46 protein-coding genes and 2 pseudogenes (2 of these 48 only partly in view) are annotated in these 57671 nt (G+C 64.7%); 23 read left to right on the top strand and 25 right to left on the bottom strand.

The features are described from left to right. From HU760_RS14460 to HU760_RS14445, 4 genes are all read right to left on the bottom strand, one after another. Window positions 1-245, bottom strand: the 5' portion of a protein-coding gene (locus HU760_RS14460; RefSeq protein WP_186676463.1) for an ABC transporter permease. Its footprint begins 466 nt before the window's first position; only the first 245 of its 711 coding nucleotides appear in the window; the start codon lies at window positions 243-245; its stop codon lies beyond the left edge, outside the window. Continuing rightward, window positions 242-961: an ABC transporter permease gene (locus HU760_RS14455; RefSeq protein WP_186676466.1), complete on the bottom strand. Its 720-nt coding sequence runs from the start codon at window positions 959-961 to the stop codon at window positions 242-244. The genes HU760_RS14460 and HU760_RS14455 overlap by 4 nt, the downstream gene beginning before the upstream one ends. A gap of 171 nt (window positions 962-1132) precedes the next feature. Next, window positions 1133-1885, bottom strand: a complete 753-nt coding sequence (locus HU760_RS14450; protein WP_186676469.1) for a transporter substrate-binding domain-containing protein — start codon at window positions 1883-1885, stop codon at window positions 1133-1135. Between the two features lie 22 nt (window positions 1886-1907). Further along, a complete protein-coding gene (locus tag HU760_RS14445) occupies window positions 1908-2780 on the bottom strand; it encodes a MurR/RpiR family transcriptional regulator (RefSeq protein WP_186676472.1) in 873 nt (290 codons plus the stop codon). Between the two features lie 142 nt (window positions 2781-2922). On the opposite strand from HU760_RS14445, the gene HU760_RS14440 reads away from it, so the two are divergent. From HU760_RS14440 to HU760_RS14400, 9 genes are all read left to right on the top strand, one after another. Next, the gene (locus tag HU760_RS14440) at window positions 2923-3948 is read left to right on the top strand and encodes an Ldh family oxidoreductase (RefSeq protein WP_186676475.1); all 1026 of its coding nucleotides are present in this window, start codon (window positions 2923-2925) and stop codon (window positions 3946-3948) included. Window positions 3949-4173: 225 nt separating this feature from the next. Next, on the top strand, window positions 4174-5370 hold the full coding sequence (locus tag HU760_RS14435) for an amino acid aminotransferase (protein WP_186676478.1): 1197 nt from the start codon (window positions 4174-4176) through the stop codon (window positions 5368-5370). A 287-nt stretch (window positions 5371-5657) separates the two neighbouring features. After that, a complete protein-coding gene (locus HU760_RS14430) occupies window positions 5658-6938 on the top strand; it encodes a serine/threonine transporter (protein WP_186676480.1) in 1281 nt (426 codons plus the stop codon). 167 nt (window positions 6939-7105) lie between these two features. Continuing rightward, the gene (gene tpx / locus HU760_RS14425) at window positions 7106-7606 is read left to right on the top strand and encodes a thiol peroxidase (RefSeq protein ID WP_186676483.1); all 501 of its coding nucleotides are present in this window, start codon (window positions 7106-7108) and stop codon (window positions 7604-7606) included. Window positions 7607-7834: 228 nt separating this feature from the next. Further along, window positions 7835-9148, top strand: a complete 1314-nt coding sequence (locus tag HU760_RS14420) for an MdtA/MuxA family multidrug efflux RND transporter periplasmic adaptor subunit (RefSeq protein ID WP_186676486.1) — start codon at window positions 7835-7837, stop codon at window positions 9146-9148. Further along, window positions 9145-12240, top strand: coding sequence for an MdtB/MuxB family multidrug efflux RND transporter permease subunit (locus HU760_RS14415; RefSeq protein WP_186676489.1), 3096 nt, complete (start codon window positions 9145-9147; stop codon window positions 12238-12240). Before HU760_RS14420 ends, HU760_RS14415 begins: the two co-directional genes overlap by 4 nt. Next, window positions 12237-15344, top strand: coding sequence for an efflux RND transporter permease subunit (locus HU760_RS14410; RefSeq protein ID WP_186676492.1), 3108 nt, complete (start codon window positions 12237-12239; stop codon window positions 15342-15344). Before HU760_RS14415 ends, HU760_RS14410 begins: the two co-directional genes overlap by 4 nt. Then, window positions 15341-16828, top strand: a complete 1488-nt coding sequence (locus HU760_RS14405; protein WP_186676495.1) for an efflux transporter outer membrane subunit — start codon at window positions 15341-15343, stop codon at window positions 16826-16828. Before HU760_RS14410 ends, HU760_RS14405 begins: the two co-directional genes overlap by 4 nt. 98 nt (window positions 16829-16926) lie before the next feature. Continuing rightward, the gene (locus tag HU760_RS14400) at window positions 16927-19017 is read left to right on the top strand and encodes a putative bifunctional diguanylate cyclase/phosphodiesterase (RefSeq protein WP_186676497.1); all 2091 of its coding nucleotides are present in this window, start codon (window positions 16927-16929) and stop codon (window positions 19015-19017) included. On the opposite strand, the gene HU760_RS14395 is transcribed toward HU760_RS14400, so the two are convergent. Then, window positions 19014-19274, bottom strand: a complete 261-nt coding sequence (locus HU760_RS14395; RefSeq protein WP_170030233.1) for a DUF1652 domain-containing protein — start codon at window positions 19272-19274, stop codon at window positions 19014-19016. The genes HU760_RS14400 and HU760_RS14395 overlap by 4 nt on opposite strands. 275 nt (window positions 19275-19549) lie before the next feature. Beyond that, entirely contained in the window at window positions 19550-20197 is a 648-nt protein-coding gene (locus HU760_RS14390; protein WP_186676499.1) for a DUF1345 domain-containing protein, read from the bottom strand. 214 nt (window positions 20198-20411) lie between these two features. On the opposite strand from HU760_RS14390, the gene pgm reads away from it, so the two are divergent. Then, window positions 20412-22049: a phosphoglucomutase (alpha-D-glucose-1,6-bisphosphate-dependent) gene (gene pgm, locus HU760_RS14385; protein WP_186676501.1), complete on the top strand. Its 1638-nt coding sequence runs from the start codon at window positions 20412-20414 to the stop codon at window positions 22047-22049. Between the two features lie 102 nt (window positions 22050-22151). Here pgm and HU760_RS14380 read toward each other — a convergent pair whose 3' ends face one another. Both HU760_RS14380 and HU760_RS14375 read right to left on the bottom strand, forming a co-directional pair. Beyond that, the gene (locus HU760_RS14380; RefSeq protein WP_186676504.1) at window positions 22152-22568 is read right to left on the bottom strand and encodes a RidA family protein; all 417 of its coding nucleotides are present in this window, start codon (window positions 22566-22568) and stop codon (window positions 22152-22154) included. Continuing rightward, window positions 22568-23887 carry a flavin-containing monooxygenase gene (locus HU760_RS14375; protein ID WP_186676507.1) on the bottom strand — a complete coding sequence of 440 codons (1320 nt, stop codon included), beginning with the start codon at window positions 23885-23887 and terminating at the stop codon, window positions 22568-22570. The genes HU760_RS14380 and HU760_RS14375 overlap by 1 nt, the downstream gene beginning before the upstream one ends. A gap of 303 nt (window positions 23888-24190) precedes the next feature. Between HU760_RS14375 and HU760_RS14370 the strand changes: the two genes are divergently transcribed. After that, window positions 24191-24868 carry a DUF1028 domain-containing protein gene (locus tag HU760_RS14370; protein ID WP_186676510.1) on the top strand — a complete coding sequence of 226 codons (678 nt, stop codon included), beginning with the start codon at window positions 24191-24193 and terminating at the stop codon, window positions 24866-24868. Next, window positions 24861-26021, top strand: a complete 1161-nt coding sequence (gene argE / locus HU760_RS14365) for an acetylornithine deacetylase (protein ID WP_186676513.1) — start codon at window positions 24861-24863, stop codon at window positions 26019-26021. Before HU760_RS14370 ends, argE begins: the two co-directional genes overlap by 8 nt. A 42-nt stretch (window positions 26022-26063) precedes the next feature. Here the strand turns inward: argE and HU760_RS14360 are convergent, their stop codons facing one another. From HU760_RS14360 to HU760_RS14350, 3 genes are all read right to left on the bottom strand, one after another. Continuing rightward, entirely contained in the window at window positions 26064-27332 is a 1269-nt protein-coding gene (locus tag HU760_RS14360; RefSeq protein WP_186676515.1) for a carbohydrate porin, read from the bottom strand. Between the two features lie 107 nt (window positions 27333-27439). Continuing rightward, a complete protein-coding gene (locus HU760_RS14355; protein WP_186676519.1) occupies window positions 27440-29857 on the bottom strand; it encodes a glucose/quinate/shikimate family membrane-bound PQQ-dependent dehydrogenase in 2418 nt (805 codons plus the stop codon). 219 nt (window positions 29858-30076) lie between these two features. Beyond that, the gene (locus tag HU760_RS14350) at window positions 30077-30427 is read right to left on the bottom strand and encodes a cupin domain-containing protein (protein ID WP_186676521.1); all 351 of its coding nucleotides are present in this window, start codon (window positions 30425-30427) and stop codon (window positions 30077-30079) included. A gap of 117 nt (window positions 30428-30544) precedes the next feature. On the opposite strand from HU760_RS14350, the gene HU760_RS14345 reads away from it, so the two are divergent. Together HU760_RS14345 and HU760_RS14340 are read left to right on the top strand one after the other, a co-directional pair. Beyond that, window positions 30545-31450, top strand: a complete 906-nt coding sequence (locus HU760_RS14345) for a LysR family transcriptional regulator (RefSeq protein WP_186676523.1) — start codon at window positions 30545-30547, stop codon at window positions 31448-31450. A gap of 105 nt (window positions 31451-31555) precedes the next feature. Beyond that, entirely contained in the window at window positions 31556-32755 is a 1200-nt protein-coding gene (locus HU760_RS14340) for an MFS transporter (protein ID WP_186676525.1), read from the top strand. A 31-nt stretch (window positions 32756-32786) separates the two neighbouring features. On the opposite strand, the gene HU760_RS14335 is transcribed toward HU760_RS14340, so the two are convergent. After that, window positions 32787-33398: a LysE family translocator gene (locus HU760_RS14335; RefSeq protein ID WP_186676539.1), complete on the bottom strand. Its 612-nt coding sequence runs from the start codon at window positions 33396-33398 to the stop codon at window positions 32787-32789. 104 nt (window positions 33399-33502) lie between these two features. On the opposite strand from HU760_RS14335, the gene HU760_RS14330 reads away from it, so the two are divergent. Next, complete coding sequence (locus tag HU760_RS14330; protein WP_186676542.1) at window positions 33503-34519, top strand: GlxA family transcriptional regulator; 1017 nt, start codon at window positions 33503-33505, stop codon at window positions 34517-34519. Window positions 34520-34684: 165 nt separating this feature from the next. Here the strand turns inward: HU760_RS14330 and HU760_RS14325 are convergent, their stop codons facing one another. From HU760_RS14325 to HU760_RS14300, 7 genes and pseudogenes are all read right to left on the bottom strand, one after another. Beyond that, complete coding sequence (locus HU760_RS14325) at window positions 34685-35536, bottom strand: CAP domain-containing protein (RefSeq protein ID WP_186676545.1); 852 nt, start codon at window positions 35534-35536, stop codon at window positions 34685-34687. Window positions 35537-35731: 195 nt separating this feature from the next. After that, complete coding sequence (locus HU760_RS14320) at window positions 35732-36337, bottom strand: cell wall hydrolase (RefSeq protein ID WP_186676547.1); 606 nt, start codon at window positions 36335-36337, stop codon at window positions 35732-35734. A 33-nt stretch (window positions 36338-36370) separates the two neighbouring features. Beyond that, window positions 36371-37288 (bottom strand): AEC family transporter, encoded by a 918-nt coding sequence (locus HU760_RS14315; protein WP_186676549.1) that lies wholly within the window; start codon window positions 37286-37288, stop codon window positions 36371-36373. 140 nt (window positions 37289-37428) lie between these two features. Further along, window positions 37429-38292 (bottom strand): LysR family transcriptional regulator, encoded by an 864-nt coding sequence (locus tag HU760_RS14310; protein ID WP_186676552.1) that lies wholly within the window; start codon window positions 38290-38292, stop codon window positions 37429-37431. Between the two features lie 166 nt (window positions 38293-38458). Next, window positions 38459-38689 (bottom strand): annotated as a pseudogene (locus HU760_RS24740) (proline/glycine betaine ABC transporter permease); the annotation flags it as partial. Next, entirely contained in the window at window positions 38641-38877 is a 237-nt protein-coding gene (locus HU760_RS24735) for a hypothetical protein (protein WP_437179861.1), read from the bottom strand. The pseudogene HU760_RS24740 and the gene HU760_RS24735, both read right to left, overlap by 49 nt. A 69-nt stretch (window positions 38878-38946) precedes the next feature. Then, window positions 38947-39963 carry an ABC transporter substrate-binding protein gene (locus HU760_RS14300; RefSeq protein ID WP_186676555.1) on the bottom strand — a complete coding sequence of 339 codons (1017 nt, stop codon included), beginning with the start codon at window positions 39961-39963 and terminating at the stop codon, window positions 38947-38949. A 164-nt stretch (window positions 39964-40127) separates the two neighbouring features. Here HU760_RS14300 and HU760_RS14295 point away from each other — a divergent pair, with 164 nt between their 5' ends. Then, the gene (locus tag HU760_RS14295; protein WP_186676558.1) at window positions 40128-42023 is read left to right on the top strand and encodes a S8 family serine peptidase; all 1896 of its coding nucleotides are present in this window, start codon (window positions 40128-40130) and stop codon (window positions 42021-42023) included. A gap of 32 nt (window positions 42024-42055) precedes the next feature. Here the strand turns inward: HU760_RS14295 and HU760_RS24730 are convergent, their stop codons facing one another. Both HU760_RS24730 and HU760_RS24725 read right to left on the bottom strand, forming a co-directional pair. Continuing rightward, window positions 42056-42811, bottom strand: coding sequence for a methyl-accepting chemotaxis protein (locus tag HU760_RS24730; RefSeq protein ID WP_414707184.1), 756 nt, complete (start codon window positions 42809-42811; stop codon window positions 42056-42058). A gap of 102 nt (window positions 42812-42913) precedes the next feature. Beyond that, window positions 42914-43879, bottom strand: a pseudogene (locus HU760_RS24725) (methyl-accepting chemotaxis protein); the annotation flags it as partial. Between the two features lie 533 nt (window positions 43880-44412). Between HU760_RS24725 and HU760_RS14285 the strand changes: the two are divergent. Continuing rightward, on the top strand, window positions 44413-45732 hold the full coding sequence (locus HU760_RS14285; protein ID WP_186676565.1) for a Na+/H+ antiporter family protein: 1320 nt from the start codon (window positions 44413-44415) through the stop codon (window positions 45730-45732). Window positions 45733-45745: 13 nt separating this feature from the next. On the opposite strand, the gene HU760_RS14280 is transcribed toward HU760_RS14285, so the two are convergent. The 3 genes from HU760_RS14280 to HU760_RS14270 all read right to left on the bottom strand — a co-directional run bounded on the left by HU760_RS14280 (window position 45746) and on the right by HU760_RS14270 (window position 50462). Then, window positions 45746-46753 carry a FecR family protein gene (locus tag HU760_RS14280; RefSeq protein ID WP_186676569.1) on the bottom strand — a complete coding sequence of 336 codons (1008 nt, stop codon included), beginning with the start codon at window positions 46751-46753 and terminating at the stop codon, window positions 45746-45748. 242 nt (window positions 46754-46995) lie between these two features. After that, window positions 46996-48765 carry an acyl-CoA dehydrogenase C-terminal domain-containing protein gene (locus HU760_RS14275; RefSeq protein WP_186676570.1) on the bottom strand — a complete coding sequence of 590 codons (1770 nt, stop codon included), beginning with the start codon at window positions 48763-48765 and terminating at the stop codon, window positions 46996-46998. Between the two features lie 74 nt (window positions 48766-48839). After that, entirely contained in the window at window positions 48840-50462 is a 1623-nt protein-coding gene (locus tag HU760_RS14270; protein ID WP_186676571.1) for an acyl-CoA synthetase, read from the bottom strand. Between the two features lie 194 nt (window positions 50463-50656). Between HU760_RS14270 and HU760_RS14265 the strand changes: the two genes are divergently transcribed. The 6 genes from HU760_RS14265 to HU760_RS14240 all read left to right on the top strand — a co-directional run bounded on the left by HU760_RS14265 (window position 50657) and on the right by HU760_RS14240 (window position 56983). Beyond that, window positions 50657-52063, top strand: a complete 1407-nt coding sequence (locus tag HU760_RS14265) for a sensor histidine kinase (RefSeq protein WP_186676572.1) — start codon at window positions 50657-50659, stop codon at window positions 52061-52063. 11 nt (window positions 52064-52074) lie between these two features. After that, complete coding sequence (locus HU760_RS14260; RefSeq protein WP_186676573.1) at window positions 52075-52704, top strand: response regulator transcription factor; 630 nt, start codon at window positions 52075-52077, stop codon at window positions 52702-52704. A 144-nt stretch (window positions 52705-52848) separates the two neighbouring features. After that, entirely contained in the window at window positions 52849-53322 is a 474-nt protein-coding gene (locus HU760_RS14255) for a MarR family winged helix-turn-helix transcriptional regulator (protein WP_186676574.1), read from the top strand. 30 nt (window positions 53323-53352) lie between these two features. Continuing rightward, on the top strand, window positions 53353-54546 hold the full coding sequence (locus HU760_RS14250; protein WP_186676575.1) for an HlyD family secretion protein: 1194 nt from the start codon (window positions 53353-53355) through the stop codon (window positions 54544-54546). After that, window positions 54543-56078 (top strand): DHA2 family efflux MFS transporter permease subunit, encoded by a 1536-nt coding sequence (locus tag HU760_RS14245; RefSeq protein WP_186676589.1) that lies wholly within the window; start codon window positions 54543-54545, stop codon window positions 56076-56078. The genes HU760_RS14250 and HU760_RS14245 overlap by 4 nt, the downstream gene beginning before the upstream one ends. 158 nt (window positions 56079-56236) lie before the next feature. Further along, window positions 56237-56983 (top strand): SDR family oxidoreductase, encoded by a 747-nt coding sequence (locus HU760_RS14240; RefSeq protein WP_186676592.1) that lies wholly within the window; start codon window positions 56237-56239, stop codon window positions 56981-56983. Window positions 56984-57026: 43 nt separating this feature from the next. On the opposite strand, the gene HU760_RS14235 is transcribed toward HU760_RS14240, so the two are convergent. Then, a protein-coding gene (locus HU760_RS14235) for a PAS domain-containing hybrid sensor histidine kinase/response regulator family protein (protein ID WP_186676605.1) crosses the window boundary here: on the bottom strand, window positions 57027-57671 show its 3' end. Its footprint extends 1008 nt past the window's final position; only the last 645 of its 1653 coding nucleotides appear in the window; its start codon lies off the right edge, out of view; the stop codon is at window positions 57027-57029.

The following is a 57671-nucleotide window of genomic DNA, read 5'->3' as shown; positions in this document are numbered from 1 at the left end:
AGCAGGAACAGCTGGGCCAGCAGCGGCGAGCCGCGGAAGAAGTACACATAGCCAGCAGCCATGCGTTGCAGCAGCAGGCTACGCGACATGCGCGCCAGGGCCAGCAGCAGGCCCAGCACGGCACCCAGGCTGAAGGAAATCGCCACCAGCTTGGCGGTCACCAGCAGGCCATCGAGGAAGCGCGGGCCGTAGCGCTCCAGCAGGTTGGGGTCGACAACCAACGCCAGCAGTTGATCAAGGCTCATGCGCGTGCTCCTTGCAGGTGACGGTTGCTACGCCGTTCGATGAAAGCGAACACCCGCCCGGAGAGGGCGGCGAACAGCAGGTAGCCCAGGCAGGCGACGCCATAGAAGAACATCGGTTCCTTGGTCACGCTGACGGCCAGGTTGGTCTGGCGCATCAGGTCGACCAGCGAGATGGTGGAAACCAGGGAGGTGTCCTTGAGCAGCGACAGCCAGTTGTTGGACAGGCCGGGCAGGGCGATACGGGTCAGTTGCGGCAGCAGCACCTTGAAGAATCCGGTGCGTTTGCTCAGGCCCAGCGCCGAGCAGGCTTCCAGCTGGCCCTTGGGCAAGGTCTTGAAGGCTGCCAGCCAGATTTCGCTGGAGAAGGCGGCGAAGACCAGGCTGAAGGCGATCATCGCAGCGAGGAAGGTGTTGATCAGGAATTCACCCGGATAGCCCATGGCGGCGAGGATCTTCTGCGCGGCGATCTGGCAGCCGTAATAGATGATCAGCAGGGTCAGCAGTTCGGGCAGGCCGCGGAACACGGTGGAGAAGGTGGTGGCCCAGAGCCGAGGCAGGCGCTTGCGCGAGCGTGCCGCGAGGGCGACGAGCAGGCCCAGCGGCAGGCCGATGGGCAGGCAGGCCAGGGCCAGGGACAGCGTGACCAGGGCACCGGCCAGCAGCGCCTGGCCCCAGCCTCCGCTGGCAAAGGACAGCAAGGACAATTGATCGAGCATGACAAACCCCTAGGGCGGGTAGGTGCGATCTCTGTGGGAGCGGCCTTGCGTCGCCAAAGGGCTGCGTAGCGGCCCAGGATTCATGCAACTGCACAGATTGCCGGGGCCGCAGCGCGGCCCTTTGGCGACGCAAGGCCGCCCCCACAGGAGGTGCGCAAAGTTTCCTGAAGATCAGTTGTAGATATCGAAAGCGAAGTACTTGCTGGCGATCTTCTGGTAAGTGCCGTTGGCCACGATCTGTTGCAGCGCGGTGTTCAGGCGCTGGCGCAGGGCTTCGTCATCCTTGCGCACGGCAATCGCAGCGTCGGCCTTGGTGTTGGCCACGTCGCCGAGGACCTTGCAGCAGTCCCCACCGTTCTTGGTCATCCACTCGTGCAGCGGGAACTTGTCGGCGATCACGCCGTCCAGGCGGCCTGCGGCCAGGTCGGCGTTGGCCTCGTCCATGGTCGGGTACAGCTTCACGTCGGCACCCGCCTTGGCGTAGACGTCTTCGGCATAGATGGCCTGGGTGGACGACGACTGGGCGCCTACGGTGTAGCCGTCGAAGTTGGTCTGGGCGTCGGTGATCTTGCTGTCCTTGGCCACGGCGACAGTCAGCGGGGTGCGGTAGTAGTGGTCGGTGAAGGCGATCTTCTTGCGCCGCTCTTCGGTGTCGATCATCGAGGCCACCACCGCATCATACTTGCGCGCCATCAGGGCAGGGATGATGCCTTCCCAGTCCTGGGCCACCAGCGTGCATTCGACTTTCATCTGCTCGCACAGGGCGTGGGTGATGTCGACATCGAAGCCATGCAGCTGGTTATCGGCGTCGACATAGTTGAAGGGCGGGTAGGCGCCCTCGGTGGCGAAGCGCAGGGTTTCGGCACTGGCGGCACCCGACAGCAGCAGGGCGCACGCACCCACCAAGGCCATGGTCTTGTTCATCTCGCACCTCTTTGCACTCTTGCTATTGTTGTTTTCCCGTCGACCACGAGGTGTAGCCGACGAATTCGTTATGTAGAGCGGCAGTTGCTTCCAAGCGTTTTTCAACATCCGGCCCGAGCTTCTTGCAGACCTCGTTGACCATCAGGTGCACCCACGACAGCATGGTCGAGGTGGATTCCCAGAACAGGTTGAATTCGGTGGGGATGCGGAACACCTCGTTGGCGTTGGCATCGGCCCAGTCACAGAAGGTGTCGGTCACCAGGGTGACCGCAATGCCAGCCTCGCGCGCCTTCTGGCATAGCAGCAGGGCGTGGCGGGAATAGCGGCGTGCCTCGAATACCACCAGGGTGCTGTCCTCGGCGCGGCCCAGCAATACGTCGCCGAAGTGGCCGGCGCTGAGATCGATCAATTGCACACCATCGCGCAGGTACTGCAGCAGATGGCTCATGCACATGGCGATGCCGCGCTCGGTCTGGAAACCGGCAATGAACACCCGCGGCTTGCTGGCCAGGCGTTGCGCGACGGCGTGCCAGGCGCTGCCCTGGCGATACTCGTGCACACGCACCAGGGCGGCGATTTCCAGCTCCAGGCTGCCGGCGTTGTCACCGGCGTCCTGATTCTGGCGGTAATCTTGCAAGCGGTCTCCCACCAGCCACGGGCCGTCGCCCAGGTCGTTCTGCAGGTCTTGCTTGAGCGCCTTGAGATGGGCATAACCCAGTGAACGGCAGAACCGGCCAACACTGGATTCGCTGACGCCCAGTTTGGCGGCGATGCTGGCCGAGGTCTGGAACGGCAGTTCATGCAGGTTGGCGAGCATGTAGGTGGCGATCTTGCGGCCCGAAGCAGCGGCCCCTTCGAGGCTGCGTTCCAGGCGTTGCTTGATCATTTGGCTCATGCTGCGGCTCCAGGGTGAGGCTTGTCGAAGAACATGAATGTTTTCTGTCATCAAGTCAACAATTGACAGGTAACTGTCACATGCCGGAAAGTTTTTGTCGTTGTACGCTGTAGCCATTCCAATTCCAACAAGGGAGCTTCAGATGTCCGCACCTTCCACCAGCACCGTCGTGCGCGTGCCTTTCACCGAGCTCCAGGCCTTGTTGCAGGCTATTTTCCAGCGCCATGGCTGCAGCGAAGGCGTGGCCCGTGTACTGGCCCACAATTGCGCCAGCGCCCAGCGCGATGGCGCCCACAGCCATGGTGTGTTCCGCATGCCAGGCTACGTCTCGACGCTGGCCAGTGGCTGGGTCGATGGCCAGGCCACGCCGCAGGTCAGCGACGTGGCAGCTGGCTATGTGCGGGTCGATGCCGCAGGCGGCTTTGCCCAGCCGGCGCTGGCGGCCGCCCGTGGGCTGTTGGTGGCCAAGGCGCGCAACGCCGGCATCGCCGTACTGGCCATTCACAACTCGCACCACTTCGCCGCGTTGTGGCCAGATGTGGAACCTTTCGCTGAGGAAGGCCTGGTGGCGCTGAGCGTGGTCAACAGCATGACCTGCGTGGTGCCGCATGGTGCGCGCAAGCCGCTGTTTGGTACCAACCCCATCGCCTTCGCCGCGCCATGTGCCGAACATGACCCGATTGTCTTCGACATGGCCACCAGTGCCATGGCTCACGGTGACGTGCAGATTGCCGCGCGCGCCGGCCAGCGGTTGCCTGAAGGCATGGGTGTGGATGCCAATGGCGAGCCGACCACCGACCCCAAGGCAATCCTGGAGGGCGGTGCCTTGCTGCCGTTTGGCGGGCACAAGGGCTCGGCGTTGTCGATGATGGTCGAGTTGCTGGCGGCGGCGCTGACCGGTGGGCATTTTTCCTGGGAATTCGACTGGTCGGGGCACCCGGGCGCGAAGACGCCATGGACCGGCCAGCTGATCATCGTCATCGACCCGAGCAAGGCCGAGGGCGAGCGCTTCGCCCAGCGCAGCCGTGAACTGGTGGAGCAGATGCAGGCGGCAGGGCTGACCCGTATGCCCGGTGAACGGCGTTACCGTGAGCGCGAAGTGGCCGAGGAGGAGGGTGTGGCGCTGACCGAGCAGGAGTTGCAGGGCTTGAAAGCGCTGCTTGACTGACCCGGCCTCTTCGCGGGCACGCCCACTCCCACAGGGATATCACCGTCCCTGAGCCCTGCGCAGTACCTGTGGGAGCGGGCATGCCCGCGAACAATCCGGCACAATTTCCCAGCCATGCATTGTTGCATGGACAACCTTGCACAATAGTTGATGTTCCTGACAGCGCACTCCGGGTATGCTCAGGGCTGACTTTTCGTACCGTCCTGATCCAAGGAGCTGCACGCTGTGTTCAAACATGTCGATGCCTATGCCGGCGACCCGATCCTCTCGCTGATGGAAACCTTCAAGGCCGATCCGCGCGCCGACAAGGTCAACCTGAGTATCGGCCTGTACTACGATGAGGCCGGCGTGGTGCCGCAACTGGCGGCTGTGGATGCGGTGGAAAAACGCATCGCCGGCCAGGACCACGAAGCCTCGCTGTACCTGCCGATGGAAGGCCTGGCCAGCTACCGCCAGGCAATCCAGGCGTTGCTGTTCGGGGCCGATCACCCGGCCGTGACGTCTGGGCGTGTGGCCACCGTGCAGACCGTGGGCGGTTCCGGTGCGCTGAAGGTCGGTGCCGACTTCCTCAAGCGCTACTTCCCGCAATCCGAAGTCTGGGTCAGCAACCCGACCTGGGACAACCACCGCGCCATTTTCGAAGGCGCCGGTTTCAAGGTGCACACTTACCCGTACTTCGACCAGGCCACCCGTGGCGTGGACTTCGACGGCATGCTGGCCACCTTGCAAACCCTGCCGGCCAACAGTGTGGTGCTGCTGCACCCATGCTGCCACAACCCGACCGGGGCCGACCTGGACCAGCAGCAGTGGCAGCAAGTGGTCGAAGTGGTCAAGGCACGCCAACTGATCCCGTTCCTCGACATTGCCTACCAGGGCTTCGCCGAAGGCCTGGTGGAAGATGCCTACGCCATCCGCGAAATGGCGCGCGCCGGCGTACCGTGCCTGGTCAGCAACTCGTTCTCGAAAATTTTCTCGCTGTATGGCGAGCGCGTCGGTGGCCTGTCGGTGGTCTGCGACGACGAGGCCACCGCCCAGAGCGTGCTGGGCCAGCTCAAGGCCACCGTGCGCCGCAACTACTCCAGCCCGCCCAACTTCGGTGCCCAGCTGGTCGCTGGCGTGCTTGGCGATGCCGGCCTGAATGCCCAGTGGGCGGCGGAAGTCGAAGTGATGCGCAAGCGTATCCTCGACATGCGCCAGGCACTGGTCGACGCCCTGGCGGTGCTGCTGCCAGGCCAGGACTTCCAGTTCTTCCTGCGCCAGCGCGGCATGTTCAGCTACACCGGCTTCAGCGTCGAGCAGGTGCGCCGCCTGCGTGACGAGTTCGGGGTATACCTGATCGACAGCGGTCGTGTGTGCATGTCCGGCTTGCGCCCGGCCAACCTGCAACGGGTGGCCGAAGCGTTCGCCGCCGTTCAGAAATAAACCCTTCCCAGGGGCGCACAGCGCCCCCACATTTTGCAGCTTCGCCGGCGAATATTGCCGGCCTTGCGTCGCGGCCCATCGCGACGCAAGGCCGCTCCCGCACCCTTCACTCCAGCCTGCCGGCACAACCCGCTTGTAAAGACAAGTGCAACCGTCTCTCGGATAGGGCTTCGCAAGTGCACCCTTTCCGTGCACAATCGCGCTCCTCTTTCCCGGTTGAGTTGGGCGGAACGTCTATTTCGCCATTCTCAGCCTGTTGCAGTCTTGCGAGTGGAGCTTCACCCGGAATGAATGAGCAGGCCCCGAGCGTTGAACAACGCTTTGCAGAATCGACCCCCGCCACCCTTGGCAGCTGGTCGCGTCACGACACCACCTGGATGCTGGGCCTGTTCGGCACAGCCATCGGCGCCGGAACCCTGTTCCTGCCAATCAACGCCGGCCTTGGCGGCTTCTGGCCGCTGCTGATCCTGGCCGCGCTGGCCTTCCCGATGACCTATTTTGCCCACCGCGGGCTGACCCGCTTCGTCCTCTCGGGGCGTGACGGCGGCGATATCACCGAGGTGGTCAAGGAGCACTTCGGCGCTTCCGCCGGCGGCGCGATCACCGTGCTGTACTTCTTCGCGATCTTCCCGATCCTGCTGATCTATAGCGTGGCGCTGACCAACACCGTGTCTAGCTTCATGGCGCACCAGTTGCACATGGAGCCGCCGCCGCGGGCCATTCTGTCGTTTGTGCTGATCCTCGGCCTGCTGGCCATCGTGCGCTGCGGCGAGCAGGCCACGGTGAAGGTCATGAGCCTGCTGGTCTACCCATTCATCGTCGCCCTGGGGCTGCTGGGCCTGTACCTGGTTCCGCACTGGAATGGCGGCATTCTCGACAGCGCCCAGCAGGTGCCGCCGGCATCGGCGTTCCTGCATACCGTGTGGCTGGCGATTCCGGTAATGGTGTTCTCGTTCAACCATTCGCCGATCATCTCGGCCTTTGCCGTTGACCAGAAGCGCCGCTACGGTGAGCACGCCGATCAGCGCAGCGGCCAGATCCTGCGTCGCGCCCACCTGCTGATGGTGCTGATGGTGCTGTTCTTCGTGTTCAGCTGCGTGCTCACCCTGAACAGCGCCCAGTTGGCCGAGGCCAAGGCACAGAACCTGTCGATCCTGTCGTACCTCGCCAACCACTTCAGCAACCCGGCCATCGCCTTCGCTGCGCCGCTGATTGCCTTCGTGGCCATCGCCAAGTCCTTCCTCGGCCACTACATCGGTGCCAGCGAAGGCCTCAAGGGCATCATCACCAAGGCTGGCGCGCGCCCGGGTGCCAAGGCCCTGGACCGCGTGGTCGCTGCGCTGATGCTGGTGGTGTGCTGGATCGTTGCCACCCTCAACCCGAGCATCCTCGGCATGATCGAGTCGCTGGGCGGCCCGATCATCGCGGTGCTGCTGTTCCTGATGCCGATGTACGCCATCCGCCGCGTGCCGTCGATGCGCAAGTACAGCGGTGCTGCCTCCAACGTGTTCGTGGTGGTAGTCGGCCTGGTTGCGCTGACCTCGGTGGTATACGGCCTGCTCGGCTGATACACCGCCTGCGATGACGAATGCCCGGGTCGCTTGTTGCCACCCGGGCATTTTTTTGTCCACAGGACTTGTCCGGCAATAGAACAATTTTACCTGCCCCCATAGGCACCCGACCGCCTTCATGCTTAACTCAGTGTCCTTTTCAAACCCCGCATAAGGATTTCGTCATGGCTCAAGTGACTCTCAAAGGCAACCCGGTTCAGGTCAAAGGCGAACTGCCGAAAACCGGCGCCCAGGCTCCGGCTTTCTCCCTGGTCGGTGAAGGCCTGGCGGACAAGTCGCTGAACGACTTTGCCGGCAAGCGCAAGGTGCTGAACATCTTCCCGAGCGTCGACACCCCGACCTGCGCTACCTCGGTGCGCAAGTTCAATGCCCAGGCCAACAAACTGGCCAATACCGTGGTGCTGTGCATTTCCGCCGACCTGCCGTTCGCTCAGGCACGTTTCTGCGGTGCCGAGGGCCTGGACAACGTGAAGAACCTGTCGACCCTGCGTGGCCGTGAGTTCCTCGAGAATTACGGCGTCGCCATCGCCGATGGCCCGCTGGCCGGCCTGGCTGCCCGCGCCGTGGTGGTGCTGGACGAGAACGACAAGGTGCTGCACAGCGAGCTGGTTGGCGAAATCGCTGACGAGCCGAACTACGATGCGGCGCTGGCTGTACTGAAGTAAGTTGCTTGGGGCTGGTACAGGCTACCGAGTCCTCAGGCCTGCCACCGCTCAAGGTAACACCCTGCAAACGGCCCGGAACGCGTTCCGGGCCGTTTTCATTTAAAGTTCAGGGTCTTGGCAACGTCAGGCGAAGGTAAACCTCTGGTAAAGGCCCTTTGCTAAAGCGATGCCAGTGCTTATCGTTTCATCCTCCCCAGGTCGTCATTCCGAACAAGGTTCGTTCAACCCATGCAAGCGCCCAACTCCCGTTCCCCCCGTCGCTGGCTCGTCGGCCTGCTGATCCTGCTGCTGGTGGCTGCATTGGCCTGGTGGCTGTGGCCTGCAACGTCGCCTGTGCACAAGGAAAGCAGTGGCGGGCGCGCGGGCAAGGGCGCGGGCATGGGCATGATGGGCGGCCGCCCGGGCTTTGGCGGTTCCAGCGACCCGGTACCGGTGCGTGTCGAATCGGTGCGGGTGGGCGACTTCCCGCTTTACTACAAGGCCCTGGGCACGGTCACCGCGACCAATACCGTGAACGTGCGTAGCCGCGTGGCCGGCGAGCTGGTAAAGATCCACTTCAAGGAAGGCCAGCAGGTCAAGGCCGGCGACCTGCTCGCCGAAATCGACCCGCGCCCTTACCGCATCGCCCTGCAACAGGCCGAAGGCACCCTGGCGCAGAACCAGGCACAGCTGAAGAACGCCCAGGTCGACCTGGCCCGCTATAAAGGCCTGTACGCCGAGGACAGCATCGCCAAGCAAACCCTCGACACCGCTGAAGCGCAGGTGGCGCAGTTCCAGGGGCTGGTCAAGACCAACCAGGCGCAGGTCAACGACGCCCGCCTTAACCTCGAATTCACCCAGATCCGTGCGCCGATCAACGGCCGCGTGGGCCTGCGCCAGCTCGACCTGGGCAACCTGGTGGCGGCCAACGACACCACCGCGCTGGTGGTGATCACCCAGACCGAACCGATCAGCGTCGCCTTCACCCTGCCGGAAACCGAGCTGAGCACGGTGCTGGAGCGCTACCGCAGCGGTGTCAGCCTGCCGGTCGAGGCCTGGGACCGCAGCGACAGCAAACTGCAGTCCGTCGGCGTACTGGGCAGCATCGACAACCAGATCGACACCACCACCGGCACCCTCAAGTTCAAGGGCCGCTTCGAGAACAAGGACCTGGCCCTGTTCCCCAACCAGTTCGTCAACGTGCGCCTGCTGGCCGATACCCTCAGGCAGGTGACCATGGCCCCGGCGGCGGCGATCCAGTTCGGCAACGACGGCACCTTTGCCTACGTGGTCAACGAGCAAAGCACGGTGAACGTGCGCAAGCTCAAGGTGGGCGCCAGCGACGGCGAGAACAGCGTCATCCTCGAAGGCCTCAAGGCTGGCGAGCGCCTGGTACTGGAGGGCACCGACCGCCTGCGCGAAGGCACCAAGGTGGAAGTGGTCGAGGACAGTTCGCAAGTGCCGACCAGCCCCGGCCAACAGCTGCAGGGGCAGGAGACCAAGGGTTCGGCGCAGGCGGGTGAAGCCCAGCCCGGTAAAACAGCGGGCAAGGCGGGCGCATGAACCTTTCGCGCCTGTTCATCCTGCGGCCGGTCGCCACCACGCTGAGCATGCTGGCCATCGTCCTGGCCGGCCTGATTGCCTACAAGCTGCTGCCGGTTTCCGCCTTGCCGCAAGTGGATTACCCGACTATCCGGGTCATGACCCTGTACCCCGGCGCCAGTCCGCAAGTCATGACCAGCGCCGTCACTGCGCCGCTGGAACGCCAGTTCGGGCAGATGCCGGGCCTGGAACAGATGGCCTCGACCAGCTCCGGCGGCGCCTCGGTGCTGACCTTGCGCTTCAATCTCGACATGAACATGGACGTTGCCGAGCAACAGGTGCAGGCGGCGATCAATGCCGCCAGCAACCTGTTGCCCAGCGACCTGCCGGCGCCGCCGGTGTACAACAAGGTCAACCCGGCCGACACCCCGGTGTTGACCTTGGCCATTTCCAGCAAGACCATGCCGTTGCCCAAGCTCAACGACCTGGTCGACACCCGCGTGGCGCAGAAGCTCGCGCAGATCGGTGGCGTGGGCATGGTCAGCATCGCCGGTGGTCAGCGCCAGGCGGTGCGGATCAAGGTCAATGTCGATGCCCTGGCCGCCAACGGCCTGAACCTGGACGACGTGCGCACCCTGATCGGCGCCTCCAACGTCAACCAGCCCAAGGGCAACTTCGACGGGCCGACCCGGGTATCGATGCTCGATGCCAACGACCAGCTGCGCTCGCCCGAGGAATACGCGAATCTGATCCTGGCCTACAACAACGGGGCGCCGCTGCGCCTGAAGGACGTTGCCGAAATTGTCGATGGCGCGGAGAACGAGCGCCTGGCCGCCTGGGCCAATGACAACCACGCGGTGCTGCTGAACATCCAGCGCCAGCCGGGCGCCAACGTCATCGAAGTGGTCGATCGCATCAAGAACCTGTTGCCGTCGATCACCGACAATCTGCCGGCCGGCCTCGATGTCTCGGTGTTGACCGACCGCACCCAGACCATCCGTGCCGCGGTCAAGGACGTACAGCACGAACTGCTGCTCGCCATCGCCCTGGTGGTGATGGTCACCTTTGTTTTCCTGCGCCGCTTCAGCGCCACCGTCATCCCGTCGATTGCCGTGCCGCTGTCACTGATCGGTACCTTCGGCGTGATGTACCTGGCCGGCTTCTCGGTCAACAACCTGACGTTGATGGCCCTGACTATCGCCACCGGCTTCGTGGTCGACGATGCCATCGTCATGCTGGAGAACATCTCCCGCCACATCGAGGAGGGCGAGACGCCCATGCAGGCGGCGCTGAAGGGCGCCCGGCAGATCGGCTTCACCCTGGTGTCGCTGACCTTCTCGCTGATTGCCGTACTGATTCCGCTGCTGTTCATGGCCGATGTGGTCGGCCGCTTGTTCCGCGAGTTCGCCATCACCCTGGCGGTGGCGATCCTGATTTCCCTGGTGGTGTCGCTGACCCTCACGCCGATGATGTGCGCGCGCCTGCTCAAGCGTGAGCCCGAGCCCGAAGAGCAGGGCCGCTTCTACCGCGCCAGTGGCGCCTGGATCGACTGGTTGATCAGGCACTACGGCAGTGCCCTGCAATGGGTGCTCAAGCGCCAGCCGCTGACCTTGCTGGTGGCCGTGGCCAGCCTGGGGCTCACCGTGTTCCTGTACATGGTGGTGCCCAAGGGCTTCTTCCCGGTGCAGGATACCGGGGTGATCCAGGGCATTTCCGAAGCGCCGCAGGCCACCTCGTTCGCCGCCATGAGCGAGCGCCAGCAGGCGTTGAGCAAGGTGATCCTGCAGGATCCGGCGGTGCAGAGCCTGTCTTCCTACATCGGCGTTGACGGCGACAACGCCACGCTCAACAGTGGCCGTCTGCTGATCAACCTCAAGCCGCATGGCGAGCGCGATGTCACCGCCAGCGAAGTGATCAGCCGCCTGCAGCCGCAACTCGACCGCCTGGTGGGTATCCGCCTGTTCATGCAGCCGGTTCAGGACCTGAGCATCGAAGACCGGGTCAGCCGTACCCAGTACCAGTTCAGCCTGTCGTCGCCGGATGCGGACCTGCTGGCGCAGTGGAGCGGCAAGCTGGTGCAGGCACTGCAGCAACGCCCGGAACTGGCCGATGTGGCCAGTGACCTTCAGGACAAGGGCCTGCAGGTCTACCTGGTGATCGACCGCGACATGGCAAGCCGCCTGGGAATCAGCGTGTCGCAGATCACCAATGCCTTGTACGACGCGTTCGGCCAACGGCAGATTTCCACCATCTACACCCAGGCCAGCCAGTACCGTGTGGTGCTGCAGTCCAAAGACGCCGCGGTCGTCGGCCCGCAGGCGCTGGAGTCGGTTCATGTCAAGGCCGCCGATGGCGGCCAGGTGCGCCTGTCGGCACTGGCACGTATCGAACAGCGCCAAGCCCAGTTGGCCATTTCCCACATCGGCCAGTTCCCGGCTGTGACCCTGTCGTTCAACCTGGCCCATGGCGCCTCGCTGGGCGAGGCGGTGCGAGTGATCGAGCAGGTGCAAAAAGACATCGGCATGCCGCTGGGCGTGCAGACCCGCTTCCAGGGCGCCGCCGAGGCCTTCCAGGCATCGTTGTCGAGCACCTTGCTGCTGATCCTGGCGGCGGTGGTGACCATGTACATCGTGCTGGGCGTGCTGTACGAAAGCTATATCCACCCGGTGACCATCCTGTCCACCCTGCCATCGGCAGCGGTCGGGGCCTTGCTGGCCTTGCTCATCAGCGGCAACGACCTGGGCATGATCGCCATCATCGGCATCATCCTGCTGATCGGCATCGTCAAGAAGAACGCGATCATGATGATCGACTTTGCCCTGGAAGCCGAGCGTCACCAGGGCATGAGCCCGCGCGATGCGATCTACCAGGCGGCACTGCTGCGTTTCCGGCCAATCCTGATGACCACCCTGGCCGCGCTGTTCGGCGCGGTGCCGCTGATGTTCGCCACCGGTTCCGGTGCCGAACTGCGCCAGCCGCTGGGCCTGGTGATGGTTGGCGGGTTGCTGGTCAGCCAGGTGCTGACACTGTTCACCACCCCGGTCATCTACCTGTACTTCGACCGCCTGGCCCGTCGCTGGCGCCCGGCTGATGCCAGGCAGGCCGAGGCATGAACCTGTCCGGGCCGTTCATCCGTCGCCCGGTGGCGACCATGCTGCTGAGCCTGGCGATCCTGCTGCTGGGCGGGGTCAGCTTCGGCCTGCTGCCGGTGGCGCCGCTGCCGCAGATGGATTTCCCGGTGATCGTGGTGTCGGCCAACCTGCCTGGCGCCAGCCCTGAGGTCATGGCTTCCACCGTGGCTACGCCGCTGGAGCGCAAGCTGGGTAGCATCGCCGGCGTGACCACGCTGACCAGCAGCTCCAACCAGGGCTCTACACGGGTGATCATCGGCTTCGAGATGGGCCGCGACATCGATGGGGCGGCGCGCGAGGTGCAGGCTGCGATCAATGCCACCCGCAATCTGTTGCCCAGCGGCATGCGCAGCATGCCCACCTACAAGAAGATCAACCCGTCGCAGGCACCGATCATGGTGCTGTCGCTGACTTCGCAGGTGCTGCAGAAGGGTCAGTTGTACGACCTGGCCGATACCATCCTGGCGCAAAGCCTGGCCCAGGTGTCGGGGGTGGGGGAAGTGCAGATCGGCGGCAGTTCGCTGCCGGCGGTGCGGATTGCTGTCGAGCCGCAATTGCTCAACCAGTACGGCCTGTCGCTGGACGAGGTGCGCACGGCGGTATCCAACGCCAACCAGCGTCGGCCCATGGGCTTCGTCGAGGATGCCGAGCGTAGCTGGCAAGTGCGGGCCAACGACCAGCTGGAAAGCGCCAGGGACTACGAGCCGGTGGTGATCCGCCAGCAGAACGGTACCATCCTGCGCCTGTCCGACGTGGCGAGCGTTACCGATGGCGTCGAGAACCGCTACAACAGCGGTTTCTTCAACGACCAGAGCGCGGTACTGCTGGTGGTCAACCGCCAGAGCGGCGCCAACATCATCGAAACCGTGGACCAGATCAAGGCGCAACTGCCAGCCCTGCAGTCGTTGCTGCCGGCCAGCGTGCAACTGAACGTGGCCATGGATCGCTCGCCGGTGATCAAGGCCACCCTGAAGGAGGCCGAGCATACCCTGCTGATCGCCGTGGTGCTGGTGATCCTGGTGGTGTACCTGTTCCTCGGCAGCCTGCGCGCCTCGCTGATCCCCAGCCTGGCCGTGCCGGTGTCGCTGGTGGGCACCTTCGCAGTCATGTACCTGTGTGGTTTCTCGCTCAATAACCTGTCGCTGATGGCGCTGATCCTGGCCACCGGGCTGGTGGTGGACGATGCCATCGTGGTGTTGGAAAACATCTCCCGGCATATCGAGGACGGCCAGCCACCGATGAAGGCAGCCTACCTCGGTGCCAGGGAAGTGGGCTTTACCTTGTTGTCGATGAACGTGTCACTGGTGGCAGTGTTCGTGTCGATCCTGTTCATGGGTGGCATCGTGCGCAACCTGTTCCAGGAATTCTCCATCACCCTGGCGGCGGCGATCATCGTGTCGCTGGTGGTATCGCTGACCCTCACGCCGATGTTGTGCGCCCGCTGGCTGAAGCCACACCGGGCCGAGCTGAGCCGCCTGCAGCGCTGGAGCGACAAGCTGCACCAGCGCATGGTCGATGCCTATGACCGCAGCCTTGGCTGGGCCTTGCGTCACAAGCGCCTGACCCTGATCAGCCTGCTGGCCACCATCGGCCTCAACGTTGCCCTGTATGTGGTTGTGCCGAAGACGCTGATGCCGCAGCAGGACTCCGGCCAGCTGATAGGCTTCATCCGCGGCGATGACGGCCTGTCGTTCGGCGTGATGCAGCCGAAAATGGAAATCTACCGCCGCGCCTTGCTGGCCGACCCGGCAGTGCAGAGCGTTGCCGGTTTCATCGGCGGCAACAGCGGCACCAACAACGCCGTGGTGCTGGTCCGCCTCAAACCGATCAGCGAGCGCAAAATCGATGCGCAGAAGGTGATCGAGCGCCTGCGCAAGGAAATGCCCAAGGTGCCGGGCGGGCGGCTGTTCCTGATGGCCGACCAGGACCTGCAACTGGGCGGCGGCGGTCGCGACCAGACCTCGTCGCAGTATCTCTACAGCCTGCAAAGCGGCGATCTGGCCGCTTTGCGCGAATGGTTCCCGAAGGTGGTGGCAGCACTGCGTGCGCTACCGCAACTGACGGCCATCGACGCCCGCGACGGTGCCGGAACCCAGCAGGTCACCCTGGTGGTCGACCGTGACCAGGCCAAGCGCCTGGGGATCGACATGGACATGGTCACCAGCGTACTGAACAACGCCTACAGCCAGCGGCAGATCTCCACCATCTACGACAGCCTCAACCAGTACCAGGTGGTGCTGGAGATCAACCGCAAATACGCCTGGGACCCGAGCACGCTGGAACAGGTGCAGGTGATCACCTCCGACGGTGCCCGCGTGCCCCTGTCGACCATCGCCCATTACCAGAACAGCCTGGCCAACGACCGGGTCAGCCACGAAGGCCAGTTCGCTGCCGAAAGCATCGCCTTCGACATCGCCGAAGGCTACAGCCCCGACCAGGCCATGGTGGCGCTGGAGCATGCCGTGGCCAAGCTGGGCCTGCCGGAGGAAGTGATTGGCAAGCTCGGTGGCAGTGCCGATGCCTTTGCCAGGACTCAGCAAGGCCAGCCGCTGATGATCCTTGGCGCACTGGTGCTGGTATACCTGGTGCTGGGTATTCTCTACGAAAGCTACATTCACCCGTTGACCATTCTGTCGACACTGCCCTCGGCCGGCGTCGGCGCCTTGCTGGCACTGTACGTCACTGGCGGTGAGTTCAGCCTGATCTCGCTACTGGGCTTGTTCCTGCTGATTGGCGTGGTGAAGAAGAACGCGATCCTGATGATCGACCTGGCCTTGCAGCTGGAGCGTCACCAGGGCCTGTCCCCGGAGGCGTCGATTCGCCGCGCCTGCCTGCTGCGCCTGCGGCCGATCCTGATGACCACGCTGGCGGCCATCCTGGGTGCCTTGCCGCTGCTGCTGAGCCGTGCCGAAGGCGCGGAAATGCGCCAGCCGCTGGGCCTGACCATCATCGGAGGGCTGGTGTTCAGCCAGGTCCTCACCCTTTACACGACGCCGGTGGTGTACCTGTACCTGGACCGCCTGCGTCACCGTTTCAACCGTTGGCGCGGCGTGCGCACCGACGCCGCCCTGGATACCCCGCTATGACTTTTGCCCAGACCCCACTTCACCGAACCCTGCAAGTGCTGGCGCGTGCGCGTGGCTCACGCCTGCTCGGTGCCGGGTTGTGCGTGGCCTTGCTCAGTGCCTGTACCCTGAGCCCGGATTACCACCGCCCTGAGATGAGCGGCACGGCGCAATTCAAGCACGCCGAAGGCTGGACCCAGGCCGCGCCGTCCGATGCCATCGCCCGCGGGGCCTGGTGGGAGATCTACGGCGATGCCGGGCTCAATGCGCTGGTCGAGGAACTGAACCGCAGCAACCAGACCGTGGCGCAATCCGAGGCCCAGTATCGCCAGGCCCAGGCGCTGGTGCGCAGTAGCCGCGCGGCACTGTTCCCCAGCCTCGACCTGAGCGTCGGCAAGAACCGCTCGGCCCAGGGCACCGGCAGCTCCAGTTCCAGCCTGTCCAACAACAGCAGCGGCATTCGCAACACCTACAACGCCCAGCTCGGCGTCAGCTGGGAAATCGACCTGTGGGGCAAGCTGCGCGAAACCCTCGATGCCAACCAGGCCAGTGCCGAAGCCAGCCTGGCCGACCTGGCCTCGATCCGCCTCAGCCAGCAGTCGGAACTGGTGCAGAACTACCTGCAGTTGCGGGTGATCGACGAGCAGAAGCGCCTGCTCGAAGCCACCGTGGCGGCCTATGAGCGCTCGCTGCGGATGAACCAGAACCAGTACCGCGCGGGTGTCGCCGGCGCGGATGCGGTGGCCCAGGCGCGTACCCAGCTGAAAAGCACCCAGGCCGACCTGATCGACCTGGTCTGGCAGCGCGCGCAGTTCGAGAACGCCATTGCCGTGTTGCTCGGCAAAGCCCCGGCCGAGTTCACCCTGGCCGACAGCAAAAGCATACCGGCTCTTCCGCAGGTACCGGTTACCCTGCCTTCGCAGTTGCTGGAACGGCGCCCGGACATCGCCGCCGCCGAACGCAACGTGATGGCGGCCAACGCCAACATTGGTGTGGCGCGGGCGGCGTATTTCCCGGACCTTAGCCTGAGCATGAATGGTGGCTATTCCAGCAGCAGCTTCAACAACTGGATCGAACTGCCCAACCGCTACTGGTCGGTGGGCCCGCAACTGGCGCTGAGCTTGTTCGACGCCGGCAAGCGCAGCGCCGAGGTGGACCGCACGGTGGCGGTGTATGACCAGACCGTGGCGCAGTATCGCCAGACCGTGCTCGACGGCTTCAAGGAAGTGGAGAACCTGCTGGTACAGTTGAAGGTCTACGGCGATGAAGCAGCAGTGCGCCAGGAGGCGCTGGATGCTGCTCGCGAGTCACTGCGCCTGACCGAGAACCAGTACCGCGCGGGGCTGATCGGCTACCTGGATGTGGTGAATGTGCAGACCACGGCGCTAAGCAACGAGCGCAGCGTGCTGAACCTGCTGCAAGGGCGCCTGGTGGCCAGCGTGCAACTGATTGCCGCGCTGGGCGGTGGCTGGGACGCCGGGCAGGCTTTTGCCAGGCAGGACTGACCTGGTGTTCGCCGGGCGCAAAAACCCCGTGCGTTTCGCCTAAGCTTGAGTACAATCGTCAGCTTTTTCCGGGCCTGGCCCGTCGCTGGTACCTTCCAATGCTGACCGGTAGCTACTCCTCTTCGCTGGTGTTGATTTCGCTGTGCGTGGCAATTCTGGCGTCCTATACCGCCCTTGACCTGACCGGCCGCATCGCCACGGCAACGGGCCGGGCTGCGTTGCTGTGGATGGGCGGTGGTGCACTGGCCATGGGCATCGGCGTGTGGTCGATGCACTTTATCGGCATGCTCGCCTTCAGCCTGCCCATCGACCTGGGCTATGACCTGGGCCTGACCGCGTTTTCGCTGCTGATTGCCGTATTGTCGTCGGGCTTTGCCCTGTGGCTGGTCAGCCAACCGAGTCTGCCGGGGGTGCAACTGGGCTTCGGTGCGCTGGTCATGGGCGCCGGCATTGCCTGCATGCACTACACCGGCATGGCAGCGCTGCGCATGCTGCCAGGTATCGACTATGACCCGACCCTGTTCGGCGCCTCGTTGCTGATTGCCGTGGGCGCCTCGGCAGCGGCCTTGTGGATTGCCTTCCGCCTGCGCAAGCACACGCCCTACGTCCGGCAGATCCGTGGCCTGGCGGCAGTGGTGATGGGGATTGCGATCGTCGGTATGCACTACACCGGCATGGCCGCGGCGAACTTTCCCGAGGGCAGCTTTTGCGGCGCGCTGGCGGGGGGAGGCTTGCAAGGCGACGGTCTGGTCTACCTGGTGCTGATCACTACCTTGGCCGTATTGGCCGTCGCCTTGCTCACTTCGGTGCTGGATGCCCGCCTCGAGGCGCGCACCGCCGAGCTGGCCCGTTCGCTGACCCTGGCCAACCAGGAACTCACCCAGTTGGCCCTGCACGACACCCTCACCGACCTGCCCAACCGCACCCTGCTGGCCGACCGCATCGAACAGGCTATCGCCAAGGTGGCGGAGCAGGGCGGTTGCTTTGCCTTGATGTTCATCGACCTGGATGGCTTCAAGCCGGTCAACGATGCCTTCGGCCACCACATCGGCGATTTACTGCTCAAGGCCGTGGCGGCCCGCCTGCGTGGTCACCTGCATAGCCAGGACACGCTGGCGCGCATCGGCGGTGACGAATTCGTGTTGCTGGTGGAATTGCAGGAACCGAACGATGCCGTGGACGTGGCGGTTAAGCAGGTCAATCTGGTGTCACGGCCGTTCCGCGTGGCCGAGCATGACCTGCAGCTGTCAGCGAGCCTGGGCATCGTCCTGTACCCGGGTAACGGCCAGGATCAGCACGAGTTGCTGCGTAATGCCGACGCCGCCATGTATCACGTCAAGAGCGCCGGCAAGAACGGCTACAGCTTCTTCGATGCGTCGATGAACAGTAACGCCCGCCAGCAACTGCAACTGCTGCAGGACCTGCGTCAGGCGCTGGAGCTGCGCCAGTTCCGCTTGCACTACCAGCCCAAGTTCGACGCCCAGGCGTGCCAGCCGATCGGCGCCGAGGCCTTGCTGCGCTGGGAGCACCCGCAGCAGGGCCTGTTGCTGCCCGACCGTTTCATCGGCCTGGCAGAGAAAACCGGCCTGATCATTCCCATCGGTGAGTGGGTGCTCATCGAGGCCTGCCGGCAGATGCGTCAGTGGCTGGATCAGGGGTATCAGGGCTGGCGAATGGCCGTGAACCTGTCAGCCATCCAGTTCTGTCATGCCGGGCTGGTCGAGAGCGTGGCCCGGGCCTTGCAGCAGACCGGCCTGCCAGCCAATTGCCTGACCCTGGAAATTACCGAAACCACCGCCATGCACGACGCCGACGCCAGCCTGACGGTACTGCAGCGCCTGTCCGACATGGGCGTGGACTTGTCCATCGATGACTTTGGTACCGGCTACTCCAGCCTGATGTATCTCAAGCGCCTGCCGGCCAACGAGCTGAAGATCGACCGCGGGTTCGTGCGCGACCTGGAGCAGGACAGCGACGATGCGGCCATCGTTTCAGCGATCGTGGCGCTGGGCCAGGCGCTGGGCCTGCGTATCGTTGCCGAAGGGGTGGAGACCGACAAGCAGCAGGCTTTCCTGACCCGCCTGGGCTGTGATTCGCTGCAAGGTTACCTGCTGGGCCAACCAGTGCCGGCCGAGCAGTTCATGGGCAAGTTGCAGGCCATGCGCGAGAGCAATACGGCGGTGGGTTAGACCGCATCGCGCAGGGGGATGGCGGGGATGAAGGCGTCCATTTCCGCTTCGACGGCTTCGATGATGCGCTCTACGTCCGCTGCGGCCATGATCGCCGCGCAGGGAATGCCGGCAATGGCCAGCAGGGTTTCGCCGGTGGCGCGGTCGAACAACCGCGCGACCATGCTGCGCGGCGCATCCATGCTGGCTTCGAAGCCCAGTGGGTGGAAATGCCAGCGCATCACCTGGCAGGCGTTGGGGAACGTCATTTTGTTCATGCCAGCCTCCTTGTCCGTACCCGGACGTGGATGAGCGGGTGGCCACCTCGCTGTGGCCGCCGGGAAGGTAACCATAGCACCTGCCACACGCAATGCTCGCTGGCCAATGCGACAAAAGTACTAATGCATGATGGCGGTCACATCTTTGTGCGCCACGCCGGCCACCGAGGCACCTTCTTGCAAACGTTTTCCAGGCAGGATAGCCGCACTCATGCCGGTGTTTTCCGTCATTCCCTGCGAGGTTCGGTCGGCACTTTTTCAGACGAATGGTGCGGTCAGCCCAGCAGTCCTGCCGCGATGTTGATGGTGAAACCGAGAATCGCGGTGTTGAAAACGAACCCGACCAGTGAATGCGCCAGCACCACCTTGCGTAAGCCGCGCCCGGCGACGCCGACATCGGAGGTCTGCACCGCGATGCTGATGGTGAACGAGAAGTAGTGGAAATCCCAGTAATCCGGGTTGCGCTCGCCATCGGCAAAACGCAGCGGCGGCTCATGCCGTTGCGCGGTGTAGAACAGCCGGGCGTAATGCAGGCTGAAGATGCAGCCGATCAGCAACCAGGAACCGGCCACGGTCAGGCCGGTGTAGAGGTAATGCAGAGCCAGTGCTGTGCCTTGCAGGCCACGACTGGAGACCAACTGCAGGGTGACCGCGGCGAGGCTGGCTATCGCAGCGATGCACACGGTGAGCAAGACCAGGCCGGCATTTTCATCTTCGACCCGGGCGACCTTGCGCACCTTTTCCGGGTTGGCATTCCAGGTCAGGTAGAACACCAGCAGCAGGTAAAGCCATACACCAAGGTTCCAGCCGGCAAGGACGTGCTGAACGGTGTCGTCTGCAGGTATCAGCCAGGCGCCGAGCAGGCCGGCCAGGGTGGCGACAGTCAGGCGCGGGTGGGTGTGGGTCAGGCGGTGGAAAGCCATGTGGCCTCGCTGGCAAATTACTCTAGACGGTGATGTCGCGCATCCGCTGCGGGATGCATTGGCTCGATTATGATGAATTGCGGGTCGCCGCGGGAGCGGGCGACGGCCACGGACATTGTGCAGCTGTTCTTTGCTGCCGCCCATCGCGCACCCACGCAACTCTCAGTACACTGCACGCTCCAACCCCAACATCCGTTGAACTCGAGGTTTTTGCATGACGCTCAGTCCTTTGGCAGGCAAGCCGGCTCCGGCCAGCGTGCTGGTCGATATTCCCCGACTGCTCACCGCCTACTACACCGGCCGCCCTGATGCTGCCGTGGCGGCCCAGCGGGTGGCCTTCGGCACCTCGGGGCACCGGGGCACTTCGCTTGAATTGAGTTTCAACGAATACCACGTCCTGGCGATCACCCAGGCCATCTGCCTGTATCGCCAGGAAAAGGGCATCGATGGCCCGCTGTTCATTGGCGCCGATACCCACGCCCTGTCGGCACCGGCGACCGCCAGCGCCCTGGAAGTGCTGGCTGCCAACGGCGTGCAGGTGATGCTGTCCAAGGACGACGAGTACACGCCGACCCCGGCCGTGTCCCACGCCATTCTCTGCCATAACCGTGGCCGCGTGCAGGGCCTGGCCGATGGCATTGTCATCACCCCGTCGCACAACCCACCGCAGAGCGGTGGCTTCAAGTACAACCCACCCAATGGCGGCCCGGCCGACAGCGACGTGACCAAGTGGATCGAAGCCAAGGCCAACGAACTGCTGGCGGCGAACCTGGCAGGGGTCAAGCGCATGGCGCATGCCCAGGCGCTGCAGGCCGCCACCACTCAGCGTCACGACTACGTCAGCAGCTACGTGGCCGACCTGGAAAACGTCATCGACTTCGACGTCATCCGTGGTGCCAAGCTGCGCCTGGGGGTCGACCCGCTGGGCGGGGCCGGGGTGCGTTACTGGTCGGCGATTGCCGAGCGCTACCAGCTGGACCTGGAAGTGGTGAATACCGAGGTCGACCCGACCTTCCGCTTCATGACCGTCGACTGGGACGGCCAGATCCGCATGGACCCGTCCTCGCCGTACGCCATGCAAGGTCTGATCGGCCTGCGCGAGCGCTTCGACGTGGCGTTCGCCTGCGATCCTGACCATGACCGCCACGGCATCGTCACCCCGGATGGCCTGCTGCAGCCGAACAACTACCTGGCCGTGGCCATCGACTACCTGTACCGCCACCGCCCGCAATGGCGCAGTGACGCCGCAGTGGGCAAGACCGTGGTGTCCAGCGGCCTGATCGACCGCGTTACCCAGCGCCTGGGCCGCGAGTTGTACGAAGTGCCGGTGGGCTTCAAGTTCTTTGCCCAAGGGTTGTTCGACGGGACGCTCGGCTTTGGCGGCGAGGAGAGTGCAGGGGCTTCGTTCCTGCGCCGCGATGGCTCGGTCTGGGCCACCGACAAGGACGGCCTGATCCCGGCCTTGCTGGCTGCCGAGATGACCGCCCGCACCGGGCGCAATCCGAGCCAGGCCTACGCCGACCTCACCGCGGCGCTGGGCAAGCCATTTGCCACGCGGGTCGAAGCCAAGGCAGATGCCCGGCAGAAGGCGCTGCTGAGCAAGCTGGCGCCGGAGCAGGTGAAGTCGACCGAACTGGCCGGGGAGCCGATCGTGCAGATCCTCAGCCACGCGCCGGGCAATGGCCAGGCGATTGGCGGGCTGAAGGTGATGACCGCCAATGGCTGGTTCGCCGCGCGGCCGTCGGGCACCGAGGACATCTACAAGATCTACGCCGAAAGCTTCATCGATGAGGCGCACCTGCAGCGCCTGGTGCAGGAAGCGCAGCTGTTGGTGGACGCCGCGATCGCCTGATCAGGGCATGCACGGCCGGATCGGGCGCCGCGCGGGCGGCGCCCGATGTCCCGTTGGGTTTTCAGGGCATGTGCAATCCGTGGAGCGGCCGTGTCAAACCGGTCAGACGGAGTCGGGCACTACGGCGATCACATCGATCTCCATCAACCACTCGGCCTGGGCCAGCCCGGCGACCACCAGCCCGGTGGAAATCGGGAACACGCCCTTCAGCCATTTACCCACCTCCCTGTACACCGGCTCGCGAAAGCGCGGGTCGGTGATATAGGTGGTGGTCTTGACGATGTGCGACAGCTCCGAGCCGGCCTCTTCAAGCAGCTGCCTGACGTTTTTCATCGCCTGCTCGGCCTGCGCCCGTGGGTCCCCCAGGCCAACCAGGTTGCCGTCGAAGTCGGTGCCGACCTGCCCGCGTACATAGATGGTATTGCCGGCGCGCACCGCCTGGCACAGGTCGTTGTCCAGGGTCTGGTTGGGGTAGGTGGCCTTGGTGTTGAACATGCGGATGCGGGTATGGGTAGGCATCAGTGGGCTCCGAAGGTGCTGACGTTGCTGATCTGGGCGTGTTGCTGCTCATCCGCGGCGCGTTGCTGGCGGTCGCGGTAGGCGGTATAGGTGCGTTGCGTGGCGATGTGGCCGGCGACGTGCTTGGCGTCGTGCCATACGCCCCAGATGAACGATGAGCCACGGCGCGATAGCCACGGCAGGCCAAGGAAGTAGATGCCCGGCTCGCGGGCCACGCCGCGCTGGTGCTGGGGCTTGCCGTTGGCGTCGAAGGTGTCGACCTGCAGCCAGCTGAAATCCACGCTGTAACCGGTGGCCCAGATGATGCTGCTGACGCCGGCCTTGGCCAGGTCCAGTTGCAGCAGCGGGTTGCGCATGCATTCCGGGTCGGCCAGGCGTTCACGGGCTTCGGGCTCTTCCGGCAGCTCAAGGCCGTTGCGCTGGATATAGGCATCGGCGGCATCCAGCAGGGCCAGGTAATTCTCGTCGCCGCGGTTGATGTTCTCGACCAGGTTGTCCTGGAAGCGTGCCACACCGTTTGCGAACGACTCGGTCAGGCCGACCAGGGTCATGCCTTGCTGGGCGAGGGCGCGGAAGTCCACGGTGTGGCCGCCACGGGCACCGCTGACAGCAATGGTCACGTGCTCGCGGCCGGGCTTGGCGACTTCTGCATCCCACTCACCCAGCACACCCAGCCACCAGCAGAAGTCACGGTTGCGATAGGCGCGTGGCGGGCGGTCGTGGGCACCGACCGACAGGTACACCTGGCGCCCGGCGCGCATCAGCTCCTCGGCGATCTGTACACCCGAGGAGCCGGCGCCCACTACCAGCACAGCCCCTGCGGGCAGTTGTGCGGGGTTGTAATAGGCGGCCGAGTGGATCTGGTGCAGGTTGCTGTCTTGCGGTGCGATGGCCGGAATCACCGGTTTCTGGAATGGGCCGGTGGCAGCGACCACGCGGTTGGCGCGGATCACGCCTTCATTGGTGTCGATGGTGAAGCCGGGGCGGTCGCTGTTGCGCACGACCTTCCTCACTTCGATGCCGGTGCGTACCGGCAGGTTGTACTTGCGTACGTACTGCTCGAAGTAGTCGGCCACCTGGTCCTTGCCGGCGAAGGCATCAGCGTCAAGGTCGAATTCCAGCCCCGGGAAGCGGTCGTGCCAAGCCGGGCCATTGGCCACCAGCGAGTCCCAGCGGCCGCTGCGCCAGGCCTCGGCGATACGCTTGCGCTCCAGCACCAGGTGCGGCACGCCAAGCTTGCTCAGGTGTTCGCTCATGGCCACGCCGGCCTGGCCGGCGCCGACCACGAGGGTGTCGATTTCAAGATTGTTCAGTGTCATGTCCGAGCCCTTGTTCAGGCGGTTTTTGTCAGGTCGGTTTGGAGGACCGCCGTTGCCTGGGGCCAGACTAGGGATGCCGTGGGAACGGCGAAAATAGTATTTAGCTTGGGCTTGCCCATAAAACGGCGAAGGCCTTGGCTCCTGTGGCCCGCAGGGCTGGATACGGCAGCAGAACGAGGAGCCTGGCCGGCTTGTCGTGGCCTTAGTTTTTTCCTTTGCAAAGCCACGAAAAAAGGTGGTTTCGCCTGCCGCAAGGTTCGACCCAGAATGCCCTGAATCGCACAGCACAACAGGAACCATGACATGACTTTCTCCATCATCGGCCGTTGTCAGGAAACTGGGCAGGTCGGTATCGCCATCAGCTCGTCGAGCATCGCGGTGGGCGCCCGCTGCCCGTGGGTGAGGGCGGGCGTCGGCGCGGTGGCCACGCAGAACATCACCTTGCCAGCGCTGGGGCCGCAGATTCTCGATGCCCTGGAACAGCAGCAGTTGCCGCCCGCGGCGGCGCTGGACCGGGTGCTGAGCGCCAATGGCTGGAGCGAGTACCGCCAGGTCACGGTGATCGACAGCCACGGCCAGGTCGCGCTGTTCACCGGCAAGGAAGCCCTGGGCACGCATCACGCCGTGGCCGGTGAGCAATGTGCGGCAGCGGGCAACCTGCTGGCTTCGCCCCAGGTGATCGAGGCGATGGTGCAGGCATTCGAGCAGGCTGGAGGGCACCTGGCCGACCGTCTGCTGGCGGCCATGCAGGCGGCGATAGCTGCTGGCGGTGAGGCCGGGCCGGTGCACTCGGCGGCGTTGAAGATTGCCGGCGAACTGACCTGGCCGTTGGTGGACTTGCGGGTGGATTGGGCCGACACCGATCCGATCGGCGTGCTCGACGGCCTGTGGCAGGCGTACCGACCGCAGATGCAGGACTACGTCACCCGTGCGCTCAACCCGACTGCCGCGCCAAGTTACGGGGTACCGGGCGATGAGTGAAAACGCCAGCCGCGCGCTGCTGGCCCGGTTGATCGGCTTTGCCACGGTCAGCCGGGATTCCAACCTGGCGCTGATCGGTTTCATCCGCGATTACCTGGCCGGGTTGGGAGTGGAAAGCGAACTGTTTCATAACCCGGAAGGCACCAAGGCCAACCTGTTCGCCACCATCGGGCCAAGGGATGTTGGCGGTATCGTGCTGTCCGGGCATACCGATGTGGTACCGGTCGACGGCCAGGCCTGGACGGTTGAACCGTTTGCCCTGAGCGAACGCGACGGCCGCTTGTATGGCCGCGGCACGGCCGACATGAAGGGCTTCATCGCCTCGGTACTGGCAGCTGTGCCTGCGTTTGCTGCGCAGCCGTTGCGCCTGCCGGTGCACTTGGCGTTTTCCTACGACGAGGAAGTTGGCTGCCTGGGGGTGCGCTCGCTGTTGGCTGCCCTCGAACAACGCCCGCACAAGCCTCGGCTGTGCCTGATAGGCGAGCCCACCGAACTCAAGCCGGTGCTCGGGCACAAGGGCAAGCTGGCGATGCGCTGCCAGGTGCAGGGTGCGGCCTGTCATTCGGCCTATGCGCCGTACGGGGTGAACGCCATCGAGTATGCGGCGAAGCTGATCGGCAAGCTCGGTGAGATTGGTGAGGCCCTGGCCTTGCCGGAGTACCACGACGAGCGTTTCGATCCACCGTTCTCCACGGTGCAGGCCGGTGTGATCAGGGGCGGCAGGGCGCTGAACATCGTCCCGGCAGAATGCGAGTTCGATTTCGAAGTACGCACATTACCGGGGTTTGCAGCACAGGCGGTGGCCGACCAGTTGCAAACCTATGCCGAGGCCGAGTTGCTACCGCGGATGCGCAAGGTCAATGCCGCCAGCGCCATACGCTTGCAACCGTTGAGCGCCTATCCGGGGCTGGCCACGCCGGCAGACAGCGAAGCGGCGCGCCTGGTGGCGTTGCTGAGCGGCTCGGAGGAATTCGCTACGGTGGCGTTTGGCACCGAAGGCGGGTTGTTCGACCAGGCGGGTATCCCGACGGTGGTGTGTGGGCCGGGAAGCATGGACCAAGGGCACAAGCCGGATGAGTTTGTCAGCGTCGAGCAGTTGCGGGGCTGTGATGCCATGCTGTCGAGACTGGTGGACTACCTCAGGCAGGCCTGAGGCGGTTGCCCACGAAAGGGCCGCATCGCGGCCCCTTGCGTTTCAGAAGGTTGCCTTGACCTGCAGGCCAAGTACCAGCGCGTTGTCGATGGCCTGCCCGGAGAACGCCCCCGGCTCGATGATGTATTGCATGTCCGGGCGCAGGTTCAGCCAGGGCGTGGCCTGGTAGCCATAGCTCAGCTCGATCAACTGCTCGGCGCTGTCGATATCGGGGAACGGCTGGCCAGCGTTGTACGCGGCATCTTCCAGGGCCTCGCGGCTACGCGGGTTGGGCACGGCGCGGCCATAGCCCAGTGCCACGGTATCCTTGGGGCGCCCCTCGAACGGCTTGTACAGTACCACGCCGGCACCATACCACCGGGTGAACGGCGAGGCGGCCTTGCTCGACGCCGAGTACTGGCCAAAAGCATGCAGGCTGCGGCCTGGCGAACCCTCATCGGCCCACAGTGCCTGGTCGACCAGCAGATAGTGGCCGCCACGACCTGACACCTCGTCACGGCTGCCGATGCGCTTCACATCAGAGCTGTCGTAGTAGTAGCCCAGCTTGTACTCGCCTGGCAGCTCGCCCTGCAGCTTGTACACCAGCTCGACCGGTACCACGGTGCCAGTCGTGTGCTTGGGCCCCAGGTGCCAGGCGCGGCTGGCGTTGCCGTTGCTCTCGGGATCGACGTTGAACGCCGCCACGCGCAGTTGCCAGGCCGGCGACAGGTCGTACTTCACCCGTACGCCCAGGCGGGCATTGGGGTAGTTGGTCCAGCCGCTGCCGCCCGACATGTTCAGCGGGTGACCGCAGAAACCGGCGTTCATGAAGTTGCACAGGATGCCACTGTCCAGGCCGCCGAGGTCGTTGCCCATGGCCATGTAGCCAAGCTTGACGTTGAGCGCCGGGGTGAACAGGGTACGCTCGTAGCTCAGTTCGGTCAGGCGGGTGTAGAGGCCACCGTAGTTTTCCTGGATCGGCAGGCGGTTGCCCACCAGGTCTTCCGAGGCGCTGTTGCCGCGGCGGTCGTTGATGGTCAGCTGGACCTTGCCGCCGTTGTCCAGGCCATACAGTTTCGACAGGTCGAACTGCACGCCCAGTTTCAGGTTTTGCGAATAGCGCGCCGAGCGGTGCAGACCGCCATGGGCGTTGTAGGCGGTTTCGCCGCTGTAGTCGCCGCTGAACTTGACGCCGTCTGCTTCCAGCTGATGGCGCAGGCCGCCCCAGTCGCCGGTAAGGGTGCTGCGGGTAGTCAGGTCGGCGTCGGCCAGGGCGGTGGTGCTGGCCAGGGCCAGCAGCAGGGTGGGGGTGATGCGGGTTACGCGGGGCATTACTGAATCTCGGTGTGTGTTGCAGGGGCGCGGGCAAGCCCGCTTTCCACGAGGGCCGGTAGCAACCCTGTGGTAGCGGGCGTGCCCGCGAAGCAGGCGACGCGGTCTTACGGCAGTGCGTAAGCCATCACGTAGTCGCCACGGTCAGTCGACTGGCGCGCGCCGCCAGCGGTAACCACCACGTATTGCTTACCGGTTTTCGGCGAGACATAGGTCATCGGGCCGCCCTGGCTGCCCACGGGCAGGCGTGCCTTCCAGATTTCGTTGCCATTGCTGCTGTCGTAGGCACGCAGGTAGAAGTCCTGGGTGCCGGCGATGAACACCAGGCCGCCTTGGGTCGACAGGGTGCCACCGAGGGTCGGCAGGCCGATCTTGATCGGCAGGTGCATGCGGATGCCCAGCGGGCCGGTGTCTTCAACGGTACCGACCGGCACCTGCCAGGCCACCTGGCGGGTTTTCATGTCGATGGCCGTCAGGGTGCCGAATGGCGGCGCCTGGCACGGGATGCCGGCCACCGACAGGAAGCGGTTCTTGTTTACCGCATACGGGGTGCCCTTGAGCGGTACAGCGCCCATGCCGGTGTTCAGTGACTCGCCCCCGGAGGCGGCACCGCCCTTGTTCTGCGACGGGATCATCTGAATCCACAGGCCCAGGCGCATGTCGTTGACGAAGATGAAACCATGCACCGGGTCGGTGGAAATGCTGCCCCAGTTCATGCCACCCAGAGAACCCGGGAAGCTCAGCGCCAGGTCGGTGCCCGGTGCGGTGTACAGGCCGTCATAGCGCATCTTCTTGAAGTCGATACGGCACAGCAGCTGGTCATACGGGGTAGCCCCCCACATGTCCGACTCGGTCAGGGTCTGCGCGCCGATCTGGGGCATGCCCACCGACTTGGGCTGGGTCGGGGAATAGGGTTCGTTGGGAATATTGCCGGGCTTGACCGGGACTTCGTCAACCTGGGTCAGCGGCTTGCCGGTGGCGCGGTCGAGCACATAGATCTGCCCGGCCTTGGTGCCGATCACCACCGCCGGTACCGACTGGCCGTCGTCCTTGGTGAAGTCGATCAGGCTCGGCTGCATCGGCAGGTCGAAGTCCCACAGGTCGTTGTGCACGGTCTGGAACACCCACTTCTGGTTGCCGGTGGTGGCGTCCAGGGCCAGCACCGAAGCGCCGTAGGTGTGATCCAGGCGGGTGCGTTCGACGCCGTAGAGATCGGTGGACGACGAGCCCATCGGCAGGAATACGGTGTTCATCGCCGGGTCATAGGACATCGGTGCCCAGCTGTTCGGGGTACTGCGCACGTAGGTGTTGTCGCCCTGTGGCGCCTGTCGGTCGTCCGGGTTGCCCGGGTCGAAGGCCCAGCGCATTTCGCCGGTGAACACGTCGAAACCACGGATCACGCCGCCAGGCATGTCGGTCTGCACGTTGTCGGCGACACGGCCACCGACTACCACCGTGGTACCGGCCATCAGCGGTGCGGAGGACAGCTGGTAGTAGGAGTCCGGGACATTGCCCAGGCCGGCCATCAGGTTGACCTGGCCGTTGTTGCCGAAGCCCTGGCAGAACTCGCCGGTGTCGGCGTCGACGGCAATCAGGCGCCCATCGATGGTGTTGGTCAGCAGGCGACGCTGGCAGTTGGCAGCGGCCGGCACGCTACCGATGGTGACCGGCGTGCTGTTCGGCTGGGTCGGCTGGACGATCGGCGCGCTGGCGTCGAAATAGGCCATGCCGCGGCAGCGCTGCCAGACCTTGGACTGGGCGTTGATCGCATTCTTCCACAGCTCTTTGCCGGAGTCGGCGTCGAGGGCGATCAGGTTGTTGTGCGGGGTGCAGATGAACACCTTGTTGCCGACCTGCAGCGGGGTCAGCTGGTCTTCGGCGCCGTTGCCGTCGCTGATGGCCACGTCACCGGTATGGTAGGTCCAGGCCACCTTGAGCTTGCTGACGTTGTCGCGGTTGATCTGGTCCAGCGCGGCGAAGCGGCTGCCGCCTTCGGTGTTGCCATAGTGGGCCCAGTCCTTCTGCTGCTTGCCGGCGTCGACCGGGGTGATGCCCGGGCCTTGGCCTGTGGGGGCGACGCTGGGGTGGGCAATGAACATGTTGCCGGCGGCGATCGCCAGCGCCACGGCCATGATCGCGGCCACGCCATGGGCACCACGGCCGGCGCTGGCGCCATTGGCACGCGCCAGCAGCGGGTAGACCAGCGCCACCACCAGGCCGATGGCGGCGAACATGAACAGGCGCGAGAACAGCGGCCAGAACACCAGGCCGGCGTCGGCCAGCGCCCAGATTGCAGTACCCACCAGGAATGCCGCGTACAGCCAGGCGCCAGCCTGCTTGCGACGCGCGATGAGTACGCCGGCAATGGCCATGGCCAGGCCGCCGATCAGGAAGTACCAGGAACCGCCCAGGCCGGCCAGCTTGACGCCGCCCGCAGCCAGGAGGAGGCCAAGCAGGGCGATGATCACGCCCAGGCCGACCAGGATCATGTTTGAGGCGCCGGAAGCGCGTGGAATTGCTTTCATGCCAGGGATCTCAGCAGGTGGAATGCGCGCAGTTTAAACGCTTAGCTTGCTAATTAACAAGTTGGTACATAATTTTGTGAGGCTGATTGTCGCAGGAGTGAACTCGCCGCTTTGTGACTAAAAGTATTGAACAGGTAGGCAAAATTGCAGGAAAGGACCTGTTCATACAGACCCGTGGCATGCAGCGGCTGGCATGGAAGGCTGCAAAAGTGCCAGGCTCTATGCCGGCCACGGGCTGCCACTGTTGTAGAACACGGCCAGCCAGATGGAGGCTGTGCCGGGGGCCGTCCATTCCACGCGGTGGCGGTAATGTGGCGGGATATCCAGGCAATCGCCCGGTACCAGCAGGCGGGTGTGGTCCTCATGTTCGAAGCGCAGGCCCGCAGCACCACTGAGCAGGACCACCCATTCGCCTTCAGCCTGGTCGTACCAGAACCCGGGCGGGCTGGCTTGGCCAGTGGAAACAATACGCTCCACGCGAAGGCCCGGGCGGCTGAGCAGCTCATCGATACGTTCAGCGCTGGTGATCGCGCAAGGGGGCAGGTCAGTCAGCAGGTTGTGCAGTGTCATGGAATGCCTCGCTTGAAGGGGACTGATTCCACTATGGACGCAATTTCCTGGTGCCGCGCTTCTTGACCCGCCCGGTTGTTTGTAAGAACTTTCCGAGATTTGGAAGACGGGCAGCAAATGGACAAACTCCTGGCGATGAAGATGTTCGTGGCCACCGTCGAGGCCCAGGGTTTTTCGGCTGCCGCGCGCAGGCTTGGGCTGGCGACTTCGTCGGTGACGCGCCTGGTCGATGCCCTGGAAACAGCGTTGGGTGCCACCTTGCTCAACCGCTCGACGCGCCAGGTCAGCCTGACCGAGGCTGGTGCCCGCTATTACGAGCGCGCCCGAGGCATTTTCGAGGCGCTGGACGAGGCCGATGCCAGCGTCGCCGACCGTGGCGAGGAGCCTGTCGGCGTGCTGCGCCTGTGCTTGCCGGTGGAATTCGGCAGGCGGGTCATCGCCCCGCACCTGGGGCCGTTCCTGGCGCAACACCCGGCACTGGAACTGGATATAGACCTCAGCGATCGCCTGGATGACCTGCTCGATGGCCGTTACGACCTGTCGATTCGCCTGGGCGACCCGTCGCCCAACGATGAGCTGGTGTGTCGCCAGCTTGGCCGCTTCGAGCGTTGGCTGGTGGCGAGCCCGGCCTACTTGGCCGGGCGTGATGCGCTGCAGCATCCACGGCAGCTGCTAGAGCACGCCTGCCTGCGCTTTCGCTATGGCCAGAAAGGCCGCCCCTGGCGCCTGACCCGGGCGCAAGAGAGCCTGGAGCTGGAGGTGAACGGGCCGTTGCGCAGCGCCAATGCCGACCTGTTGCGCGAGACCGCGTTGGCCGGCAGCGGCATTGCACTGCTGGCCGACTGGCTGGTGCGCGAGGATGTGGCAGCCGGGCGCTTGCAGCGGGTTTTTCCTGACTGGCGGGCCAGCCCTGGGGCGGCCAACGACAGCATCAACGCCCTGTACCTGCCCAACCACCGTGGCTCCAGGCGGGTGAACGCGTTCATTCACTTTTGCGAAGGTTTGCTGGCACAGCGCGCGTAGCGTTGCGCTACACGCAAAAGCCCGTTGCGCCAGCGCCGGATTCCCGGTGGCGACGCCGCTGGGTAAGGTGACCGGCATCTTCCATCCGTTGCCGAGGAACCTCGCATGAATCCCTCCCTTGCCGCCACGCAGCCAGCAGCCTCCGGTCTGAGCCGGGCCCTGGTCGCACTGCTGGCGTTCTGCTGCGGCGCGATTGTCGCCAACATCTACTATGCCCAGCCCATCGTCGGGCTGATTGCCCCCGACCTTGGGTTGTCCACCGAGCACGCCAGCCTGATCGTCTCGCTCACCCAGCTGGGCTATGCCTTGGGCCTGTTGTTGCTGGTGCCGCTGGCTGACCTGCTGGAAAACCGCCGGTTGATGGTGGCCACTGCAGTACTGGCCGGGGTCAGCCTGCTGCTCGCGGGAACCAGCCGCAGTGGCCAGGGCCAGTTGTTCCTGGGCTATGCGCTGCTGATCGGCTTCAGCTCGGTGGCGGTGCAGATGCTCATCCCGCTGGCAGCGCACCTGGCGCCGGAGCAGCAGCGTGGACGCGTGGTCGGCAACATCATGGGCGGCCTGCTGCTGGGCATCCTGCTGGCGCGGCCGTTGTCGAGCCTGGTGGCCGACCACTTTGGCTGGCGCACGGTGTTCGTCGGCGCTGCCGGGGTAATGCTGGCGATCATCCTGTTGCTGGCGTTGACCTTGCCGCAGCGCCGCCCCGAGCACAAGGCCAGCTATGCCGGGTTGATGCTGTCGCTGCTGACGCTGCTGCGCCGTTACCCCTTGCTGCGCCAGCGCTCGCTGTACCAGGCGTTGATGTTCGCGGCGTTCAGCCTGTACTGGACCGCAGTGCCGATGGCCTTGGCCGGTGAGCATGGCTTGTCGCAGAGCCAGATTGCCGTATTCGCTCTGGTCGGTGCGGTGGGTGCCGTTGCCGCCCCGCTGGCCGGCCGCCTGGCCGATGCCGGCCACGCCCGGGCTGGCTCGCTGCTGGCGCTGCTGCTGGCACCGGCGGCCCTGTTGCTGGGGCTGACGGCGCCGGGCTACAGCGTGATTGGCCTGGGGCTTACCGGTGTGCTGCTGGATTTCGCCGTGCAGATGAACATGGTGATTGGCCAGCGCGAGGTGTACGCACTGGACCCGGCCAGCCGCGGGCGGCTGAACGCGGTGTACATGACCAGCATCTTCCTTGGCGGGGCGCTCGGCTCGGCGGTTGCCAGTGCGGTGTTCAGCCAGTTCGGCTGGCAGGGTGTGGCGTGGGTGGGGGCTGGGTTGCCGGGTGTAGCCTTGGTCATTTTCCTGGCCAAGGTGCGCCGGGGCTGAAGGGAAACGCGCGCTGCTGTGCAGTGGCTGGTTATCGCCCCAGCGGCAGCGCCACACCGATCAAGGCGAACAGGCTGGCGCAGCAGCGGTTGAAGCCTTTGCCGCCCTTGGCTAACCAAGGCTGGAGGCGAAACGCCAGGCGCGCCAACAGGTATTCGACCAGAAACTCGACACTGGCAAAGGTCGCCGCCATGACCACGAACTGCAACAGCAGCCCACGCTGCGGGTCGATGAACTGCGGCAGGAATGCGCCATAGAACAACAGCACCTTGGGGTTGGCCAGCGCCGACAACAGGCCCTGGCGGAACAGGTCGACATTGCCCGGTCGCGCGCTTTGCGCGGTCAACTCAAGGTGCAGGCCGGGGCTGCGCCACAGCTGGATCCCCAGCCAGATCAGATAGGCACCTCCCACCCACTTGAGCACGCTCAGTACCGAGGCCGAGGCCTGCAGCAATGCGCTGAGGCCGAACATGGCCAGGGCGATCAGGGCGCTGAAGCCGAACACCCCGCCGAAGATGGTGAACAACGTCCGCCGCGCCCCATATCGGGCGCCGTGGCTCAGGGCCAGCAGGCTGTTGGGGCCCGGGGTCAGCGACAGGCCGATGCTGGCCAGCAGGTAGATCAGCCAGGTGTCGAGTGCCATGGCGGGAAGTGCCTCATCGAGGAGAAGGCTTCAGTCTATGGTCTGCATCTCGCTCGGGCAGGGTATGATCTGGACATTCCATGGTTGTTTCTGGACGCGATGCCATGTCACCCGACATCCGCTTGCTGATCTTGCCGTTACCGGATTTCGCCTTGCTGCCGTTCGGCGCCTTTCTCGACAAGTTGCGCTTCAGCACCGATGACGAGGATTACAGCCAGCAGCGCTACTGCAGCTGGACCGTGGCAGGGCTCACCCTTGACCCGGTGCGCTCAAGCAGTGGTGCGGTGGTGCAGGTCGAGGCCCTGGTCAGTCAGCTTGACCTGGCCAGGTTCGATTACCTGGTGATATTCGGTGGGCGCAATGCCATGGCCACTGCCGCATTGGCGCCGCACTACAAGGCGCTGCTCAGGCAAGCAAGCAAAGCCGGCGTCAAGTTGCTGGGGGTGGACAATGGCGTCTTCCTGCTGGCTGCATGTGGCTTGCTGCAGGGACACAAGGTGGTGGTGCACTGGCGGCATGAAGCCGAGTTTCGCGCAGCCTTCCCACACTTGCAGGTGCTGCCCGAGCAGCTGTATTGCATCGACGGCGGCCGCATCACCTGCGCCGGTGGTACTGCTGTCATCGACCTGGCCGTCGCGCTGTTGTCGGGCGCCTGTGGGCGCACCCGGGCGCTCAAGGGCCTGGCCGACATGCTGGTGGATGATCCGCGTGACAGCCACCATGCCTTGCGCTCGCTGGCGCTGGGGCCGGGGCAGGGGCGGCAGGTGCAGCGGGCACAAGCGTTGATGCGTCATCACCTGGGCAAGCCGTTGGCGGTAGAGCGCCTGGCTGCGGAGCTGGGCCTCAGCCGCCGCCAGCTGGACCGGCAGTTCCACGCCAGCCATGGCATGAGCGCGAAAGCCTGGTGGCTGGAAATGCGCTTGCAGCAGGCGCGCTGGCGCTTGCTCAATTCCAGCCACAGCCTGGCGCAGATTGCCGACGAAGTGGGCCTGGGCGACGCCAGTTACCTGAGCAAGTGCGTGCGTCGGCGGTTCGCTTGTACCGCCCTTGAATTGCGCGCAGGTGCCCGCGAAGCAGGTGGCGCGTTGGATGGCACCGGCCTTGCCGGTGATCGCGGCTGAAGCCGCTACTGGAATAGCGCCAATTGCAGGAGCGGATTTATCCGCGAAGCAGGCGACGCGGAGAATGGCACTGGCTCTGCCGGCATTCGCAACCATGGAGGGATACAACGATGTGAGCTGAGCCCCTCATGCCGAACGGCTGAAACCAGGCTATCTCCGCCTGACTCATTGCGGGGCCCCGAACACTCCCGTCCAGTAGATGCCCGCATCGCTCTTCGGGTCCACCGCGTAGGCAGCCCCCAGTTCGCGGAAGTCCGGGTTCATCAGTGTGGCGCAGTGCCCCGGGCTATCCAGCCAGCCATCGACCACCTTGTGCGCAGTGTCACGCCCTGCAGCGATGTTTTCACCGATCTGTCGGTACAGGTAGCCGGCCAGTTCGGCCCGGTCACCGGGGGTACGGCCATCCTTGTCGATATGGTCGAAGAAATTCTGGTTGGCCATGGCCCGGGTGTGGTTGGCGGCGACGCCAGCCAGCACGCCGCTCCAGCTCAGCGCAGGGGCTGCGGCAAAGGGCTGGCCACCGCACTGGCGCGGCACTTTGCGCGCAGCATTGATTTCCTGCAGCACTTTTTGCCCTTCGGCCTGCCAGTCGCCCAGGCGGCCACTGAGCAGCGGCCGGGCCAGCACGATCCGCCATTCGCGGCCTTCCTGGCTGACGCCGATGTCGACGAACTGCGGGTCGAGCACCACCTGGCAGAAGCTCTCTTCGATGGCGTGCATGGCGGCGCGTGCATCGCGCGGCCCCGACAGGCTGATGGCCTGCACGTTGACCATGGGGTAAGCGGCGCGGGTCATCGCCTGCTGCAGGTCGCGGGTTCCTTCTGGTGACAGCGCCAGGCGCGTATCGCTGTTGAGCGGCGGCAGCTCCAGCGACGCTTCGCCACCGCAGGGCTGGGCCTTGCTGCGGTAGATATTGATCGAATCGATCAGTTGCGCCTCTTCGCCGGTAGCAGCCAGCACCCCGGTCGAGACGACCAGGACCAGCGACAAGGCGGCAACGGATGACAGGACGCGCATGTGGATCTCCCTATGACTGGCAGCGTCGTGGTTTGCGCTGCTCATCCTACACAAGCCCGGGGCTTTTGGCCCGGGATCGTGCAAAGCAATGAAAACGCCGGCAATCATTGCTGGCGGCAAAAGAGGGAGTAGACCGGCCGCCGGCGAAAAAGTGCGATCAGGCGCCTCATTACCCGTGGCCGGCCTGGGCGGGTTTCAGCGGGCCAGTGCCGGGTTTGGCTTGTAGAAGAGAAAATGCCGGGTTTGGGCTGTCTTGCGATAGGCTTTGGCCCAGTCCGGGCGGACGTTGCGATCGTGAAAGTACAACGCCCCGCCGGTGGTGTCTTTCAATTGCTGGTTGAGCGCCTTGCGTGCGATCTCCTTGGCAATGCCATAGCGCTGCGGTTCCTCGACCTGGTCAGGGCGCCCGTCGCACCACCAGGAGAACTGGCAGGCCTTGCTCTCGACACCTTGTTTGACCACGCCGCAGATGGTGTCCGGGAAGCCCTCGCTGCCGAGCCGATTGAGTACTACGCTGGCCACCGCTGCCATGTCTTCGGCGTCGGCGCCCTTGGCCTCCCAGTAAACGGTCCGCGCCAGGCACGTGATGCTGTCGTCCAGTGCTGCCTGGCCCGCCGGGTCCACTGCCTGCGCTTCAGCCGGGGTGAGGGTTTCTGCCTTTTTCGGCGGTGGCGCGTCGTTCACCACCTTGTCCTCGAGCCGCGCGGCCTTGTCTTCGGCGATCGCCGCCTTGGCGGGGTCGGCCGCATCCAGTGGGCCTGAGAGCAGGGCCAGGCCGATCAGTATCCAGAACAGGCGCATGAGCGGGCTCCGAACCGTGAGCTGGTTCACAGTCTAGTCAAGCGCAAGCAGCAATACCAAGGGCAACGTTGCGGCGGCAGCCACGGTCTGGAGCGCGATGATGGCAGCCATCAGCGGCGCGTTGCCGCCCATTTGCCGGGCCATCACATAGGAAGAGGAAGCCGTGGGCAGTGCCTGGAACAGTACCGCCACCACCGCCGCCTGGCCACCCAGGCCGAGCAGGCGGCACAAGCCCCAGGTGGTCAGTGGCATGATCAGGAACTTGAACGCCGCTGCTGCCATCAACGGGCGCACCTGCTGGCCCAGGCTGGCGCCACCCAGGGCGGCCCCGACACACAGCAGGCCCAGTGGCAGGGCGGCCTGGCCCAAGGCCTTGACGGTGGGCTCGATACCCGCTGGCAAGCCCAGCCCGCTGGCGCGCAGCAGCAAGCCGCCAGCGCAACCGACGATCAACGGGTTGGCGAAGATGGCCCGCAGTACCGTGGCAAGTGAGCTATGGCGGGCGCTGAAACGGGCGAACACCAGCACGCAAAGCAGGTTGACCAAGGGCACGATGGCGGCGTTGGCCACCGCGGCCAGGGCGATACCGGCGCTGCCGTAGATACCCGCAGCCAGGGTAGCGCCGATGTAGTTGTTGAAGCGGATACCGCCCTGAAAGACTGAAGTGAAGTCGGCGCCATCGTGGTTCACTGCGCCCTGGTACAGCACCAGCAGTACGGCCCCAGCCAGGGTCGAGAGCATCAGCACGCCGACCATGCCCAGCACCGGTACGCCATCGAGGTTGGCGCTGGCCAGGCCGTGGAGAAACAATGAGGGCAACAGCACGTAGTAGCTCAGGCGCTCGGCGCCAGGCCAGAAGCTTTCTGCGAGCACGCCGCGCCGGCGCAGGAAAGTGCCCAGGGCAATCAGCAGGATGATCGGTAGCAGGGTGGTCAGCAGCAAGTGAAGCATGATCAGCGTTCCGTGGCCGGGTACGGGGCACAGACTACCGGGGGCGATCGGTCTGTAAAAACGTTGTTTTCTTCACTGACTGTTGAGCATAAATGCATGGTCGGGCAGACACGGGCTTTGTAGGAGCGGCGACTGCCATTTCAAGTTTCCAGCGCGGTCTTCAGCACTGCACTCAAATGCCGCCGTTGGCTTTTCTGATGCTCCAGCAAGACCACCCGCCGGGTCAGCTGGGGTTCGCCAAACGGCAGGCAGGTAGCCGCTGGCAGACGGGCGAGGTCTTCTTCAGCCATGGGAACGATTGCCACACCCAGGCCCATCACCGCCATGCGCGCCAGGGCTTCCTGGCTATCGAGTTCCATCTGTTCACTCACTTGCAGATGCTGTCGGCGCAGTTCCTGCTCGATCTGTCGGCCGGCCCAGGCACGCTTGTCGAAGCGCAGGAACGGCTGGCTGGCCAGCAACTGCGCCAGACTGTGCCCGGCCAGCTCGGGGCTGGCGATGGCCCAGAAGCGGTCTTCGAACAAGGGCGTGTAGTCCAGGCTCTGCGGGTAGGGGCTGACCGGTTCGGTGGTGATCGCTGCATCGAGCTCGCCATCTTCAACGCGTCGCGCCAGTTCAGCGGACATGCCGGATGCCACGCTGATGTGCAGTTGCGGGTGGTGCGCCTTCAGCCATACCAGCGCCTTGGGCAAGCGCCGCGCCAGCACCGTGTGGATCGCCCCCAGGCGCAGGCGACCGCGCAGGCTCGGCCCGTTGGCCAGGGCATCGGCCAGTTCGTCATAGCTAGCCAGGATGGTCTCGGCGCGGGCCACCGCCAACTGGCCGGCTTCGGTCAGCGACACCTGCCTGCGGCTGCGGTCGAACAAGGTCACTTGCAGTTCGTCTTCGAGGGTCTTGATGTGCAGGCTTACCGCCGAAGGTGTGAGGCTGAGCAGGTCGGCGGCACGGGCGAAGGTGCCGTGGCGGGCGATGGTCACCAGGGTGCGCAAGGCTTTGAGGGACATGCGGGTGAGGTCCGGTTTCAAGCTGACAGAGCTGCATTGTCAGGCCCGGCCCTATCGCCGGCAAGCAGCTCCCACAGGGAATGTGACACGCTCTCGAACCTTGTTCCCTATGCGCTCCTGCAAGGAATCGCCTTGTGCTGCGAAAGGCCGGCAGCGGCAATACTCCTCAGCGCCCACCACGCCCATAAGCCTGGCTGATCCGGTCGATCACCATGGCCAGGGCGACGATCGCCAGCCCGGCCTCGACGCCTTGGCCGACATTCAGGGTCTGGATCCCCGACAGCACGTCCTCGCCCAGCCCGCGGGCGCCAATCATCGAAGCCACCACCACCATCGACAGGGCCATCATCACCGACTGGTTGAGCCCGGCCATGATGCTCGGCAGCGCCAGCGGCAGGGCCCCAGGCCATGGGCGGCTTGCAGCAGCGAAGGGTCGATCTGGCTCAGGCCCAGTTCGGTCAGCCGCACCAGCGGTGGTAGGGCATAGATCAGCGTGGCGAACACGGCGGGCACCTTGCCAAGGCCGACCAGCAGTTGCAGCAACTGGTCCGAGACGCTGCGCAGGTGATCGCCGTAATGCAGCACCAGCCAGTCGACCAGGCGGTTGACGCTGTCGGCAAAGGAAAAATTGCAGGGCTTCGGGGAAGCCGCCGCTCACAGGCTGCCCTCGACCTTGGTGGCAATGTCCGCAGGCAACCAGGCTTTCCACACCTCGCGGTTATCGCGCAGGAAGGTGAGGGCAGCGTCGCGGGGCGGCGTGCGCTTTTCGCTCATGTCGGCCAGTGCATTGTTCAGTCGGTCGATGGGCAGGTCGACCCGCTCGAATACGCTCACCAGCTCCGGGTAGCCCTCGCGAAAGGCCTTGGATACGCCAATCGACAACTTGGCCGGCAGCGAGCTGCTGCCCTTGGGCTTGGGGTTGCCGGCATCGGTGAGGGTGGCCCAGGCCTGGGCATCGAACGGCGGCTCTTGCAGGCGTATGAGTTTGTAACGCCCCATCAAAGGGGTCGGGTTCCAATAGTAGAACAGCACCGGCTGGCCACGGCGGATGGCCGAGCCGATTTCGGCATCCATTGCAGCCCCGGAGCCACTGCGGAAGTTGGTATAGAGATCATTCAGCCCATAGGCCTTGAGTTTCTGGCTGTTGACGGTTTCGGATGTCCAGCCGCTAGGGCTATTCAGAAAGCGCCCTTTGCCGGGTGACTCGGGGTCGCGGAACACCTGCGGGTAACGCTTGAGGTCCTCGACGCTGCGCAATTGCGGCGCCACGGGTTTCAGCTCGCGTGCGGCATCGCCCTCGATCACGTAGGCCGGCACCCACCAGCCTTCTTCGGCATTCTTGACCGTGTCGCCCAAGGCGAACACCTGGCCGGCCTGTTCTGCCTTGACCCAGGCCGGACTGCGCCCGGCCCATTCCTCGGCGATTACCTGCAGGTCGTTGCGCGCGAGCGCCACTTCCATGCTGACCGTACTGCCGGGCAGGGTGTCGGTGGGGTAGCCATACCCGCGCTCGACGATCAGGCGCAGGATTTCGGTGGTGAGTGCGCCGCTTTCCCAGCCGATGGCGCCAAAGTGGATGGGCTCGCTGCGTTCTGCCGAGGCGGCGCTGTCGGTGCTGGCCAGGCCGACGGCGAGCAGCAGGCCGGCCAGCAACGTTGGAATTCTCTTCATCGGGGCCCTCGTCGGTTGCCGTGGGGTAGCTGCGGGCAAGTGTAGACGACCCCTCCCGCGCGGTGCCGACGGCGGCAGGGAACAGGCTCCTGATGCCAGCGGGGGCGGCGGTTTGCAAAGGTGCCCAGCGCCGTTTGGCAAGCACATTTTGCGAGGTATTCCTGATGACGCTGGACTTGAATTTCGTCTATTACCGCAACTTCCGTTTTGATGGAAAGCTGCACGTTCGTTGCAGTGGCGCAGACCTGCACAAGGTCAGCCGCATTCGCTACGAACTGGAACGGGCTGGCCCCGATGGCCCGGTGTCGTTCAGAGGGATTTCGGTCTATTCCCGGGCCCACACCGGCAAACTGAGTGACCACGGTTGCCCAGCCACACTGCTCGCCGAGAAGGAAGCAGGGGTGTACACCATCCGACCAAGGGTGGTACTGCAGGACGAGCATGCGCGGGCGATGAACCGGCCTGTCGGAGGGGCCGGTGTCATCGACATGCCGCCGCTGGTACTCGACATCAAGGCCGAGGAGACCAACCGCAGCGTCCTCGACAAGGTCCCGTTGCCTTCTGCTGGCGGGCGTCGCAAGCGGGCGCTGGCGGGCGCGGAGGCAGCCGGACACGCGCTGCCCCTATTGGCACCAGGCACTTCGTACCCGACCCTGGTCATCGAGTTCAGTGCCGGGGGTTACGAGCACTTCCTTCGAGACCTGGAGCCTGCTTCCGGCTCTGCACTGTCGCGTTACTGGCCGAACCTGAAGTCGGTGATCGCGCCCAGGCCGGTCCTGGATAAACATGATCTGGACGATAACCGGCTTCATGCGTTACGCCAGTACTATTACCTCGACCAGCCTGCCAGCATGCTCAATGACACCTATCTGGCATTGCTCAAGTCGATGGCGGCGCTGGATTACGTAATATCCATGCAGATGGCGCCGGCCCCTTCGGAACCACACCCCGCCGCATTCGTGCTGGCGGGGCTGTTGGCAACCTTGCTGACAGGTACTGCAGTGGTGGCAGGCAACAGGGCTTATGAAAATGCCCAACCCACGCCCGACTTCGAGCCACGCCAGAACTACCTCGACGAACCCGGCCCCCGCTGGAAGGGCCTGAATGTGCGCAAGGCCTGGGCCAACAAGGTGACGGGCAAGGGCGCGCGGATTCACTTCAGCGACGGTGGTTTGCATGCTGGACATGAAGACCTGCGTGGCAACACGGCTTTGAGCGTCGTGTCGCTCGAGCCAAATGATGATCCGCGTCATGGCACGGCTTCAGTGGGTATCATTCTGGCAAGGCGCAACGGGGTCGGCGCTACAGGGATCAGCCATGACAGCGAGCTGTACTTGTACAACAACCGCGCGACAGACGCCCAGGGCGCTTTCCAGACGCTCACGGAGTTGCTGCGCAATGTAGAACCCGGGGACATCGTCGGCATCAATCGCCAAACTGCAAGTATCGAGGTGTTGAGCACGATGCTGCCGTCCTTGCACGACAAGGCCTGGTGGACCGTCATGCAGCAGTTGAGCCAGCGTGGTGCAGTGGTGGTCAATGCCGCGGCCAATGGCAGCAGCAAGACCCTTGCAGAACGACAAACACACGAAGGGCAGGGCGTAGACCTGACCAATTGGCGCTACTTCAATGACCATGGCGATTCAGGTGCCATCCTGGTGGGCGCCAGTCAGTCGTATGACGGCAAGCCCCACGCCTACTCCAACCACCATTACCGTTACCGCATGCTCAATGCCTGGGGCGACAGCGTAGTCACGCTTTCCTATGGGTATTTGCAGGACCTGTCTGGTGAGGACAGGGACTACACAGACCGCTACGCTGGCACCTCCAGCGCTACGCCAATGGTGTGCGGCTCACTGAGCCTGATCCAGTCCTACGCAATGGAGCAGCACCACGTCTATCTCAATGGCAACCAGATGCATCAGCTGGTCATGGCGTCCGGGTATCACGACGCCACATTACCCGGTACCGATGTGCTGCCGATGGGCGCCAGGCCCAATGTGCATGGCGCGCTGGTGCTGCTGGACCGCATCCTCGGCGGTGGCAGGTTTGCGGCCTGAGCCAGGGCCGGCAGCTGCCGGCCCTGATCCATTCACACGCGGAACTGGTCCATCAGCGCCTGTTGCTGGTTGGCCAGGCTGTTCAGCGATTGGCTGACCCGCGCCGATTCGTTGGCCTGTCCCGACAGCGATTCGGTGACGTCGCGGATGGTCGCCACGTTGCTGTTGATTTCTTCGGCCACGGCGCTCTGTTCCTCGGCGGCCGAGGCGATTTGCAGGTTCATGTCGGTAATCACCGTGACCGCCTGGCCGATGCGCTGCAGCGCAGTGACCGCCTGGCCAACCTGCTCTACACCGCCCTGAGCCTGGCGATGGCTGTTGTCCATCGCACCGACCACTTCACGGGTACCATTCTGCAACGCCTCGATCACCTGGCGGGTTTCTTCCACCGATTCCTGGGTACGCTGGGCCAGGTTGCGCACTTCGTCGGCCACCACGGCAAAACCACGCCCGGCCTCACCGGCGCGGGCTGCCTCGATGGCAGCGTTGAGTGCCAGCAGGTTGGTCTGTTCGGCGATCGAGCGGATCACCTCCAGCACCGAACCGATCTTCTCGCTGTTCTGTGCCAGGCCCTCGACTTCAGCCATCGCTTCGCTCATGTTGGCGGCCAGCGCATCGATGCTGGTGGTCGTGCGCTCGATCACCGCCAGGCCCTCGCGGGTCGCCTGGTCGGCGTCGCGGGCGGCCTGCGCGGCCTGCGCGGCGCTGCGGGCGACGTCCTGGGCGGTGGCGCTCATCTCGTGCGAGGCGGTGGCCACCTGGTCGACCTGGCGGTACTGCTGCTCCATGCCAGCGCTGGTCTGCGTGGCAATTGCCGAAGACTGGTCGGCAGTGCCACGGGCGGCCTGCACCGAGTGTTTGACCTCGGCGATGGTCGGCTGCAGCTTGTCGAGGAAGCGGTTGAACCAGCCGGCCAGCTCGCCCAGTTCGTCACGCTTCTGGTAGGTCAGGCGGCGGGTCAGGTCGCCTTCGCCGCTGGCGATGTCCTTGAGCATGGCCGCCACGCCGAGGATCGGCCGGGTCACGCCGCGGGCCATCAACCACACCATCAACAGGCCGGCAACTGCCGCGGCCAGGCCCAGGCCCAGCTCCAGCAGGGTGCCGCTGGTGTTCAGCGCGTCCAGTTCCTGTTTCAGCGCCTCGGCCGGCCCGGTCAGGGCATCTTCCGGCACGTCCAGCAGTACGCCCCACGGCTGGGCATCCGGGATCGGGCGGAACGCTGCCAGCACTTTCAGGCGTTGCTGGTCGTGCAGGGTGGTCAACTTGCCATCGGCCAGCGTGCGTACCAGTTCGGCGCCCTTGGCCTTGTCGACCTGGTCGAAGCGCTGGGCCAGTTTGCTGGCGTCGGCGCTGTAGCCGGCCAGCAGGCCGACCGGGCTGAGGATGCCGACCGTGGTCCGGCCTTCGTACAGGCTGCGGCTGGCTTCCTGGCTCAGGGCCTGCAGGCTGTTGAGGTTGATATCCACGGACAGGGTGGCGATCACCTTGCCGTCGACCACCAGCGGGAAGACGATGCTGGTCATCAGCACCTGCTGGCCATCGATGTCATAGAAGTACGGTTCCACCACACAGACCTTGCCGGACGTACGCGGGCAGACCCACCAGGTGTTGGCCGGCTGGCCGCTGGGGCCGATCTCGGTGTTGGCCATGTCGGTTTCGGGCAGGGCCATGGACGTCAGCTGGCCAACCCGCGGCTGCGACCAATACAGGGCGAAACGCCCGGTGGCGTTGCTACCCAGTTCCGCCTTGCCGGCGAACAGGCTGTCCTTGTTGTCCAGCGCGTTGGGTTCGAATACCAGCGACAAACCGAGCAGGTCCGGGTTGGCCTGCAAGGCGGCGCGCACCTGGCGGGTCATGTCCTCACGCAGGTCGAAGGCATCGAGAAAGCGCTTTTCGGCCTGTTCACGCAAGAACAGCACCTGGCGGGCGAAGCCGGCACCGTACTGGTAGGCGTCCATGAACTGGCGGCGGATGTTCAACGCCTGCACTTCACCTTGCGATTCGATGCGCGACTGCGCCGACTCGGTCAGCATCTGCATGCTGCTGGCCTTGACCAGGTCCGAGCTGTGGTCCATGCGGTACAGCGACAGGCCGACGAGCAGGGTGACGATGCCGGCCAGGCAGAGACCGGCGAGCAGGGTAATTTTCCACTGGATGGAAAGTTGTCGCAAAGGCATGGGGGTGGGTCCCTTGTAATAGGAGTGTGGCTGACGTCTGTATCGGCCGGCGCAGGTTTTTCTTTATTCAAACGTTCAATTTAACCTTCAGGCCCGCTCCTGCGGGACCGCGCCAGGCATTGGTAATCCGCCGCAGCATGGCGCTTTTGACTTCTGCCGCCCACTGCTTCAGAGTGCCCGCTTTTTTTCTGTCGCAACGAGGTAAGCCAACCATGAATGCAGTGATCGCCGCGGTCGGCATCATGCTGATACTCAGCCTGTCCCGCGTGCACGTGGTCATCGCCCTGATCATTGGCGCCCTGGCCGGTGGGCTGGTGGGTGGCCTGGGCATCGAGGGTACGCTCAAGGCCTTCAACGGCGGCCTGGGCGGTGGTGCCACGGTGGCCCTGTCCTACGCACTGCTGGGCGCCTTTGCCGTGGCCATCGCCAAGTCCGGCCTGGCTCATGCCCTGGCCGACCGCGCCCTGGGCATGATCGAGCGTCAGGGCCATGCCAATGGCGGCAAGGTGAAATGGTTGCTGGTCGGCCTGATGCTGCTGGTGGCGGTGTCGTCGCAGAACATCCTGCCCATCCACATCGCCTTCATTCCGCTACTGGTGCCACCGCTGCTCTATGTGCTGACCCGCCTGCGCATCGACCGTCGGTTGATTGCCTGTGTCATCACCTTCGGCCTGATCACACCGTACATGTTCCTGCCAGTGGGTTTTGGCAACATCTTTCTCAATGAAATCCTGCTGGCCAATGTCGCCCGCGCAGGTGTCGATGTGAGCGGCGTGAATGTCACCCACGCCATGGCCATCCCGGCCGCCGGCATGCTCGCCGGGCTGTTGCTGGCGGTGTTCGTCAGCTACCGCAAGAAGCGTGACTACGACCTGGCACGCATCGAGCAGGTAGAGCAGGTGAGCGTACAATACAACCCGTTGACTTTGCTGGTGGCCGGGCTGGCCATTGCTGCGGCGTTCATTGTCCAGTTGTGGCTGGACTCGATGATCATCGGCGCCATGGTCGGCTTCCTGATCTTCTCGCTGTCGGGCATCGTGCGCTGGAAAGACACTGACGACCTGTTCACCGAAGGCATGAAGATGATGGCCATGATCGGCTTCATCATGATTGCCGCCTCGGGCTTTGCCGACGTGATGAAAGCCACTGGCGAAGTGAAGAGCCTGGTGGAAGCGTCGGCGCAGTGGATCAACCACAGCAAGGCTGTCGGCGCGGTGCTGATGTTGCTGGTGGGTTTGCTGGTGACCATGGGTATCGGCTCATCCTTCTCCACCGTACCGATCCTGGCGGCGATCTTCGTGCCGTTGTGCGTGCAACTGGGCTTCGACCCGCTGGCCACGGTGTGCATCGTGGGTACCGCCGGCGCCCTGGGCGACGCGGGTTCGCCTGCCTCGGACTCGACCCTGGGGCCGACCTCGGGGCTGAACGTGGATGGTCAGCATCACCACATCTGGGATACCGTGGTACCCACTTTCATCCATTACAACCTGCCGCTGCTGGCGTTCGGCTGGCTGGCGGCCATGACCCTGTAGAGCAGGGCGGGCGTCAGCCCTTGTCGGGCGGTGGCGAGATGCGGTTGAGCACGGTGCTGCCATCCTTGCTGCGGGTCAGGTAGACCGGCAGCACCTTGGGCAGGTTGTTGACCAGGCGCCCCACCTCGCGGGTGTTGTAGATGCCGCTGATGCGAATGCGGCCGGTGCTGGCATCCGCCAGCAACAGCGGCGCATCGAGGTAGCGGTTGATCATCGGCAGCGCCTGTTCCAGGCTCAGGTTGTCGAGCACCAGCTTGCCGTCACGCCAGGCCAGGCTGTTGCCGTAATCGTCGCGCTGTGCCAGCTGCGGCTCGAAGTCGCCCTGGCGATAGCTGGCCTGCATCCCCGGGCCGAGGCGGTAGCCGCCCTCGCTGCCGTCGCTGGACACCAGTACCGAACCCTCCACCAGCGTGACCTTGACCTGGTCCTGGTACTTCCACACGTTGAACTGAGTGCCGGTGACACGTGTCTGGCCACGGCCGGCATGCACGATGAAGGGGTGGTTGCTGTCGTGGCGCACCTTGAAGAACGCCTCGCCACGCTTGAGCGTGACCTGGCGCTGGTCCTTGTAGTTCAGGTAGGTGAGTTCGGTGTTGAGGTTGAGCTGCACCGTGCTGCCATCGCTCAGTTCCACGGTCTGCATGCGCTCGCCGGATGCGAAGTGCTGGTAGTGGTTGGGCAGCCAGCCCTGTTCCCAGCCCACCCAGCCAGCCAGCGGCAGCACCGCCAGGGCGATGGCGGCAGCAGAGGCCAATGGCCGCCAGCCGCGCGGGCGTGCCTGCTGCCGAACAGGCGGATTGAAGTCGATCACGGTGGCGTTGCGTGGCAGCAGGTCGGCGGTTTGCCAGATCTCCAGCATTGCCTGGTATTCCTCGGCATGCCGCGGATCGGCCGCCAGCCAGCGGCTGAATGCCTCGCGCTCGGCCACCGTGCAATCCTCGGCGTGCAGGCGCATGCACCAGTGCGCGGCGGCGTCAGCGATGGCATCGTCTGGGCTGGGGTTGAGGCGGTCGTGGTTCATTGCGGCTCCGGGTTTTGCGCATTCTACCCTTGGTGAAGGGCTCCGGAGAACCGAGGTAATGGCGAGTGACTCTCAGTTGTGCCGGTTTTTCGTCGGATTGGCAATGGTTTTCCAGCGTTTGAGAACCCTTCGCGGCAGCAACCTGCTGGCATGCAGCCATCGCCGGCAAGCCGGGCTCCCACCGGCGCCTGCGCGATTCCTGTGGGAGCCCGGCTTGCCGGCGGTGAGGCCGGGCAGGGCGTTCAGAATTGTTCGGCGCTCATCCCATAAAGGCTGCCACTTCCTGCGCGAATGCTTGCCTCCAGGCCCAAACCACGCGGCAAGACCCGCTGGAAGTAGAACTCCGCACACGCCAGCTTGGCCTCATGAAAAGCGCCATCCTCGTCACGCTTGGCCAACGCCGTTGCGGCCATCCGTGCCCACATGTAGGCATACGCGGTCAGCCCGAACAGCTGCAGGTATTCCACCGCTACGGCGCTGACCAGGTTGGGCTCCTGGCCAGCCCGCGACCGCAGCCAGGCGCTGGTCGCCTCCAACCGCGCCAGGCTCGCTTGCAGGGCTTCACGATGCAACGGTGCGTCCAGGCTGAAGGCGCGTACCTCGGCGGCAAAGCTGGCCAGTGCCTGGCCACCGTCGGCCAGCACCTTGCGCCCGAGCAGGTCGAGGGCCTGAATGCCGTTGGTACCTTCATAGATCTGCGCAATGCGCACGTCACGCACGCGCTGCTCCTGGCCCCATTCACGGATATAGCCATGGCCACCATACACCTGTTGGCCGAGCACGCAGCTTTCCAGGCCGTTGTCGGTGAAGAACGCCTTGGCCACTGGCGTCAGCAGCGCCACCAGGCGCTGGGCGTGCTCGCGTTCGCCGGCGTCTTCGGCGTAGCGCGCCAGGTCCAGCTGTTGGCCAACGTAGGCGGCGAACGCCCGGCCACCCTCGGTGAGGGTGCGCATGGTCAGCAGCATGCGCCGCACATCGCCGTGGTGGATGATCGGGTCGGCCGCCTTGTCCTTGGCCTGCGGGCCACTGGCAGCACGGCTTTGCAGGCGCTCATTGGCATAGCGGGCGGCGCTCTGGTAGGACGCTTCGGCACAACCGATACCCTGGATGCCGATGGACAGGCGTTCGTAGTTCATCATGGTGAACATCGCGGCTAGGCCCTTGTTCGGCTCACCCACCAGGTAGCCGACCGCACCGTCGAAATTCATCACGCAGGTGGCCGAGGCCTTGATGCCCATCTTGTGTTCGATCGAGCCGCAATGGGCAGGGTTGCGCCTACCCAGGCTGCCATCGGCCTCGACCAGGTACTTGGGCACCAGGAACAGCGAGATGCCTTTGGCACCGGCCGGCGCATCCGGCAGCTTGGCCAGCACCAGGTGGATGATGTTCTCGGTCAGGTCCTGCTCGCCGCCGGTGATGAAAATCTTGCTGCCGCTGATGCGATAGCTGCCGTCGGCCTGGGGCTCGGCGCGGCTGCGGATCAGCCCCAGGTCGGTACCGGCATGCGGCTCGGTAAGGCACATGGTGCCGGCCCAGCGGCCTTCGTAGAGAGGCGGCAGGTAGGTGGCCTTGAGCGCTTCGCTGGCATGGGCATCGATCGCCAGGCAGCTGCCGGCGCTCAACGCCGAATACAGGCTGAAGCTGCAGTCGGCGGCATAGAGCATTTCCTCGAACAGCACGCCGAGCATTTTCGGCATGCCCATGCCGCCATGCTCGGGGTTGCCACCCAGGCCGACCCAACCGCCTTCGCGGTAGATGTGCCAGGCCTCACGGAAGCCATAGGGGGTGGTGACGGTACCGGCCTCGAAGTGCACGCCCTGCTCGTCACCGTTGCGGCTGAGCGGGGCGATCAGCTGGCTGGTGACCTTGGCCGCTTCCTCGAGGATAGCATCGGCGGTCTCGGCGTCGATGCGCTCGGCCAGGGCGGGCAGGCGAGCCCACAGGGCGGGGGCGTTGAACACATCGTGCAGGACGAAGCGCATGTCGCGAAGGGGGGCGGTGTAGGTGGTCATCGCGGGACTCTTGAAAAGTTGGAAATCTGGGCTGGCCTCTTCGCGGGGTTGCTCGCGAAGAGGCCGCTACGGTTTCAGAGGGCCTTGGCCCGGTCGCGCAGCACGTACTTCTGGATCTTGCCGGTGGAGGTTTTCGGCAGTTCGCCGAACACCACGGTCTTCGGTACCTTGAACCCCGCCAGGTGCTCGCGGCACCAGCCGGTGATGTCGGCTTCGCGGGTGTCTTCGCGGCCCGGCTTGAGGGCGACGAAGGCGCACGGGGTTTCCCCCCATTTTTCATCCGGGCGTGCCACTACCGCGGCTTCCAGCACTGCCGGGTGCTTGTACAGGGCGTCTTCGACCTCGATGGTGGAGATGTTCTCGCCGCCGGAGATGATGATGTCCTTGAGCCGGTCCTTGATCTCGACATAGCCGTCGGCATGCCACACCGCCAGGTCGCCGGTGTGGAACCAGCCGCCACGGAAAGCTTCGGCGGTCGCTTCAGGGTTCTTCAGGTAGCCCTTCATCACGGTATTGCCGCGCATGAAGATCTCGCCCAGGGTGTTGCCGTCGCGCGGTACCGGCTCGAGGGTCTGCGGGTCGGCGACCATCAAGCCGTCGAGGGTCGGGTAACGCACGCCCTGGCGTGACTTGATCCGTGCGCGTTCCTCGAGCGAAAGGTGGTCCCATTCGTCATGCCAGGCGCACACGGTCACCGGGCCGTAGACTTCGGTCAGGCCGTAGGTGTGGGTCACCTGTATGCCCATTTCCTCCACCGCGCCGATGACCTTCGCGGGTGGTGCGGCGCCGGCAACCATGGCTTGCACCGGGTGATCGATGGCCGCCTTGGCCGCCTCAGGCATGTTGACCAGGGCGTTGAGCACGATCGGCGCGCCACACAGGTGGCTGACCTGGTGTTCGCGGATCAGGTTGAGGATTTTCTGCGGGTCGACCCGGCGCAGGAAAACGTGGGTGCCGGCCAGGGCGGTGATGGTCCACGGGTAGCACCAGCCGTTGCAGTGGAACATTGGCAGGGTCCACAGGTACACCGGGCGATGGCCCATGGCCCAGGTCATCTGGTTGCCCAGGGCATTCAGGTAGGCGCCACGGTGGTGATAGACCACGCCCTTGGGGTTGCCGGTGGTGCCGGAGGTGTAGTTGAGGGAGATCGCCTGCCACTCGTCATCGGGCCATTCCCAGGCAAATTCCGGGTCGCCTTCGGCGAGGAATGCCTCGTAGTCCAGCTCGCTGAGCGCGCGGCCTTCGCCGTACTCCGGGTCATCCACATCCACCACCAGGGGCGGGTGTTCGAGCAAGGCCAGGGCAGCCTCGATGACGGCGTGGAACTCGCGGTCGGTAATCAATACCTTGGCCTCGCCATGCTGCAGCATGAAGGCGATGGCCTCGGCGTCCAGGCGAACGTTCAGCGTGTTGAGCACGGCGCCGGTCATGGGCACGCCAAAGTGCGCTTCGAGCATGGCCGGAATGTTCGGCAACATCACCGCCACGGTATCGCCGCGGCCGATACCGCGGCCGACCAGGGCGCTGGCCAGGCGGCGGCAGCGCTGGTAGGTTTCCTGCCAGTTGCGGCGGATGGCGCCGTGGATCACCGCAGGATAGTTGCCGTAAACGGCAGCGGTACGTTCGATGAAGCTCAGCGGGGTGAGGGCGACATGGTTGACGGCAGCGGGCATCAGGCCCTGGGCATAGATCGACATGCGGTAATCCTGTAGGGAGGGCAGGCGCAGCCAGTGCACTTGGCCCCCGGTGGCTGATTGTTAGCTCTGATCAGGGTGCAGGGTGACGGACGGTGGGCCGCTACCCTTGTCGCAGTTTTACGCGAGTCGCTATGGTATTAGGAATATCGACTATAGCAATATAGTAAAACTACTATAACAACGAGCCGCTTACTTTGGACCAGACCGCCTACCCCTTGCTTGCCAAGGATCCCCAGCCCAGCCTGATGCTGGCCGGCGATGCCACGCCGCTGGCACTCAATCCGGCATTGCAGGCGTGGCTCGACGAGGGCCCCGCACTGGCCAGCTGGCTGCCGGCCAACTGTGCCGCCCTGGTGCGCGCCTGCCTGCGTCAGCACCGGGCGATTGCCGACGTCGAGGTACAGGTCGGCGAGCGTGTCGTACTGTGGAACTTCATTCCTGACGACCAGGGCCAGCAGGTGCTGGCGCGTTGCCGCGATGCCAGTGACGAGCGCCACGGTGCGCGCGAGGCCAGCCGCGCCCGGCGCCTGTACCGGTTGATCATCGAGAACACCACCGACCTGATCTCCCGGCACAGCCCTGATGGCCGTTTTCTCGATGCCTCGCCGGCGGCCTTCCGCCTGCTCGGCCTGTGGCCCGAGCAATTGCGTGGCATGCCGGTGCATACCTTGCTGCACCCGCGCGAACGCCGCCAGGTGTTGCGCCAGGCCGCAGCAGCCCTGGACCAGGATGGCTACCACACCATGACCTGTCGGGTGCGCCAGGCCGCAGGTGGCTACCGCTGGTTCGAGATCGCCAGCCGCGCCATCCGCGAAACCTATACCGGCGCGGTGGTGGAGGTGGTCAGCGTGTCCCGCGACATTACCTTGCGTATCGAGGCCCAGGAGAGCCTGGCGCACAGTGCCCGCTTGGCCACCCTGGGCGAGCTGGCGTCGGGTATCGCCCACGAGATCAACCAGCCATTGGCTGCGGTGGTCAACTATGCCAATGCCAGCCAGCGCTACCTGCAGGCTGTGGCACATGACCCGCATGCGCGCGAGCGGGTCGGGCAGGGCCTGCAGCGCATCACCGAGCAGGCCACCCATGCCGCCGAAGTGATCCGCCGCCTGCGTGCCTTCCTGCGTAAAGGGCCACGGCGCCTGCAGGCGCTGGACGTGGCCGAGGTGGCCGGTGAAGCCATGCGCCTGTGTGCCTGGGAAGCGGCGCGTGACCAGGTGCTGGTCGAACTGCGCATGAGCGCGCAGCTGCCCTCGGTGTACGCCGACCGGGTACTGCTGGAGCAAGTGCTGCTGAACCTGCTGCGCAATGCCATCGATGCCAACCGCGAGCAGCATGGCGAGCGGCCGTCGCGTATCCTGCTGAGCGCCGCGCGCGATGGCGACGGCGTGCTGGTGGAAGTGGCCGACCAGGGGCCGGGCGTGGCCCCCGAGCGGCTGGATGAGATCTTCACGCCTTTCACCACCAGCAAGGCCGACGGCCTGGGCCTGGGCTTGAGCATGAGCCGCAGCCTGATCGAAGGCTTTGGCGGCAGCCTGTGGGCGCGGGCCGGTGACAGGGGTGGTCTGGTGCTGTGTTGCCATCTGGCGGTCAGCAGGGAATAAGGGGAGGCGCAGTGCAAGCGAAAGTGTATGTGGTCGATGATGACCAGGGCATGCGGGATTCGACGGTGTGGCTGCTGCAGTCGGTAGGTTTGCAGGCGCTGCCGTTCGCCAGCGGGCAAGCGTTTCTCGACGCCTGCGTTGATGATGGGCCGGCCTGTGTGCTGCTGGATGTGCGCATGCCGGGGCTGGGTGGGTTGGCGGTGCAGCAGGCGATGCGTGAGCGCGGCCTGGCGCTGCCGGTGATCTTCGTCAGTGGCCATGCCGATGTGCCGATCGTGGTGCGGGCGTTCAAGGCCGGCGCCTGCGATTTCATCGAAAAACCATACAACGACCAGTTGCTGCTCGACAGCGTGCAGGCTGCGCTGGAACACGCTGGGCGGGCGCGCCAGGATAATCAGGCGCTGGCTCAGGTGCAGGCGCGCGTCGATGCCCTGACGCCGCGCGAGCGCGACGTGTTCGTGCCGTTGGCCCAAGGCTTGAGCAACCGTGAAATTGCCGAACGGCTGGGAGTCAGCGTGAAGACCGTGGACTTGTACCGTGGTCGGGTGATGAAGCGTTTGCAAGCGGATAGCCTGGCTGAACTGGTGGGCATGGCCATTGCCTGCGGGGCCGTGCAGGCACTGGGCCTGCGAGCCCTCTAGCCGCCCTTGTGCGGGCCCATGAACTTTGCAGGAGCGGCCGGCGCGGCAGGCAAAATCATGAAATATCTGATAGCTACCTAATCAAAGCTTTGACATTTACTGCCTAGGCAGTAATATTTTTACACACTTACCGAGCAGTCCCTGATGGCCCATTTCACTCCAGACAACTTCCAGACCTGCGCCATCGGCATGCTGCTTGGCCGGGCGGCAATCCTGAAGGATCGCATTCTCGACTGGCACCTCGAGTCCGAGGGCGTTACCGCCGCGCAGTTCAAGGTGTTGATCATCGTCACCCAGTACCAGGTGGATACCCCGGCCGAATTGTGCCGCTACCTGGGCCTGGACAGTGGTTCGATGACGCGCATGCTCGACCGCCTCGAGCAGAAGGAGCTGATCGTGCGCAACCGCTGCGCCGACGACCGTCGCCAGGTGCGCCTGGCCTTGACTGCCGACGGCCAGCGCCTGGCCGACCGGCTGCCGGAAATCGGCGCCGCCGCCATGAACGAGTTGTGCGGCGCGCTGGACCGCGAAGAGCTGAAAGCCTTGGAAGGCCTGTTGGCCAAGGTGCTGCTCGCTGCCGGCGACCCGCTGACGATGCGCCGCTTCGGTGATCGTTGAACCCTGTCACGAATTATCCAAGGTACTGTCATGGCCACTACCGCAGACACCCCGTCTCCCACCGCAGCACCGGAGCCATCGCGCAAGCGCAAGGTCTGGCTGCTTGGCCTGTTGTTGCTGGTGGTCCTGGCCGCCGCTGGCGCCTGGGCCTGGTACAGCCTGGTCGGGCGTTGGCATGAAAGCACCGACGATGCCTACGTCAACGGCAACGTGGTGGAAATCACCCCATTGGTCAGCGGTACGGTCACCAGCATCGGAGCCGATGATGGCGACCTGGTGCATGCCGGCCAGGTGCTGCTGCAGTTCGACCCGGCCGACAGCGAAGTGGCCTTGCAGGCTGCCGAAGCCAGGCTGGCGCGCAGCGTGCGCCAGGTGCGCGGCCTGTACAGCAACGTCGACTCGCTCAAGGCCCAGCTGGAAACCCGCCAGGCCGAACTGCGCAAGGCCCAGCAGGACTTCAACCGGCGCAAGGTGCTGGCCGACAGCGGCGCCATTGCCGCAGAAGAGCTGTCCCATGCCCGCGATGACTTGAGCGTGGCCCAGGCCGCCGTCAACAGCGCGCGCCAGCAGCTCAGCACCAGCAGCGCGCTGGTCGATGACACCGTGGTGTCCTCGCACCCCGAGGTGATGGCTGCCGCCGCCGATCTGCGCCAGGCCTACCTTGACCATGCCCGTACGACCCTGGTGGCGCCGGTGACCGGCTACGTTGCCAAGCGTACCGTGCAACTTGGCCAGCGCCTGCAGCCTGGCACCGCGACCATGGCGGTAATTCCGCTGGATCAGGTGTGGATCGATGCCAACTTCAAGGAAACCCAACTGCGCGACATGCGCATTGGCCAGCCGGTGCAGATCAGCGCCGATCTGTATGGCAGCGAGGTCAAGTACAGCGGCACGGTCGACAGCCTTGGCGCTGGCACCGGCAGCGCCTTCGCCTTGTTGCCGGCGCAGAATGCCACCGGTAACTGGATCAAGATCGTCCAGCGGGTTCCAGTACGGATCCACCTCAGCCCCGACCAGCTCAAGGAACACCCGCTGCGTATCGGCCTGTCCACCGTGGTCGAGGTCGACCTGCATGACCAGAGCGGCCCGGCACTGGCCCAGCAGCCACCCCAGCAGGCCAGCTATACCACCCAGGTCTATGATCGCCAGCTGGTCGAAGCCGACAACCTGATCGCCCGGCTGATCCACGAAAACAGTGCAACCGGCAAGACGGCGCAGCGATGAGCAATACTGCTGCGGCCCAGTTCACCCCACCGAGCCTGCTGCTGACCACCATCGGCCTGTCGCTGGCAACGTTCATGCAGGTGCTCGACACCACCATTGCCAACGTGGCCCTGCCGACCATTTCCGGCAACCTTGGGGTGAGCTACGAGCAGGGCACCTGGGTCATCACCTCGTTCGCAGTGAGCAATGCCATTGCCTTGCCGCTCACCGGCTGGCTCAGCCGGCGGTTTGGCGAAGTGAAGCTGTTCATCTGGGCCACGCTGCTGTTCGTGCTGGCCTCGTTCTTGTGCGGAATCGCCCAATCGATGCCGGAGCTGGTCGGCTTTCGCGTGTTGCAGGGGGTGGTGGCCGGGCCCCTGTACCCGATGACCCAGACGTTGCTGATTGCGGTGTACCCACCGGCCAAGCGCGGGATGGCCCTGGCGTTGCTGGCGATGGTGACCGTGGTGGCGCCGATTGCCGGGCCGATCCTCGGCGGCTGGATCACCGACAGCTACAGCTGGCCGTGGATTTTCTTCATCAATGTGCCCATCGGCCTGTTCGCCGCCGCCGTGGTGCGTCAGCAGATGCGCAGCCGTCCGGTGGTCACCAGCCGCCAGCCGATGGACTATATCGGCCTGCTGACGCTGATCATTGGCGTCGGTGCCTTGCAGGTAGTGCTCGACAAAGGCAACGACCTGGACTGGTTCGAATCGTCGTTCATCGTCAGCGGCAGCCTGATTTCGCTGGTGTTCCTGACGGTGTTCGTGATCTGGGAGCTGACGGACCGCCACCCGGTGGTAAACCTGCGCCTGTTCGTGCACCGCAACTTCCGGGTTGGCACCATCGTGCTGGTCGGCGGCTATGCGGGGTTCTTCGGCATCAACCTGATCCTGCCGCAGTGGTTGCAGACGCAGATGGGCTATACCGCCACCTGGGCGGGCCTGGCGGTGGCGCCGATCGGCCTGCTACCGGTGATCATGTCGCCGTTCGTGGGCAAGTACGCGCACCGTTTCGACCTGCGTGTGCTGGCGGGGCTGGCATTTCTGGCGATCGGCGCCAGCTGCTACATGCGCGCTGGCTTCACCAATGAGGTGGACTTCCAGCACGTGGCGTTGGTGCAACTGTTCATGGGCATCGGCGTGGCATTGTTCTTCATGCCGACCTTGAGCATCCTGCTATCCGACCTGCCGCCGCAGCAGATTGCCGATGGCTCCGGGCTGGCGACCTTCCTGCGTACCCTGGGCGGGAGTTTTGCGGCGTCGTTGACGACCTGGATCTGGATTCGTCGGGCGGACCAGCACCATGCCTACCTGAGCGAACACATCAGCCAGTTCGACCCGGCAACGCGGCATACCCTCGAGCAGTTGGGCGGGGCGAGCGTGCAAAGCTATGCGCAGCTGGAGCAGATGCTTAACGGGCAGGCGTACATGATGTCGACGGTGGATTACTTCACCCTGCTGACCTGGGTGTTTGCCGGGTTGATTCTGCTGGTGTGGTTCGCCAAGCCGCCCTTTACCGCCAAGGCGGGGCCAGCGTCGGCGGGGCATTGAGGCGACGGGGGTGATTGGCTTGGGAGGTTGGCCGAGGCGGATATCGAGCGCCAGCCAACGCCCCAAGTCAGGCACCTGCCCGACCCTCCAGCTTCTATTCCCATACCGTCCCTTTTCCCCTATTGTCGATCATCCATTCCCCAATGATCGGCACATCCATGGAGAACGTCATCGTCATCACCGGTGCCAGCCGCGGCATCGGTGCCGCCACAGCACTGCTGGCCGCCCGCCAGGGCTACCGCATCTGCATCAATTACCACGCCGACGACCAGGCCGCGGAAAACATCCTCGGCCAGGTCCGCGCCCTGGGCGCCGAGGCCATTGCCGTGCGTGCCGACGCCAGCGTCGAAGATGAGGTCATACAGCTGTTCCTGCGTGTCGACCAGGAGCTCGGCCCGGTCACCGCGCTGGTCAACAATGCCGGCACCATCGGCCAGCAGAGCCGGGTCGAGGAGATGTCCGAATTCCGCCTGCTGAAGGTCATGAAAACCAACGTCGTCGGCCCCATGCTCTGCGCCAAGCACGCCTTGCTGCGCATGGCGCGCCGGCACGGTGGCCAGGGCGGGGCCATCGTCAATGTGTCGTCGGTGGCTGCTCGCCTGGGCTCGCCCAACGAATACGTAGACTACGCCGCCTCCAAGGGCGCGCTCGATACCTTCACCATTGGCCTGGCCAAGGAAGTGGCAGGCGAGGGCGTGCGGGTCAATGGCGTTCGGCCCGGCTATATCCACACCGGTTTCCACGCGCTTTCCGGCGACCCCGATCGAGTCAGCAAACTTGAGCCCGGCTTGCCCATGGGGCGCGGCGGGCGTCCCGAGGAAGTCGCCGAGGCCATCCTCTGGTTGCTCTCGGACAAGGCGTCATACTCTACCGGCAGCTTCGTCGACCTGGGCGGCGGGCGCTGAGCCGCCCGCCAGCGCCGCGCTTTCGTCGGCAGGCCGGTATCGCTCAACGCGGGTGTGGCGCAATGCCCAACAGCTGCTCGACCCGTTCGCCGAGGGTGTTCAGGTCGAGGGGTTTGTACAGCAGTTCGGTGCGCCTGCCGAGCCGGGCACTGTGCACCCTTTCGGTAGTGTCGTAGCCGGTAATCAGCAATACTGGGGCATGCTCCACGAGGTCCTGGTAGGCCTCTGCAAGCTGGTAATCGTCGACTCGCCCAGGCAGGCCGACATCGGTGATCAGCAGGTCCGCTGGCGGCCCTTCCCGCAACGATTCGAGTGCCCGGTGGCCACCTTCGAAAGCCTGCACCTGGTGGCCCAGTTCCGTCAGCACTTCGACCAGTACCAGGCGCAGGGCCGGTTGGTCCACCACCAGCATGATCCGGTGCACCGGCTGCACCGACGCGGTGGCGGATGTGGCTGGCTCGTCGTGGCAGCTTGCGGGAGCGCTCTGGTCCCGGGGCAGGTACAGGTGAACGCAAGTGCCTTGCCCGGCGACGCTGTCGATCAGCAAATGCCCCCCGGACTGACGAACAAAGCCATAGGCCATGGACAATCCCAAGCCAGTGCCCTGGCCCAGCGGCTTGGTGGTGAAGAAGGGCTCGAAGGCGCGCTGCAGCACCTCACTGGACATGCCCACGCCGGTGTCCTCGAC

The organism is Pseudomonas oryzicola (assembly GCF_014269185.2).
Lineage (GTDB): Bacteria > Pseudomonadota > Gammaproteobacteria > Pseudomonadales > Pseudomonadaceae > Aquipseudomonas > Aquipseudomonas oryzicola.
The sequence above is the reverse complement of the archived record's forward strand: the minus strand, read 5'-3'. Positions and strand labels throughout refer to the sequence as shown.

What these genes read in the sequence shown, in the direction of transcription:
- HU760_RS14455 (WP_186676466.1), bottom strand. Translation starts at nt 961, where the DNA reads ATGCTCGATCAATTGTCCTTGCTGTCCTTTGCCAGCGGAGGCTGGGGC.
- HU760_RS14450 (WP_186676469.1), bottom strand. Translation starts at nt 1,885, where the DNA reads ATGAACAAGACCATGGCCTTGGTGGGTGCGTGCGCCCTGCTGCTGTCG.
- HU760_RS14445 (WP_186676472.1), bottom strand. Translation starts at nt 2,780, where the DNA reads ATGAGCCAAATGATCAAGCAACGCCTGGAACGCAGCCTCGAAGGGGCC.
- HU760_RS14440 (WP_186676475.1), top strand. Translation starts at nt 2,923, where the DNA reads ATGTCCGCACCTTCCACCAGCACCGTCGTGCGCGTGCCTTTCACCGAG.
- HU760_RS14430 (WP_186676480.1), top strand. Translation starts at nt 5,658, where the DNA reads ATGAATGAGCAGGCCCCGAGCGTTGAACAACGCTTTGCAGAATCGACC.
- tpx (WP_186676483.1), top strand. Translation starts at nt 7,106, where the DNA reads ATGGCTCAAGTGACTCTCAAAGGCAACCCGGTTCAGGTCAAAGGCGAA.
- HU760_RS14420 (WP_186676486.1), top strand. Translation starts at nt 7,835, where the DNA reads ATGCAAGCGCCCAACTCCCGTTCCCCCCGTCGCTGGCTCGTCGGCCTG.
- HU760_RS14415 (WP_186676489.1), top strand. Translation starts at nt 9,145, where the DNA reads ATGAACCTTTCGCGCCTGTTCATCCTGCGGCCGGTCGCCACCACGCTG.
- HU760_RS14410 (WP_186676492.1), top strand. Translation starts at nt 12,237, where the DNA reads ATGAACCTGTCCGGGCCGTTCATCCGTCGCCCGGTGGCGACCATGCTG.
- HU760_RS14405 (WP_186676495.1), top strand. Translation starts at nt 15,341, where the DNA reads ATGACTTTTGCCCAGACCCCACTTCACCGAACCCTGCAAGTGCTGGCG.
- HU760_RS14400 (WP_186676497.1), top strand. Translation starts at nt 16,927, where the DNA reads ATGCTGACCGGTAGCTACTCCTCTTCGCTGGTGTTGATTTCGCTGTGC.
- HU760_RS14395 (WP_170030233.1), bottom strand. Translation starts at nt 19,274, where the DNA reads ATGAACAAAATGACGTTCCCCAACGCCTGCCAGGTGATGCGCTGGCAT.
- HU760_RS14390 (WP_186676499.1), bottom strand. Translation starts at nt 20,197, where the DNA reads ATGGCTTTCCACCGCCTGACCCACACCCACCCGCGCCTGACTGTCGCC.
- pgm (WP_186676501.1), top strand. Translation starts at nt 20,412, where the DNA reads ATGACGCTCAGTCCTTTGGCAGGCAAGCCGGCTCCGGCCAGCGTGCTG.
- HU760_RS14380 (WP_186676504.1), bottom strand. Translation starts at nt 22,568, where the DNA reads ATGCCTACCCATACCCGCATCCGCATGTTCAACACCAAGGCCACCTAC.
- HU760_RS14375 (WP_186676507.1), bottom strand. Translation starts at nt 23,887, where the DNA reads ATGACACTGAACAATCTTGAAATCGACACCCTCGTGGTCGGCGCCGGC.
- HU760_RS14370 (WP_186676510.1), top strand. Translation starts at nt 24,191, where the DNA reads ATGACTTTCTCCATCATCGGCCGTTGTCAGGAAACTGGGCAGGTCGGT.
- argE (WP_186676513.1), top strand. Translation starts at nt 24,861, where the DNA reads ATGAGTGAAAACGCCAGCCGCGCGCTGCTGGCCCGGTTGATCGGCTTT.
- HU760_RS14360 (WP_186676515.1), bottom strand. Translation starts at nt 27,332, where the DNA reads ATGCCCCGCGTAACCCGCATCACCCCCACCCTGCTGCTGGCCCTGGCC.
- HU760_RS14355 (WP_186676519.1), bottom strand. Translation starts at nt 29,857, where the DNA reads ATGAAAGCAATTCCACGCGCTTCCGGCGCCTCAAACATGATCCTGGTC.
- HU760_RS14350 (WP_186676521.1), bottom strand. Translation starts at nt 30,427, where the DNA reads ATGACACTGCACAACCTGCTGACTGACCTGCCCCCTTGCGCGATCACC.
- HU760_RS14345 (WP_186676523.1), top strand. Translation starts at nt 30,545, where the DNA reads ATGGACAAACTCCTGGCGATGAAGATGTTCGTGGCCACCGTCGAGGCC.
- HU760_RS14340 (WP_186676525.1), top strand. Translation starts at nt 31,556, where the DNA reads ATGAATCCCTCCCTTGCCGCCACGCAGCCAGCAGCCTCCGGTCTGAGC.
- HU760_RS14335 (WP_186676539.1), bottom strand. Translation starts at nt 33,398, where the DNA reads ATGGCACTCGACACCTGGCTGATCTACCTGCTGGCCAGCATCGGCCTG.
- HU760_RS14330 (WP_186676542.1), top strand. Translation starts at nt 33,503, where the DNA reads ATGTCACCCGACATCCGCTTGCTGATCTTGCCGTTACCGGATTTCGCC.
- HU760_RS14325 (WP_186676545.1), bottom strand. Translation starts at nt 35,536, where the DNA reads ATGCGCGTCCTGTCATCCGTTGCCGCCTTGTCGCTGGTCCTGGTCGTC.
- HU760_RS14320 (WP_186676547.1), bottom strand. Translation starts at nt 36,337, where the DNA reads ATGCGCCTGTTCTGGATACTGATCGGCCTGGCCCTGCTCTCAGGCCCA.
- HU760_RS14315 (WP_186676549.1), bottom strand. Translation starts at nt 37,288, where the DNA reads ATGCTTCACTTGCTGCTGACCACCCTGCTACCGATCATCCTGCTGATT.
- HU760_RS14310 (WP_186676552.1), bottom strand. Translation starts at nt 38,292, where the DNA reads ATGTCCCTCAAAGCCTTGCGCACCCTGGTGACCATCGCCCGCCACGGC.
- HU760_RS14300 (WP_186676555.1), bottom strand. Translation starts at nt 39,963, where the DNA reads ATGAAGAGAATTCCAACGTTGCTGGCCGGCCTGCTGCTCGCCGTCGGC.
- HU760_RS14295 (WP_186676558.1), top strand. Translation starts at nt 40,128, where the DNA reads ATGACGCTGGACTTGAATTTCGTCTATTACCGCAACTTCCGTTTTGAT.
- HU760_RS24730 (WP_414707184.1), bottom strand. Translation starts at nt 42,811, where the DNA reads ATGGAGCAGCAGTACCGCCAGGTCGACCAGGTGGCCACCGCCTCGCAC.
- HU760_RS14285 (WP_186676565.1), top strand. Translation starts at nt 44,413, where the DNA reads ATGAATGCAGTGATCGCCGCGGTCGGCATCATGCTGATACTCAGCCTG.
- HU760_RS14280 (WP_186676569.1), bottom strand. Translation starts at nt 46,753, where the DNA reads ATGAACCACGACCGCCTCAACCCCAGCCCAGACGATGCCATCGCTGAC.
- HU760_RS14275 (WP_186676570.1), bottom strand. Translation starts at nt 48,765, where the DNA reads ATGACCACCTACACCGCCCCCCTTCGCGACATGCGCTTCGTCCTGCAC.
- HU760_RS14270 (WP_186676571.1), bottom strand. Translation starts at nt 50,462, where the DNA reads ATGTCGATCTATGCCCAGGGCCTGATGCCCGCTGCCGTCAACCATGTC.
- HU760_RS14255 (WP_186676574.1), top strand. Translation starts at nt 52,849, where the DNA reads ATGGCCCATTTCACTCCAGACAACTTCCAGACCTGCGCCATCGGCATG.
- HU760_RS14250 (WP_186676575.1), top strand. Translation starts at nt 53,353, where the DNA reads ATGGCCACTACCGCAGACACCCCGTCTCCCACCGCAGCACCGGAGCCA.
- HU760_RS14245 (WP_186676589.1), top strand. Translation starts at nt 54,543, where the DNA reads ATGAGCAATACTGCTGCGGCCCAGTTCACCCCACCGAGCCTGCTGCTG.
- HU760_RS14240 (WP_186676592.1), top strand. Translation starts at nt 56,237, where the DNA reads ATGGAGAACGTCATCGTCATCACCGGTGCCAGCCGCGGCATCGGTGCC.